The sequence below is a fragment of the Paraburkholderia sacchari genome (assembly GCF_000785435.2).
Classification (GTDB): Bacteria; Pseudomonadota; Gammaproteobacteria; order Burkholderiales; family Burkholderiaceae; genus Paraburkholderia; species Paraburkholderia sacchari.
In genome coordinates this window covers 171502-227668 of record NZ_JTDB02000005.1, presented here as the reverse complement: position 1 = coordinate 227668, position 56167 = coordinate 171502, and the positions used below count along the sequence as shown (strand labels likewise).

52 protein-coding genes and 6 pseudogenes (2 of these 58 running past the window's edge) are annotated in these 56167 nt (G+C 63.8%); 26 read left to right on the top strand and 32 right to left on the bottom strand.

What is annotated here, in order from left to right:
- Positions 1-189, top strand: partial view of an SMP-30/gluconolactonase/LRE family protein gene (locus tag NH14_RS19485; protein ID WP_035524579.1) — the 3' portion only. It extends 1746 nt beyond the left edge of the window; 189 of the gene's 1935 nt are visible here — the last part of the coding sequence; its start codon lies off the left edge, out of view; its stop codon occupies positions 187-189.
- Positions 190-292: 103 nt separating this feature from the next.
- Positions 293-934, top strand: coding sequence for a DsbA family oxidoreductase (locus tag NH14_RS19480; protein WP_035524575.1), 642 nt, complete (start codon positions 293-295; stop codon positions 932-934).
- A gap of 166 nt (positions 935-1100) precedes the next feature.
- On the opposite strand, the gene NH14_RS19475 is transcribed toward NH14_RS19480, so the two are convergent.
- Positions 1101-1541, bottom strand: coding sequence for a hypothetical protein (locus NH14_RS19475; protein WP_052147923.1), 441 nt, complete (start codon positions 1539-1541; stop codon positions 1101-1103).
- A gap of 346 nt (positions 1542-1887) precedes the next feature.
- Between NH14_RS19475 and dbpA the strand changes: the two genes are divergently transcribed.
- On the top strand, positions 1888-3285 hold the full coding sequence (dbpA, locus tag NH14_RS19470; RefSeq protein WP_035524572.1) for an ATP-dependent RNA helicase DbpA: 1398 nt from the start codon (positions 1888-1890) through the stop codon (positions 3283-3285).
- 64 nt (positions 3286-3349) lie between these two features.
- On the opposite strand, the gene NH14_RS19465 is transcribed toward dbpA, so the two are convergent.
- Entirely contained in the window at positions 3350-3553 is a 204-nt protein-coding gene (locus NH14_RS19465) for a nuclear transport factor 2 family protein (protein WP_162531583.1), read from the bottom strand.
- On the opposite strand from NH14_RS19465, the pseudogene NH14_RS19460 reads away from it, so the two are divergent.
- The 5 genes and pseudogenes from NH14_RS19460 to NH14_RS19440 form a co-directional block, all read left to right on the top strand.
- A pseudogene (locus NH14_RS19460) lies at positions 3504-3650 on the top strand (SDR family NAD(P)-dependent oxidoreductase); the annotation flags it as partial. The gene NH14_RS19465 and the pseudogene NH14_RS19460 overlap by 50 nt on opposite strands.
- 13 nt (positions 3651-3663) lie before the next feature.
- A pseudogene (locus tag NH14_RS19455) lies at positions 3664-4130 on the top strand (GntR family transcriptional regulator); the annotation flags it as partial.
- A 395-nt stretch (positions 4131-4525) separates the two neighbouring features.
- Positions 4526-6607, top strand: coding sequence for an alpha/beta hydrolase family protein (locus NH14_RS19450; RefSeq protein ID WP_152617104.1), 2082 nt, complete (start codon positions 4526-4528; stop codon positions 6605-6607).
- 323 nt (positions 6608-6930) lie between these two features.
- Positions 6931-7488 (top strand): annotated as a pseudogene (locus tag NH14_RS19445) (DbpA RNA binding domain-containing protein); the annotation flags it as partial.
- A gap of 2 nt (positions 7489-7490) precedes the next feature.
- Positions 7491-8840: a type II toxin-antitoxin system HipA family toxin gene (locus tag NH14_RS19440; protein ID WP_035524564.1), complete on the top strand. Its 1350-nt coding sequence runs from the start codon at positions 7491-7493 to the stop codon at positions 8838-8840.
- Between the two features lie 124 nt (positions 8841-8964).
- On the opposite strand, the gene NH14_RS19435 is transcribed toward NH14_RS19440, so the two are convergent.
- Both NH14_RS19435 and speB read right to left on the bottom strand, forming a co-directional pair.
- Complete coding sequence (locus NH14_RS19435; protein ID WP_035524562.1) at positions 8965-10488, bottom strand: purine-cytosine permease family protein; 1524 nt, start codon at positions 10486-10488, stop codon at positions 8965-8967.
- Positions 10489-10550: 62 nt separating this feature from the next.
- Positions 10551-11504 carry an agmatinase gene (gene speB / locus NH14_RS19430; protein ID WP_035524559.1) on the bottom strand — a complete coding sequence of 318 codons (954 nt, stop codon included), beginning with the start codon at positions 11502-11504 and terminating at the stop codon, positions 10551-10553.
- A 150-nt stretch (positions 11505-11654) separates the two neighbouring features.
- Here speB and NH14_RS19425 point away from each other — a divergent pair, with 150 nt between their 5' ends.
- The 3 genes from NH14_RS19425 to NH14_RS33575 all read left to right on the top strand — a co-directional run bounded on the left by NH14_RS19425 (position 11655) and on the right by NH14_RS33575 (position 14723).
- Positions 11655-12572, top strand: coding sequence for a LysR family transcriptional regulator (locus tag NH14_RS19425; RefSeq protein ID WP_035524557.1), 918 nt, complete (start codon positions 11655-11657; stop codon positions 12570-12572).
- Positions 12573-13041: 469 nt separating this feature from the next.
- Positions 13042-14358: a porin gene (locus NH14_RS19420; RefSeq protein WP_237179696.1), complete on the top strand. Its 1317-nt coding sequence runs from the start codon at positions 13042-13044 to the stop codon at positions 14356-14358.
- Entirely contained in the window at positions 14286-14723 is a 438-nt protein-coding gene (locus NH14_RS33575) for a hypothetical protein (RefSeq protein ID WP_035524553.1), read from the top strand. Before NH14_RS19420 ends, NH14_RS33575 begins: the two co-directional genes overlap by 73 nt.
- A gap of 121 nt (positions 14724-14844) precedes the next feature.
- Here the strand turns inward: NH14_RS33575 and NH14_RS19415 are convergent, their stop codons facing one another.
- On the bottom strand, positions 14845-15171 hold the full coding sequence (locus tag NH14_RS19415; RefSeq protein ID WP_152617103.1) for a hypothetical protein: 327 nt from the start codon (positions 15169-15171) through the stop codon (positions 14845-14847).
- Between the two features lie 69 nt (positions 15172-15240).
- Here NH14_RS19415 and NH14_RS33890 point away from each other — a divergent pair.
- A pseudogene (locus NH14_RS33890) lies at positions 15241-15817 on the top strand (CBS domain-containing protein); the annotation flags it as partial.
- Positions 15818-15849: 32 nt separating this feature from the next.
- Positions 15850-16011: a hypothetical protein gene (locus tag NH14_RS19405; RefSeq protein WP_161790832.1), complete on the top strand. Its 162-nt coding sequence runs from the start codon at positions 15850-15852 to the stop codon at positions 16009-16011.
- Positions 16012-16045: 34 nt separating this feature from the next.
- Here NH14_RS19405 and NH14_RS19400 read toward each other — a convergent pair whose 3' ends face one another.
- From NH14_RS19400 to NH14_RS19390, 3 genes are all read right to left on the bottom strand, one after another.
- Complete coding sequence (locus NH14_RS19400; protein WP_035524544.1) at positions 16046-16297, bottom strand: hypothetical protein; 252 nt, start codon at positions 16295-16297, stop codon at positions 16046-16048.
- A 138-nt stretch (positions 16298-16435) separates the two neighbouring features.
- Positions 16436-17647 (bottom strand): M20 aminoacylase family protein, encoded by a 1212-nt coding sequence (locus NH14_RS19395; protein ID WP_035524542.1) that lies wholly within the window; start codon positions 17645-17647, stop codon positions 16436-16438.
- A 40-nt stretch (positions 17648-17687) separates the two neighbouring features.
- Positions 17688-18986: an MFS transporter gene (locus NH14_RS19390; protein WP_035524539.1), complete on the bottom strand. Its 1299-nt coding sequence runs from the start codon at positions 18984-18986 to the stop codon at positions 17688-17690.
- Positions 18987-19228: 242 nt separating this feature from the next.
- Between NH14_RS19390 and NH14_RS19385 the strand changes: the two genes are divergently transcribed.
- The 4 genes from NH14_RS19385 (at position 19229) to arsB (ending at position 22242) form a co-directional block, all read left to right on the top strand.
- Positions 19229-20227, top strand: a complete 999-nt coding sequence (locus tag NH14_RS19385) for a LysR family transcriptional regulator (RefSeq protein WP_052147919.1) — start codon at positions 19229-19231, stop codon at positions 20225-20227.
- Between the two features lie 91 nt (positions 20228-20318).
- Positions 20319-20663 carry an ArsR/SmtB family transcription factor gene (locus NH14_RS19380; protein ID WP_035524537.1) on the top strand — a complete coding sequence of 115 codons (345 nt, stop codon included), beginning with the start codon at positions 20319-20321 and terminating at the stop codon, positions 20661-20663.
- The gene (locus NH14_RS19375; protein ID WP_035524535.1) at positions 20660-21154 is read left to right on the top strand and encodes an arsenate reductase ArsC; all 495 of its coding nucleotides are present in this window, start codon (positions 20660-20662) and stop codon (positions 21152-21154) included. Before NH14_RS19380 ends, NH14_RS19375 begins: the two co-directional genes overlap by 4 nt.
- A gap of 17 nt (positions 21155-21171) precedes the next feature.
- Positions 21172-22242: an ACR3 family arsenite efflux transporter gene (gene arsB, locus NH14_RS19370; RefSeq protein WP_035524532.1), complete on the top strand. Its 1071-nt coding sequence runs from the start codon at positions 21172-21174 to the stop codon at positions 22240-22242.
- 68 nt (positions 22243-22310) lie between these two features.
- Here arsB and NH14_RS19365 read toward each other — a convergent pair whose 3' ends face one another.
- The 4 genes from NH14_RS19365 to NH14_RS19350 are packed head-to-tail and all read right to left on the bottom strand — an operon-like array spanning position 22311 to position 24949.
- Positions 22311-23687 carry a sensor histidine kinase gene (locus NH14_RS19365; RefSeq protein WP_084225266.1) on the bottom strand — a complete coding sequence of 459 codons (1377 nt, stop codon included), beginning with the start codon at positions 23685-23687 and terminating at the stop codon, positions 22311-22313.
- Complete coding sequence (locus NH14_RS19360; protein WP_035524530.1) at positions 23684-24424, bottom strand: response regulator; 741 nt, start codon at positions 24422-24424, stop codon at positions 23684-23686. Before NH14_RS19360 ends, NH14_RS19365 begins: the two co-directional genes overlap by 4 nt.
- Before the next feature lie 7 nt (positions 24425-24431).
- On the bottom strand, positions 24432-24581 hold the full coding sequence (locus NH14_RS19355) for a hypothetical protein (RefSeq protein ID WP_167556487.1): 150 nt from the start codon (positions 24579-24581) through the stop codon (positions 24432-24434).
- Positions 24578-24949 carry a GFA family protein gene (locus tag NH14_RS19350; RefSeq protein ID WP_035524528.1) on the bottom strand — a complete coding sequence of 124 codons (372 nt, stop codon included), beginning with the start codon at positions 24947-24949 and terminating at the stop codon, positions 24578-24580. The genes NH14_RS19355 and NH14_RS19350 overlap by 4 nt, the downstream gene beginning before the upstream one ends.
- 162 nt (positions 24950-25111) lie before the next feature.
- On the opposite strand from NH14_RS19350, the gene NH14_RS19345 reads away from it, so the two are divergent.
- The 4 genes and pseudogenes from NH14_RS19345 (at position 25112) to NH14_RS19330 (ending at position 29078) form a co-directional block, all read left to right on the top strand.
- Entirely contained in the window at positions 25112-25846 is a 735-nt protein-coding gene (locus NH14_RS19345; RefSeq protein ID WP_035524526.1) for a metallophosphoesterase family protein, read from the top strand.
- Between the two features lie 170 nt (positions 25847-26016).
- Positions 26017-26235, top strand: a pseudogene (locus tag NH14_RS33885) (toxin-antitoxin system HicB family antitoxin); the annotation flags it as partial.
- Between the two features lie 373 nt (positions 26236-26608).
- Complete coding sequence (locus tag NH14_RS19335) at positions 26609-27853, top strand: MFS transporter (protein WP_035524523.1); 1245 nt, start codon at positions 26609-26611, stop codon at positions 27851-27853.
- 442 nt (positions 27854-28295) lie between these two features.
- Complete coding sequence (locus NH14_RS19330) at positions 28296-29078, top strand: hypothetical protein (RefSeq protein WP_152617102.1); 783 nt, start codon at positions 28296-28298, stop codon at positions 29076-29078.
- 136 nt (positions 29079-29214) lie between these two features.
- On the opposite strand, the gene NH14_RS19325 is transcribed toward NH14_RS19330, so the two are convergent.
- From NH14_RS19325 to NH14_RS19285, 9 genes are all read right to left on the bottom strand, one after another.
- Positions 29215-30249, bottom strand: coding sequence for an Ldh family oxidoreductase (locus NH14_RS19325; protein WP_035524516.1), 1035 nt, complete (start codon positions 30247-30249; stop codon positions 29215-29217).
- Complete coding sequence (locus NH14_RS19320; RefSeq protein WP_035524513.1) at positions 30242-31834, bottom strand: aldehyde dehydrogenase (NADP(+)); 1593 nt, start codon at positions 31832-31834, stop codon at positions 30242-30244. Before NH14_RS19320 ends, NH14_RS19325 begins: the two co-directional genes overlap by 8 nt.
- Before the next feature lie 83 nt (positions 31835-31917).
- Positions 31918-32838: a dihydrodipicolinate synthase family protein gene (locus NH14_RS19315; protein ID WP_035524511.1), complete on the bottom strand. Its 921-nt coding sequence runs from the start codon at positions 32836-32838 to the stop codon at positions 31918-31920.
- A 193-nt stretch (positions 32839-33031) separates the two neighbouring features.
- Complete coding sequence (locus NH14_RS19310; protein ID WP_035524506.1) at positions 33032-33817, bottom strand: AraC family transcriptional regulator; 786 nt, start codon at positions 33815-33817, stop codon at positions 33032-33034.
- Between the two features lie 86 nt (positions 33818-33903).
- Positions 33904-35181 carry an FAD-dependent oxidoreductase gene (locus tag NH14_RS19305; RefSeq protein WP_035524503.1) on the bottom strand — a complete coding sequence of 426 codons (1278 nt, stop codon included), beginning with the start codon at positions 35179-35181 and terminating at the stop codon, positions 33904-33906.
- Complete coding sequence (locus NH14_RS19300) at positions 35178-35465, bottom strand: 2Fe-2S iron-sulfur cluster-binding protein (RefSeq protein ID WP_035524500.1); 288 nt, start codon at positions 35463-35465, stop codon at positions 35178-35180. The genes NH14_RS19305 and NH14_RS19300 overlap by 4 nt, the downstream gene beginning before the upstream one ends.
- Complete coding sequence (locus NH14_RS19295; protein WP_052147951.1) at positions 35458-36636, bottom strand: NAD(P)/FAD-dependent oxidoreductase; 1179 nt, start codon at positions 36634-36636, stop codon at positions 35458-35460. Before NH14_RS19295 ends, NH14_RS19300 begins: the two co-directional genes overlap by 8 nt.
- An 8-nt stretch (positions 36637-36644) precedes the next feature.
- On the bottom strand, positions 36645-37595 hold the full coding sequence (locus NH14_RS19290; RefSeq protein ID WP_035524498.1) for a 4-hydroxyproline epimerase: 951 nt from the start codon (positions 37593-37595) through the stop codon (positions 36645-36647).
- Positions 37596-37752: 157 nt separating this feature from the next.
- Complete coding sequence (locus NH14_RS19285; protein WP_035524496.1) at positions 37753-38700, bottom strand: DMT family transporter; 948 nt, start codon at positions 38698-38700, stop codon at positions 37753-37755.
- A 255-nt stretch (positions 38701-38955) separates the two neighbouring features.
- Between NH14_RS19285 and NH14_RS19280 the strand changes: the two genes are divergently transcribed.
- The gene (locus NH14_RS19280) at positions 38956-39483 is read left to right on the top strand and encodes a hypothetical protein (RefSeq protein WP_035524493.1); all 528 of its coding nucleotides are present in this window, start codon (positions 38956-38958) and stop codon (positions 39481-39483) included.
- Between the two features lie 20 nt (positions 39484-39503).
- On the opposite strand, the gene NH14_RS19275 is transcribed toward NH14_RS19280, so the two are convergent.
- Positions 39504-41759, bottom strand: a complete 2256-nt coding sequence (locus tag NH14_RS19275; RefSeq protein ID WP_237179695.1) for a TonB-dependent siderophore receptor — start codon at positions 41757-41759, stop codon at positions 39504-39506.
- Between the two features lie 283 nt (positions 41760-42042).
- Between NH14_RS19275 and NH14_RS19270 the strand changes: the two genes are divergently transcribed.
- A complete protein-coding gene (locus NH14_RS19270; protein WP_035524490.1) occupies positions 42043-42588 on the top strand; it encodes a hypothetical protein in 546 nt (181 codons plus the stop codon).
- A 128-nt stretch (positions 42589-42716) separates the two neighbouring features.
- On the top strand, positions 42717-43622 hold the full coding sequence (locus tag NH14_RS19265; RefSeq protein WP_035524488.1) for a LysR family transcriptional regulator: 906 nt from the start codon (positions 42717-42719) through the stop codon (positions 43620-43622).
- 32 nt (positions 43623-43654) lie between these two features.
- Here NH14_RS19265 and NH14_RS19260 read toward each other — a convergent pair whose 3' ends face one another.
- The 5 genes from NH14_RS19260 to NH14_RS19240 all read right to left on the bottom strand — a co-directional run bounded on the left by NH14_RS19260 (position 43655) and on the right by NH14_RS19240 (position 49671).
- A complete protein-coding gene (locus NH14_RS19260; RefSeq protein ID WP_035524487.1) occupies positions 43655-44626 on the bottom strand; it encodes a quinone oxidoreductase family protein in 972 nt (323 codons plus the stop codon).
- A 57-nt stretch (positions 44627-44683) separates the two neighbouring features.
- Positions 44684-45997, bottom strand: coding sequence for an MFS transporter (locus NH14_RS19255; protein WP_052147918.1), 1314 nt, complete (start codon positions 45995-45997; stop codon positions 44684-44686).
- Positions 45998-46035: 38 nt separating this feature from the next.
- Positions 46036-47244, bottom strand: coding sequence for a CaiB/BaiF CoA transferase family protein (locus NH14_RS19250; protein ID WP_035524485.1), 1209 nt, complete (start codon positions 47242-47244; stop codon positions 46036-46038).
- A gap of 68 nt (positions 47245-47312) precedes the next feature.
- Positions 47313-48494, bottom strand: coding sequence for an acetyl-CoA C-acyltransferase (locus NH14_RS19245; protein WP_035524483.1), 1182 nt, complete (start codon positions 48492-48494; stop codon positions 47313-47315).
- 265 nt (positions 48495-48759) lie between these two features.
- Complete coding sequence (locus NH14_RS19240) at positions 48760-49671, bottom strand: LysR family transcriptional regulator (RefSeq protein ID WP_035524997.1); 912 nt, start codon at positions 49669-49671, stop codon at positions 48760-48762.
- 197 nt (positions 49672-49868) lie between these two features.
- On the opposite strand from NH14_RS19240, the gene NH14_RS19235 reads away from it, so the two are divergent.
- Together NH14_RS19235 and NH14_RS19230 are read left to right on the top strand one after the other, a co-directional pair.
- A complete protein-coding gene (locus NH14_RS19235; RefSeq protein WP_035524479.1) occupies positions 49869-50711 on the top strand; it encodes a TauD/TfdA dioxygenase family protein in 843 nt (280 codons plus the stop codon).
- A 39-nt stretch (positions 50712-50750) separates the two neighbouring features.
- Positions 50751-51791 (top strand): AraC family transcriptional regulator, encoded by a 1041-nt coding sequence (locus tag NH14_RS19230; RefSeq protein WP_052147917.1) that lies wholly within the window; start codon positions 50751-50753, stop codon positions 51789-51791.
- Between the two features lie 37 nt (positions 51792-51828).
- Here NH14_RS19230 and NH14_RS19225 read toward each other — a convergent pair whose 3' ends face one another.
- The 5 genes and pseudogenes from NH14_RS19225 to NH14_RS19200 all read right to left on the bottom strand — a co-directional run.
- A complete protein-coding gene (locus NH14_RS19225) occupies positions 51829-52887 on the bottom strand; it encodes a beta-keto acid cleavage family enzyme (RefSeq protein WP_035524477.1) in 1059 nt (352 codons plus the stop codon).
- Between the two features lie 523 nt (positions 52888-53410).
- Positions 53411-54679 (bottom strand): MFS transporter, encoded by a 1269-nt coding sequence (locus NH14_RS19215; RefSeq protein WP_035524475.1) that lies wholly within the window; start codon positions 54677-54679, stop codon positions 53411-53413.
- A pseudogene (locus tag NH14_RS19210) lies at positions 54666-54782 on the bottom strand (chromate resistance protein ChrB domain-containing protein); the annotation flags it as partial. The gene NH14_RS19215 and the pseudogene NH14_RS19210, both read right to left, overlap by 14 nt.
- Positions 54783-54920: 138 nt before the next feature.
- Positions 54921-56099, bottom strand: a complete 1179-nt coding sequence (locus NH14_RS19205; protein WP_035524472.1) for a chromate transporter — start codon at positions 56097-56099, stop codon at positions 54921-54923.
- A protein-coding gene (locus tag NH14_RS19200) for a chromate resistance protein ChrB domain-containing protein (RefSeq protein ID WP_035524469.1) crosses the window boundary here: on the bottom strand, positions 56096-56167 show its final stretch. Its footprint extends 906 nt past the window's final position; only the last 72 of its 978 coding nucleotides appear in the window; its start codon lies beyond the right edge, outside the window; the stop codon is at positions 56096-56098. The genes NH14_RS19205 and NH14_RS19200 overlap by 4 nt, the downstream gene beginning before the upstream one ends.

Sequence of the window (56167 nt, the reverse complement as noted above, 5' to 3'; positions counted from 1 at the left end):
GTGTTCGATCTCACGACGGGCCAGCAGGTCACCACGCTGATCAATGCGAATCCAGGCGCCATGGATGGGGGCAACGACGTGGATTCGATGTATGGCGTGCGCGCATATTTGACTTCGACTGGCCAATACGTAATTACGAAGGACAATTACAACGGCAGCAGTGTCGTGGTGCATCGCTGGACGCCTTGAAACGCTTGGCGGCCATACGCGCGCGAGCGGCGCGGCTTGCCTCATGGTCCGCGTGGACGTGCGAGAATCCTGCGCATACGTCCTCCACTCCACCGGAAACGCCATGAAACAAGCGCTGCAAATCGATTTTGTCTCCGATATCGCCTGCCCCTGGTGCGCGATCGGCCTTTCCTCGCTGCTCCAGGCGCTGAAAAATCTGGGCGACGCCGTCGACGCCACGCTCGCCATCCATCCGTTCGAGCTGAATCCGGACATGGGGCCGGACGGCGAAACCATCGTCGATTATCTCGGCAAGAAATACGGCCGCACGCCGGAGCAGATCGCGCAAACGCAGGAAGCGATTCGCGAGCGCGGCGCGAGCGTGGGCTTCACGTTCGGGCCGCGCACGCGCATCTTCAACACCTTCGACGCGCATCGCCTGCTGCATTGGGCCAGCCTCAAGGGCAAGCAGTTGCCGCTCAAGCTCGCGCTGCTGCGTGCCTATCACGGCGAAGGCAAGGACACGAGCGACCACGACATGCTGGTTCAAGCCGCGCAATCGGTGGGACTGGATGCCGAAGAGTCGCGCACCGTGCTACAAAGCGGCGCCTATGCCGACGAAGTGCGCGCGGAAGAACAACACGCGCAGGCCATGGGCATTCAGTCGGTGCCGGCCATCATCCTCAACCAGAAGTATCTGGTGAGCGGCGGGCAACCCGTCGAGACATTCGAGAATGCCATCAAGCAAGTTCTAGCCGAGGGCTGAAGCCCCCTCGCCGCGCGGGCCGCGCGGAGGTCTTGCGCCTGCATCGCGCGGGGCTCATCAACGACGAGATGCTGCATACGATCGAGCGCGACCTCGATCTCGAAGAGGTAGGCGCGCAGCATTCGCGCGGGTGATCGACGCGGCGCCGGGCATCCGGTGTATGCGCTCAATCAGGCCTGCGTGCGGCGGGAATGCCGAGCTTGTTGCGCTTCTGATTGACAGCCCTTGTCGAGCGGCCAGTGAGCCGCGCCAATTCGGCATCGTCCAATACGCCGAGCAAGGCGAGATGCTCTGGTAGCCATGGGAAATGCGCGGGCATAGCAGAAGGAATGCCCAATTCCTGCCGCTTCTTTTGCACGGTCGAAAATGATATGCCGCCGATTCGCTCCGCCACCTGCGCGTCGGACACGGTCCCGAGCAGAGCAATCTCTTTCGCGGTCCACGTGCGAGTCAATTTTCGCTTGTGATGGTCGATGCTACCCGAGGGATCGTGCGGTTTGTCTGCGCTGGGCACGGTGCGTGCCGCGCACGGGGCATCAGTTTCGTAGTCGGTGCCCGATGAGGCGTGGTCGACCTGCGCGACGGGGAGTTTGAAGCGGTTCATCATTGCGACAATCCTGGGTTGGGATGCCAATGGCGCCTGGCATCATTGCGTTGTTTAAGCTCGTCTGGGCGCAGATAGTGGGGAGTTGTCCGGCGAATATCTTCTACAAGCTATGTTTAGCTCGCAACAAGAAAATTCCTAAATCCGGCGGGCGCCCTGATTCGCCGCGCATAAAGCCGCCAAAAGAATCCATCCCTTTGACCTTCCGCAAACGAAACGCGCTCCCGCGCGCATCGGCTAAAATTGCGCTACGCGCGATGCCGCCATCGCAGCCCGATCCATCCCCGCCGCGCCGCGCCCTCCGGGCGAACGCCGCGCCGCATCTGCCCCTCCGGGGGCGAGACCACGAATGACGAACACACCCACCGCCACGCCCTTCAGCGCGCTTGCGCTCGCGCCCGCCGCGCTCGAAAACCTCACGCGGCTCGGCTACGTCGAGATGACGCCCATTCAGGCCGCCAGCCTGCCAATCGCGCTCGCGGGCCACGACCTCATCGCCCAGGCCAAGACGGGCAGCGGCAAGACTGCCGCCTTCTCGCTCGCGCTGCTCGCGAAGCTCGATGCGCGCCGGCTCGACGTGCAGGCGATGATCCTCTGCCCCACCCGCGAGCTGGCCGATCAGGTCGCGCAGGAAATCCGCCGCCTCGCGCGCGCCGAAGAAAACATCAAGGTGCTCACGCTGTGCGGCGGCACGCCCATGAAGCCGCAGACGGCGAGCCTCGAACACGGCGCGCACATCATCGTCGGCACGCCGGGACGCATCATGGATCACCTCGAGCGCGGCATCCTCTCGCTCGACGCGCTCAACACGCTCGTGCTCGACGAAGCGGACCGCATGCTCGACATGGGTTTCTTCGACGATATCGCCAAGGTCGCGCGGCAATGCCCCAAGGAGCGCCAGACGCTGCTGTTCTCGGCCACCTACCCCGAGGGCATTGCGAAGCTGAGCCAGCAATTCCTTCGCAATCCCAAGGAAGTGAAGCTCGAAGAGCATCACGACAATAGCAAGATCCGCCAGCGCTTTTATGAAGTCGCCGACGACGAACGCCTGCACGCAGTGGGCATGCTGCTGAACCACTACCGGCCCGTGAGCACGATTGCGTTCTGCAACACCAAGCAGCAATGCCGCGATCTGCTCGACGTGCTGCGCGCGCAGGGTTTTCATGCGCTCGCGCTGCACGGTGAGCTCGATCAGCGCGAGCGCGACCAGGTGCTGATCCAGTTCGCGAACCGCAGTTGCTCCGTGCTCGTAGCGACCGACGTGGCCGCGCGCGGTCTGGACATTTCGCAACTCGAAGCCGTGATCAATGTCGATGTCACGCCCGACCCCGAGGTCTACGTGCACCGCATCGGCCGCACCGGACGCGCGGATCAGGACGGCTGGGCGCTGAGCCTTGCGAGCATGAACGAGATGGGCCGCGTGGGCGGCATCGAACAGGCGCTCAAGCGCGAAGTCGAATGGCAGCCGCTCGCGTCGCTTACGCCCGCCAGCGACGCGCCCTTGCTGCCGCCGATGGAAACCGTGCAGATTCTCGGCGGGCGTAAGGAGAAGATTCGTCCCGGCGACGTGCTGGGTGCGCTCACCGGCGAAGCGGGCTTTAGCGGCGCGCAGATCGGCAAGATCAACGTCACGGATTTTTCGACCTATGTGGCCGTGGAGCGCAGCATCGCGCGCAAGGCGGTGAGCAAGCTCAACGCCGGGAAGGTTAAGGGGAAGAAGGTGCGTGCGCGATTGATGGAGGAATAAGCGGGACGAATAAGCGGGAGAAGTCGGCGCGCCGCACGGAATCAGCGACACGCTCAGAGCGAACTCAAGCCCCGTTCGCCCGGTGACAATCGTCCGCGCCCCAGTAGGCGCGCACGCTCACGATCTTGCCTTGCGTATCGAACTCCATCACATCGGTCGCGTCGATATGCGCCGGGCCAGCCGGGCCCGCGATCAGCCGAAGACTTTCAAGTTGTCTACTGATCCGCCCCGGTCCGTTCTGGGAAAAACCGCTGGAATTGGTGAACATTCTGGACGTGGGCCTGCGCTCGGCCTACGTCGCAAGCTGGCACGCGGCACGCATGATGGCGGCGCAGCGCAACGGTCTGATCGCGTTCACCTCGTCGTAAATCCAGCCTCGTGCTCGTGGGTGCAATACTCGCGCGCAAGCGTCTGCATGACACAATGGTCGATCATCTGCGCGAGTTCATCGTCGAAGGGCAACTCGCGCCCGGCGTGACGCTGAATAAACGTACGCTCTGCGAGGTAGTGGGCATTTCGCGCACGCCGCTACGCCAAGCGCTCAAGGTGCTTGCCGCTGAAAGCCTCATCGAGATCTCGCCGAACCGGGGCGCAACCACAGAGCAATTGAGCGAAGCCGAGATACACGACATATTCGAACTCGCGAGCAGGCTCGAAGCGTTCGCGAGTTCGCATGCGAACGCATCAGCGAAACGGAGCTTGCGCAAGTCAAGACGCTGCATGCCGCCATGTAGCGGAGCCGTGCGCAGAACGACCTGTCCGGCTATTACGCGCGCAATCACGCAGTTCACGACCTCATCAATATCGCGGCGCGCAACGCGGCGCTGCGCCAGACCCACGCAAGTCAACACATAGTCAGATTTTTTCGCGCATTCGCACGACCGCATTGAATTCGCGTATCCGGGCGCTCCAACTGCTCCTTCGATGCCCACGCAATAGCGTGAACAGGCTAACCGACTTTGCCGCCTCCAAACTCTTAACAATAACAACACGCAATCCTCAATAAATAACGGTTTCTTGTCCTCACTCATTGACCTGATTTCCGCGCGTCTCCTAGACTCCGGTGCGAGCAAATTCGGCAGAACAATTCTTGCAACCGCAATCGTTCTCAAATATTTAGTTCTCGCGAATACTTTACTAAGGTATTTATATGCGATCCCGTTATTTATCGATAATCATGGCATGCGCACTCAGCGCTACGCTAATCCTGAATGGATGTGGAGGCAGCAGCGGTCCGTCGGTGCAGGGCAATGCGACCCCCGTACCAGGCACCGACGTCAATCCCGCACCCGACACTGGAGGAACCTCAACGACCACCAACACGCCGCCAGATGCCAACGATACGCCCACAAACGGCGGCAATACGCCCGCACCGGTGCGCCGCTTCGTTGGCGTCGCACCCGCCACGACCGACAGTCCCAAATATGCCATTTCCCCTGCTATTCAGTATCAACTCGGCGCAGTGGTGACCAGTCCGATCGACCAGGTCCAAAAATTCGACAGCAATGGCAACCCGGTCCTGGACAAGAACGGGCAACCGGTCTTCGTCAAACTCGGTGTCAACGTGATTCCCGTGCAGGGCTGGCTGCGCTATCCAGTAGCGGCCGCCTCGGCGAATGCGCAAAGCACCCGCTATCCGATCGTGGTGTTCCTGCATGGCCAGCACCGGGCCGACGAGCCGAGCTATCAGGGCTACGATTATCTCGCCACGGATCTGGCCCGGCAGGGCTATGTCGTTCTCTCGATCGACGCCAACTGGATTAACGGCATCGGCAGCGGCGACCCGTCGAGTGAGTCGCGCGCGCAGTTGATCCTCGGCACCCTCGACCGGATGCGCCAAATTGATGCGAACGGTGGTCCTGGCGTGCTGAGCGCATTGCGCGGCAAGCTCGACTTCGACCGCATCGGCATCATGGGCCATTCGCGCGGCGGCCAGGGCGTGTCTTATACCATCAAGTACAACTTGACCCGCAAGGGCGTGAGCGAACAGGCGTTCGTGCGCGCAATCGCGCGTAACCCGGAAAATTTCGCAAACTTCCCGGACCTCGTCGCGGCGGTGGGAGACGGCAAGGCTGCAAATCGCGCGGCGCTTGACGCCGCCATGACCAAGTACAACATCTTCTATGCCGCGGGCGGCGAGTCCACTCCACCGTACAACATTCGCGCCGGAATCATGCTCGCGCCCACCGACTTCAATTTGAACGTTGGCGTTAGCAATGTCCCGCTGGCCACCGTGGTTTCCGCATGCGACGGCGATGTCGCAAGCATGGACGGCGCTCACGCGTTCGACATCAACCGCTTTGGAACCCAATACGATAGCGCACCGCGCTACCAGGTTGTGGTGCAAGGAGCGAACCACAACTACTTCAACACCACGTGGGTACTCGATGACGTGGAGTCCATGAAGAGCGATCTGAACCCGAACTACGCTAAGTACTGCTCGTTCCGTTCTGGCGGCCCGCGCCTTTCGGCCAGCGATCAGCGCCGCAGCGGCGTGTTCCTGATCAATTCGTTCATGCGCTACTTTGTCGGCAGCGAAACGCAGTTTGCGGATTACTGGAACGGCATCAATCAGCTTCCCCCGGAAGCCTGCCCGGCCGGCTCCACGACCTGCGACGAACGGGCGTTGCTGACGATACAAAAGGATAGTTCGCAATCCCGACTTATTCAACGCTTCATGGATTCGGGATCGCTCGCGAGCAATGCGTTGGGTGGAGGCCTCGTGCTGGCCGGCTTCGACCAGATATCCGCCTGCTCGATCCCGTACGCTCCCACGCCCTGGTATACGCCGGCCTGCAACCCTGCATCGCCCAAGGAATTCACTATCCAGGACCATCTCACTTCGAACTCATATTTCGGAGGTGGCGGTTACGTCTCCATTGCGGATGCGGTTCGCCTGACGTGGTCGAGCTCGAATGCGAAAATCAGCACCGATCTGCGCGGCATGTCCGCGACGGCCTACGACTCGCTGACATTCCGGGTTGCAATCGTTCGCCCGATGGGGCAAGAAGTCGTCGTTACGATGACCGACTCCAAGGGCCAGTCGGCTAGCGTTAACGCGAGCGATTTTAGCGATGCGCTGTACCTCGCACCGAAGCCCAAGGGTGCCGGGCGCCCACTGGACGACGATCCGGAAGACGCCCAGTTCGCGAGCACGGGTGCGCCTACCCAATTGCTCAACATGGTGTCGATACCACTGGCCGCATTTACTGGAGTGGACAAAACGAGTCTCGCCAAGGTTGAATTCGCGCTTCCCAAGGCTTCGGGCATGATCGCATTCACGGACCTCGAGTTCCAGAACTTCGGCCGCGGGACACGATGAACTCGCTCATAGCGGATCAAATCCGCGCGCTCAGCTAAAGTCAATCTCCAGCGTCGGGTGCCTCCACCCGGCGCGCAATGCGGAGATGACCGGCACAATCCCCACGCAGGCAACTACGCTGAGTGGGGATTTTTTCGTGCGACGAAATGCGACGAAATGCGATGAAATGACTGGAAAATAATATCGCGGCATGGATGCGTATTGTTTGCCATCCTGAACAGATCCAGGCGTGCGCAATTCACGCACCGGGCTCCTGCCTTGGGTATCTGGCGTCGAAGCGAGCGACTGACCATGGATGAAGGACACGAGCACGGGAAATCCACAACGTCACGCCCGACCCCGAGGTCTACGTGCACCGCATCGGCCGCACTGGAAGCGCGGATCAGGACGGCTGGGCGCTGAGCCTCGCGAGCATGAACTAGATGGGCCGCGTGGGCGGCATCGAACAGGCGCTCAAGCGCGAAGTCGAATGGCAGCCGCTCGCGTCGCTTACGCCCGCCAGCGACGCGCCCTTGCTGCCGCCGATGGAAACCGTGCAGATTCTCGGCGGGCGCAAGGAGAAGATCCGTCCCGGCGACGTGCTGGGCGCGCTCACCGGCGAAGCGGGCTTCAGCGGCGCGCAGATCGGCAAGATCAACGTTACGGATTTTTCGACCTACGTGGCCGTGGAGCGCAGCATCGCGCGCAAGGCGGTGAGCAAGCTCACGCAGGCGGATGTAGCACAGCGCGTCGGCTTGGGTCAGAACCGCATATCGCACCTCGAAAGGAACCCGGATGAGCTCAGCTTCAAGCAGTTGCTCAGCTGGTGTTCGGCCATCGGGCTTGAGTTGCGCCTCGGGGAACGGGACGCGGACGAGTCGAAAAATGTCTTGGAGTGGTGAGCATGGGCCGCCGCTCGCACAGCCAAACCCTTTCCCTTTGGGCCAACGGCGTTTTCGTCGGGCGCTGGACCATCAATGCCAATGGGGAATCCGAGCTGCAGTACGACACGGCTTGGCGCGCATCAGCGCGTGGGCGCCCAATATCCCTGTCGCTGCCATTCAACCTCCACAACGAGCCGCTGAAGGGAGACCGTGTTTCCTACTACTTCGATGGTCTGCTGCCGGATAGCGAGACTATTCGAAAGCGGGTAGCGGCGCGGTTCAAGACGGGTTCCATCGAAGCATTCGACCTCCTGGCCGCCATTGGTCGCGACTGCGTAGGGGCCTTACAGCTTTTGCCGGACGAGGCTGTACCGGAAAGGACGGACAAGGTCGAGGATATCGTCGTTGACGAAGAGGCGATCGAGAAGCACCTGCTCGAAGTCGTCAGTCCGGACCGTTTCCCGGCGGCAAGGGACCCCGATGACGACTTCCGCATCTCGCTGGCCGGCGCGCAAGAGAAGGACGCCTTTCTGTGGTGGGACGGGCAATGGATGAAGCCGCGCGGCACGGCGCCTACGACGCACATCTTCAAGCTGCCTATCGGCATGGTGGGCGGGCGCAAGGCCGACTTCACCACCTCGGTCGACAACGAATGGCTGTGCCTGCGGCTGCTCAAGGAGTACGGGCTGCCCACGGCAGAGGCGCGCATTGAGACGTTTGGCTCACAACGGGTGCTCGTCGTCGAGCGTTTCGACCGGGTCCTCTCGCGCAGTGGAAACCAGCTGTTTCGACTCATCCAGGAATACTTCTGCCAGGCAACCGGCACATCACCCCTGGTCAAGTACGAGAATGAGGGTGGCCCGGGCCTCCAGAAGATGTTCACGCTTTTGCAGCAATCGCAGCAGGCGGCAGAGGACATGCGCACGCTCATGGCTTCGCAAATCATTTTCTGGATGATGCGGGCACCGGACGGTCATGCCAAGAACTTCAGTATCCAGTTGCTTGCCGGTGACGCAGGACGCTTCAAGCTGACCCCGATCTATGACGTGATGTCCGCCTACCCGATCATCGGCGAGGGGCCGAGTCAGTGGGCAGACCAGGAAATCAAACTGGCGATGGCCTTGCTCGAAAAGAATAAGCACTACCAGGTTCATAAAATCGAGCGGCGGCATTTCAACACCACGGCCAGGAAGGTCGGCTATGGCGACAATGCGGAGCCCCTCCTGCAGGAGATTATCGCCCGCACCCCCGAGGTCGTAGAGAAAGTCCGCGCCGAACTGCCCGCAGGGTTCTCCGAGCGGGTGGCGGAAAAGGTATTGGGTGGCGTACTGGCGGCGGCGCGCGTGCTGGAGAGCATGCCCGCAAGCTAGAACAAATCAGACCGCAGCGCGGCATCGCAGCCGCCATCGGCGAACCTGCGCCGGATTGCGGTTGTTGGGGGCCAACTCGATACGCGCCCATCGCCGTGTTTCCGTGAAGGCCAGCTTTGAACGATCAATGCTCCGCCGACTGACGCGCCATCGCCAGGATGTCACGCTCGCCGATCGTGCGGATGACCTTTTCCTCGGCCGCGAGATCGAGCGAACGGCTGAGCACGTAATACGTTGCCCCCGCAACGATAAGACCGACGAGCCAGGCCAGATCGATGCCGCTCATCTGATGCGCGAAGTAGCCCACGAAGATCTCCTTGCCCGACTCGTTGTCGACGATGGAGAAGAACGGGATCATCGCCGCGAAGCCCACCAGGTACGCTGCAATCCCGCGCGCCTGCCACGCGCCGTAAATGCCGTTCGGCGTGAAGAAGTGCGTGATCGCGTAGCGGCCCTTGCGCACGAAGAAATAGTCGACCAGATTCACGGCGGTCCAGGGCACGAGGAAATACAGCATCAGCACGAGGAACGTGTTGAGCAGCGCCACGCCATTGCCCGGGATCGAGAGCGTGCACACGAGCACGATCGCGCTGATCGCGAGCACCGCGCCAACGCGCGCGCGGCGCGTCGGCTGGATCTTGCGGAACGAGTCCACGCCGGTCAGGAGCGTCAGCATCGCGCTATAGGTGTTAAGCGCGATGATGGGCAGGAAGCCCGCCACCGACACCACCACGAGAATCGCGCCGCAGCCCGGGAACAGCTTCGCGCCCACCTGGTTGAGCGCGACGAGCGCATCCGTGGCCTGCAGTTGCTGGGCAAGCCAAGCGCCAAGACCAATCATCCACGCGCCCGAGAGCGACGCGCCCAGAAAAATCGCCGAGATCAGCTTCGCACGGCTCGTGTGCTTCGGCAGATAGCGCGAGTAATCGGACACATAAGGCGCATACGAGATGTTGTAGCTCGCGCCAATGGCGAACTGGGTGATGAACGCCACCCAGTTGAAGCCAGCATGCGCGCCGGCGGCGCTCACCGCGCTTGCTGCGCTAGCCGCGCCTGCGCCGCCCTTGCCCACGCCGAACAGCAGCGCAAGCGTGACGAGCGCATAGAGCGGCAGCGTCGCGATCAGCGCCCACTTGAACGCCTTGTGCATGACGTCGTGCCCAAAGACCGCGAGCAGCCCGCCCGCAACCGCCGCAACGACCGCCACCAGCGCCGGGCTCAACCCGAACACTTCTTTCAGCCCGCTCATGATCAGCGAGACATTGACCACGTTAAAGCCCACGAACACGAAAAGCGTCGCGAGCAGCGCGAGCGCCACGCCGCGATAGCCGAACTGCGCGCGCGACTGGATCATCTGCGGCAGGCCCATTTCCGGCCCCTGCGAGCCGTGAAACGCCATGAAGATGGTGCCGAACATGATGCCGAGCGCGCCGCCAAGCGTGGTCCAACCCGCCGACAGCCCCATGCTCGGGCCCACGAAACCGATCGAGATCGTGAAGAAGTGAAAGTTGCCAAGGAACCAGAACGGCCCCTGGCTACTGAGTTTCGCGTGACGTTCGCTTTCGGGAATGTAATCGATCGAATGGCTTTCGATTTCGATGCCATCGGCCCCTGCCGCCGCAATGCCGGCGTGCTCGTGTGGTGTCATACAACAAGTCTCCTGATGATTCTGCTCTTCTGCTGCTTCGCTGCTTCGCCCCTGGCGCCCGCTCACGCGCGGCGCTTCACGCCCGGCAGCACGCAAAGCATTTCGAACGCGAGGTTCGCACCCAGCAGCGCCGTGGTGCCGAACGGGTCGTACGGCGGCGCGACTTCCACGAGGTCAGCGCCCACGATGTCGATGCCCCAGGTGCCGCGAATGATTTCGAGCGCTTGCGGAACGGTCAGGCCCGCGATTTCGGGCGTGCCGGTGCCGGGCGCATAGGCCGGGTCGATGCCGTCGATATCGAAGCTCAGGTACACCGGGCCACCCTGCACGCGCGCGCGCACTTCTTCCATCAGCGGTTCGAGCGACTGGTTCCAGCACTCCTCGGCCTGCACGACGCGGAAGCCCTGCTGACGGCACCAGTCGAAGTCCTCGGCCTCGTAGCCCGTGCCGCGCAGACCGATCTGAACGACCCGGTTGCAATCGAGCAGCCCTTCTTCGACGGCGCGGCGAAACGGCGTGCCGTGGGCGATCTTCTCGCCGAACATCGTGTCGTTCACGTCGGCGTGCGCATCGACGTGAATCAGACCCACGGGGCCATGCTTGCGATGGATCGCGCGCAGGATCGGCAGCGTGATGGTGTGGTCGCCGCCGAGCGTGACCGGCCGGCAATCGTGTTCGAGAATCGCGTCGTACGCGTGTTCGATACGCGTGATCGAATCGGCGAGGTTATAGGGATTGATTGCCACGTCGCCGATGTCGGCCACTTGCAGCGAGTCGAACGGCGCCGCGCGCGTCGCCATGTTGTAGGGGCGCAGCAGCACCGATTCGGTGCGGACCTGGCGCGGGCCGAAGCGCGCGCCCGTGCGGTTCGAGGTGCCCAGATCGAACGGCACGCCCACGAAGCAGGCGTCGAGACTCTTGGCGTTCTCGACCTGGGGCAGGCGCATCATCGTCGCGATACCGCCGCAGCGCGGCATGACGTTGCCCCCGAGGGGTTGGAAATATTGTTCAGACATATCTGCGCTCCACGTTCTCATTGGCTCTTCCGTATCATGCGAATCGGCTACAGGCGCAGTTTCAAGCATCCGTCAAGCAAAGATAAATAACGATTCCACACTGTTCACATTGATAAACTGCTATGTATCGATGAAACCCTCGGAGACGCCATGCTCGGCAACCTGACCGACCTCGACCTGCGCCTGCTGCGCGTTTTTGTGGCCGTGGTGGAGGCCGGCGGCGTGAGCGTCGCGCAAACGACGCTCAACGTGAGCCAGCCCACCATCAGCGCGCAGCTCTCGACGCTCGAGACGCGCCTCGGCTACCGGCTGTGTGAGCGCGGCCGCAGTGGCTTCCGGCTGACCGAAAAGGGCGAGCGCATGTACGAGCTGGCCATCACACTGCTCGCCGCCGCCGAGGAATTCGCGCTCAAGGCGCGGCACCTCGACCGCAAGCTGGTCGGCACGCTGGCGATCGGCCTGATCGGCCACGCGCCGATTGGCGAGAACGCGCGCATCAGCGAGGCCATCGCCTCGTTCAAGCAGCGCGACGAAGCGGTCCGCTTTTCGATCTCCGTGAAATCGCCAGGCGAGCTTGAAGAGCAATTGCTCAATGGCGACATTCAGGTCGCCGTGGGCTATTTCTGGCATCGCGTGCCCACGCTCGAATACACGCCGCTCTTTATCGAGCGGCAGATCGCCTATTGCGGGCGCGGTCATCCGCTATTCGAACGCGCAGGCAAGCTCTCCCCGGCCGAAGCCGCCCATCACGAATGGGTCTGGCGCACTTACCCGACGCCGGAGGCGCAGCATTCGACGAGCGCGAGCAAGGTCACCGCGCAGGCCGACAACATGGAAGCCGTGTCGCTGCTGATTCTCTCGGGTCACCATCTGGGCTACCTGCCGCAGCAATTCGCTGCCCCGCTCGTGCGCAGCGGGCGGCTCGCGGCGCTCAATCCCGCGAAGCTCGCCTACGAGGTGACGTTTCATATGGTCACCCAGAAGCGCAGCAGTCACGATCCCATCGTGCAAGCCTTCCTCGAAGATTTGAGGAACGCGCACCCGCGCGAGCCGATCGTCGAATCGTGAATTCGCGGAAACGCAGCAACGGCTGAATGTTGCAAAAATTCGTCGCGCTGTGAATTGTGCTGGTACGCCCTGTTGCGTGATAACGCTTATGCGTAACCGTGCCGTAATGTTATCGAATCAGTCTCAGCCACGCGCTCGATTGCGCAGCGGGTACGCTTGAAAAGGCCCGCAGCAAGTCCTGCAAAGCGCGCCGGCGAACGTTGCAGTTGCACGCAAACATCTCCGTACAAGATTTGTCAGCTAATCGAATATCGATGAAATACGCGCCGCGTTCAATAGAAAGCCTCCGCCGAAAACGTGATCGTTACTATAAAAAAGATTTAATTTCCCTCCGTCTCCCTCGTCCGTAGAGTCGCCTCTCGGTAATCGTCAGTAACTCGCGGTAATACAGATGGACGCCGGCCCACCGGCGCGCTTCTCGTCACATTCATTCGCAGTACAAATAAATAGCAGACTCGGAGACAACCGCATGAAACCGTTCAATCGCCTACTTGTAGGTGAGGGCCTTCTTTTGCTTGCCGGTTTGACGATCGATGGCGGCAGCGCCAGCGCCCAGGCACTGCCCGACTCGCAGGCGCAGGAAATTCAGACGCTTCGCCAGGAGGTCGCTGCCTTGAGCAAGCGCCTCGACCAGTTGACCGCAAATCAGCCCAAACCCGGCGCGCAGAATCTCAAGACCTCCTCGGCTCAAAGCGTCAGCGCCTCGCAGATGCCCGCATCGGCCGGCGTTGTTTATGCGCAGGCACCCGGCGCAACGTCGGGGGCGCCCGCCGACTCGGGCGGGTCGAGCTGGAGCAACGGCATGCCTGAGGGCGTCAAGAAAGTCCTGGCCGCGCTCGGCAACATGGAGTTCTACGGCGACTTGAATCTCTCCGTCGACTACGCGACCAAAGGTCTGCAAAGCTCCTACCTGCGCCCCGATGGAACCCGCGTCTATCCGCTCGGAAACATGAGTTGGCAACCCGATATTTCGTCGAATCTTTCGTACCTCGGCGTGCGCGGCAAGCACACCTTCGGCTCGCCCCAGTTCGCCTTCGTCTACCAGTTGGAAACGCAGATCGATGTGTCCGCAACTGCCGGCACGGCGAACTCGAATTCCGCTCAGGATTCGACGGTCAAGGGCGCGCTCACGTCGAGAAACAGCTTCGTCGGGTTGACCGGGCAGTCCTGGGGCGCGTTGAAGATCGGCAAGACCGATGCTCCCTACAAGACTTCAACGCAGCGCATGAACCCGTTCTCCGGCACGCCCGGCGATTATGCGAGCATCATGGGCAATACGGGCGGCGACAATCGCGTGGAATTCGGCACGCGTCTAGATCATGCGATCTGGTATGAATCGCCGAATTTCCATGGCTTCACGTTCAATGCGCTCGTTTCGCCGGGCCAGAATCGCGGCTATGAAAACTCAACCCAAGCCGCCGGCGAATCCGATTGCACGGGCGGCAACATCCCCGGCAGCGGCGGCGGCCCGGTGGCCTGTAACGACGGCAGCTACGGCACGGCGTACAGCGCGAACCTCGCTTACACACAGGGCCCGCTTTATTTGACGGCAGCGTATGAACTGCACCGCAACGTGAACCGCTCGGGCGATGTCACCAACACGCCGGCGGCGGCGGCCTCCGCGGACGGCACCGATCCCAACGACGTCGGCAACGAATGGGCGCTCAATACACGTTCTCGACCGGCACCACGGTCAGCGGCATCTACGAATGGATGCGGCGCCAGATTCCCAATTATCTCGAGTCGCAGAACGAACGTAGCCGCAACGGCTACTGGCTCTCGCTGACCCAGGTGATCACGCCGGCGGACATTGCGAGCATTGGCTGGGCGCACGCAGGCGGCACGCCGGGCGACCCTGGCCAGCACAACACGGCGCCGGCCGATCCGAACGCCATCGGCATTTCCAATCCGCCGAATGCCGCGAACATGTTCGCGTTTCTCTACCGGCACGTGTTCGACAAGAACCTCTCGGTCTACTTTAACTACGCGTACATGATCAATCAGGCGAACGCGCACTATGCGCTCGGCGCAGGCGGCCGCAGCGTCACCTACGATTGCCACGACGGCAGTTCCATCTCGCAAGGCGCGCCGTATTGCTATGCGGGCGGACACCCGATGGCGGTCTCCGTGGGCGTGAACTACAAGTTCTAACCTCACATGCGGCAAGCGCCGGCCCATTGCGCCGGCGCTTGCCGTTTTCCACACGCTGCAGTCGACGTGCGAGAGCGGCCCACGCCCAGGCTATGGCGGGTACAAACGCAAGATGGGCGTGTTACCTGAGCCAACGCGCCGCCAGGGGATCATCAAGCATGAGTTGCAACTTCTTCGGCGCGCCACACATATTAAGCAACGCTTCGATCTGCTCTAAAGCGGACAGAAAATTGCCTTGCTTGGCAAGCGAACGGGCCATCACTGTATGAGCCCATAAGTACGGTTGTCTTGGGATGATCTCCTCAAGGAGATCGATAAATAGCAAGATATCGGCGTGCAGGGGCTCTCGCCCATCCGGAAGAACATGTAGGTGAAGAACTCTGCTGCGAAGGGTCGCAACTAGTACGAGACAATCGCCGTTCTCCATTGGTCCGCGAAAGCCGTTCATTGCAAGATTTCCAGGAATCCGACCGTACTGTTATTCAAAAACGCCCCATAACAATAGTACAGTTCCCGCTGGGACAAGGCTGTCCGGAAGGTTCCGGTTCCGGACAAGGACAGTCGCCAGGAAGTATCAAGACGGCCGATGCTGCGATCCCGGCGACGTCGTGGGCGTTTGGCTCGAACACGGCAGCAGCGCGTGGGCGTGATTCGCGCGCTGGCCACCGACCCGCCCGTGCTGCTCATGGACGAGCCGTTTGGCGCGGTCGATCCGATCAACCGCGAAACCAGCTCGTGCAATACGATCACTCCGACACGCTGCTCGCACGCCCGCGCGACGAATTCGTCGCGCAGTTCGTGGGCCAGGACAGCACGCTCAAGCGCCTGTTGCTCGTGAAGGCCGGCGATGCCGCCACGCACCCCGAAACGGCCCGCATGGACACGCCGCTCGCGCACGCCTTCGCGGTCATGGACGAAACCGATTGCCGCTACCTGACCGTGCTCGACAATGCGGGCCATGCGCTCGGCTACGTAACGCGGCGCGCGGCGGCGACGGCGCATGCGGCGAGCGCGTGACGCCGTTCCCGGCCAGCGTCTCGGTGGACGACAACCTGCGCATCGTGCTCTCGAAGGCACTGCCGCACTCGACCACGTCGCCTTGCTGCTGATTTCCTCAGATGAAACCATGCCATTCGCTTCGCTGCGCATCGACCGTGTGGCGGGGCGTTCATTCGCATCGGAAGCGGAAGCGTTGATGGGGGGCTACGGCGTGGGCTGCAGCATCGTCGACAAACTCGTCGACGACGCCGAGTGGACGATGGTGAACATCGCCAACGGCGCACTTTAATTTGGATACCTGAAATACTACCGCGCCATGGCGTTCACCGCGGCGAATGCGTTTTGATCGTGTCGAGCGTTGCACGCCGTTCGATCCAGCGCACCGCGAACACCGTTGCAACCGTGATCCCGACCACGCCCAGGCGAAACTCCGGCGTCGCAAACGACATCTCCGGCACGCGCAGCACCACGATCGCAACGAACACGGCAGCTTGAATAAACATCGTCACCAGTGCGATGACAAACAAATCTGCACGCAATTGCGCAAAAAACGTTGCAGACGTCGGCGGCTTCATGGCAAGACTCACTCCAGAGCGCAGGGGCTTTACGATGTTAGCGACGCCTGGCTGAAGAGAAGCTTAAGCGCATGACGGACTCACAATGTACGAGCGACCTTCATGCCGCAATGAAAGCCGCTTGTCAGCGCAACGTTCTCAACCTGCAAGAAACCGCTGTGCGAGCCGGACCCATGCCGCCGCGCCAAGCGGCAACACCTGGTCGTTGAAGTCGTAGCCGGGGTTGTGCACCATGCAGCCGCCGAATTCGCCCTCGCCGTTGCCGAGCAGCACGTAGCAGCCCGGCACCGCGTTGAGCATCCACGCAAAATCCTCGCTGCCGTTCAGGCCCTTGGGCGCCTGCACGACGACATTGTCTTCACCCACCAGTTCCGTGCAAACCTGTTGCGCAAGCAACGTTTCATCGGGCGTATTGACCATTGGCGGCGTGAGTTGCCGGTAGTCGATCTGCGCGTGCACGCCGTGCGCCTGCGCCGTGGCCGCCACGATCTCGCGCACGCGCTGCTCCACCAGTTCGCGCGTTTCGGGACGCGCTGCGCGCACGTTAATGCCCAGCGTCACGGTTTCCGGTATCACGTTGTGAGTCGCGCCGCCCTTGATGAAGCCCACCGAGACCACAGCAGTGTCGTCGGGCGCGACGTTGCGCGCAACAATCGTTTGCAGCGCCGTGATCAGCGCAGCAGCCGCCACGACTGGATCTTTCACTCGGTGCGGCATCGCCCCATGACCGCCCACGCCTTTGAGCGTGACGTCGGCCACATCGGACGAAAGGCTCACCGGACCCGGGAGCACGCGGAACGTACCGGCCGGCACGCCCGGCATGTTGTGCAGCGCGTAAACCGCATCGCACGGAAAGCGCTCGAACAATCCGTCGTCGATCATCGCCTTCGCGCCGCACAGGTTTTCTTCATCGGGCTGGAAGATGAGATTGAGCGTGCCGTTGAAGTCGCGCCGCTGCGCAAGCGTTTTGGCCGCCGCGAGCAGGATGGCCGTGTGCCCGTCGTGGCCGCATGCATGCATCTTGCCCACGTTCTGGCTCGCATAGGGCAGCCCTGTATTCTCGACGATGGGCAGCGCATCCATGTCGGCGCGAATGCCCAGGCGCCGCTTGCCGTCGCCCACTTTTAATTGCCCCACCACCCCGCTGCGTCCGATGCCCGTGTGGACCTCGTAGCCCCACTTTTCGAGCAGCATCGCCACAAGCTTCGCCGTCGCGCCCACCTCGAAACCAAGTTCGGGCTGCGAATGAATCTGCCGGCGAATATCAACGAACGTTTCCGCATCGATTTCGATCTCGGGCAGCAGCGTCGGCAACAATTGAAACGGCGTGAGCGTGGGTTCGCGCTTCATGAGAATGGGGTCCTTGTGGTGTTCCAGTGGTTCCAGCAAATCAATCGACGCGGCGCTCGCGAATGCTCCAGACCGCGAGCAGCGTGACGAGCCCGCAGGCAACCATGTAGAGCGCCGGCGCAAGCGGGTTGCCGGTCTTCGCGATGAGCCAGGTGACGACGAACTGCGAACTGCCGCCGAACACCGTCACGCCCACGCTGTAGATCACCGAGAGCCCGCTCGCGCGCACTCCGGCCGGCAGCATTTCCATGAGCACGAGCAGCATGGGCGTCGAGCCGAGATTCGCGGCCGCCGTCAGCAGCACCGAAAGCGCCAGCACGAGCGGCACGCTGGGAAAGCGCGTCATAAGCCAGAACGCGGGCACCACCGCGATCAGGTTGAAGGCGATCGCGCCCATAACGAGCGGCTTGCGGCGCGCGAGACGGTCGGCGAGCCGTCCCGAGACGAGCGAGGCGACGAGCATCGTGATGCCCGTAGCGCAGCCCGAGAGCAGCGAAAGCGATGGCGGCATTTTCAACACGCGAATCATGTAGGTGGGCATGAAGAACACCACGAGATACATGCCGACCGTGCCCGCCGTGACCGAGAGAATGCCCTGAAGCACCTTGCCGCCGTGCTCGCGCATGAGTGTGCCGAGCGGGCTGGGGGCATCGGGCGCGGCCTCGTGCGTCTCGTCGAGCTTCGCGCGGATATAGAGGCCCACCGGCGCGATCGCGAGGCCGATGAGAAACGGCACGCGCCAGCCCCAGCTTTCGAGCGCATGGCGTGTAAGCGTTGCGTAAAGCACGGCGCCCGTGAATGCGCCAAGCAGTGCCGAGATACCCTGGCTGCCCAACTGCCAACTCACGCGAAAACCGCGCTGCCCCACCGAGCCAGATTCCATCAGCATCGACGTGGCCGCGCCAACCTCGCCGCCAAGCGAAAAGCCTTGCAACAACCGTCCCGCGAGCAACACGAGCGAACCGTACACACCCGCTTGTGCGTAAGTGGGTGCCAACGCGATGCACAAGGTGCCCGCCACCATAAGCGCGATGGTGAGCGTCATGGCCGCCTTGCGTCCGCGCCGGTCGGCATAGCTGCCGATCACGAGGCCGCCGAGCGGACGCATCACGAAGCCAATGCCGAAGGTGGCCACCGCGAGCAGCAGCGAGCCAAACGGACTCTCCGACGGGAAGAAGAGCCGGCCAATCAGGAGCGCGAAGAAGCTGTAGACCGTGAAGTCGTAAATTTCGAGCGCATTGCCGATCGAGCATGCGGCAATGAGGCGGAACTGGCTCTGGCGCACTGGCGCGTGAGCGGGAGCGGCGGCACTCGCGATAGCGAGCGTGGCGTCATTCATGGCGGATCTCCGCAGGCGGGGTTGAACGTCGCGTTCGTGGCATTCGTCGTGCGCCGCGAGCGGAAGCCGGCAAGCGCGCATCGATATTCAGGCAAGGTTCACTTTTGAAAAAAGTGAGAAATTTTCATCGTGATAACCAGATAGAATCACCGTCATAACTATCGGTCAGCGGACATCGGGACAAATACCGACGCTCGCGTGCATCCCGCCCCCGGGTGCGAAGCGCTGGAGACAATCATCGGATGAAACTGCACCAATTGCGCGTGCTGCTCGCGCTCGCGCAGCACGGCAGCATGCACGAGGCATCGCGCAGCCTGCACGTCTCGCAACCCGCGCTTTCCAAGGCGATTGCCGAACTGGAACGCGAATTGGGCGTAACGCTCATTTCGCGCTCGGTGCGCGGGGTGAGCCTGACGAATTACGGGCGCGCGCTGGTCAAGCGCGCGAGCGTGGTCGAGCATGAATTGCGTCACGCGCTCGAAGACATCGAATCGATGCGAGGCCATGCCGAGGCGCAACTCAATATCGGTTTCTCGGCGGTCGCTTCGAGCGGGCCTTTGCCGGAGGCCATCGCCGCTTTTCGCGCGCGTTTTCCCGCAGTGGCTATTCGCGCCTACGAGATGCGCCCACAGCAGATTCTCGAAGGCTTGCGCGAAGGTCATCTCGATCTGGCGCTCATCTCCACGAACAGCGGCCCCGGCACCAGCGCGTTTCAATGGGAGCCGCTTTTTTCGGTCGGTATGCTGGTGGCTGCGCGGCCCGGGCATCCGCTCGCGCGCGCGACGCGCATCCGTTCGCTAGTCGATGCGCAGTGGCTCACGCTCGACCCGCTCGACGACCCGGGCAGCCCGCTCGCGAGCCTGATGCGCCTGCACCGGCTGGAGATGCCCCGCAATGTCGTGCAGAGCAGCTCGAACCTGCTCGGTCTGCAACTGGCCACATGCACGGACCTCATCAGCGTATGGTCCGACTTCGTGTTTTACGGCCGTTCGGGCCCGCTCGTGCTGAACCCCGATGCGCTCAAGCCCCTGCCGATTCGCGACGAACTGCCCGACTATCACGTGTTCATGGTGTACCGCTCGCCCGATCTGATGACGCAGACCTGCCTGGAATTCAGCAAGGAAGTGCGCCATCGCGGGCGCAAGATGGTGTCGCCGCGGGTGGCGGCACAAGCGGCACAGGCGGCGAATGCAAGGCAAACGGCAGCGCGAACGCGCAAAGGCGCAGACACGGCGAAGTGAACCACGTGCTCGACTCATCGTGTTTCGTTTCGCGGCCGCCTCATTTCCACAACTCTTGAAATATAGAAATATAGCGTGTACGCTCACGACCATGGATTCCAACCTTGCCGTACGCGCCCTCGGCGCGCTTGCTCATGATTCGCGTCTTGCGATCTTCCGCGCGCTCGTGGTTGCCGGAGAAAATGGCATGGCGGCTGGCGAAATCGCACAACAACTGGGTCTCGCACCTTCGAGCCTCTCGTTCCATCTCAAGGATCTGTCCCATGCGAATCTCGTGAAGTCGCGCCAGGAAGGACGCTTTGTCATCTACACAGCGAACTTCGATGCAATGACCGATCTGCTGGGCTTTCTCACGGAGAACTGCTGCGCCGGCGCGGCGTGCGCTGTGAATGCGCTTCCGCAAGCCTGCGGCAGCAATTTCAAATCCTCGCGATGACCACCAACGTACTCATTCTGTGCACCCACAACTCCGCGCGCAGCGTGCTTGCCGAAGGCATGCTGAACCACTGGGCGCCCAAGCTCGGCAAGGACGTGCGGGCCCATAGCGCAGGCAGCGCCCCGAGCGGACGCATCAACCGGTTCGCGCTGGAGGCGCTTGCGAACGCGGGAATTGACACGCAGGGCTATCGCAGCAAAAGCTGGGACGAATTCGCAGCAAGCGGTGCCCAGCCAATGCGCGTGGTCATAACCGTGTGCGACAGCGCAGCGGCGGAGCCATGCCCGTACTGGCCAGGCAGTCCGGTCAAGGTGCATTGGGGATACCCCGACCCATCGCATGCCGCAGGCGGCGACGAAGGCAAGCGGCAGGCGTTCGAACTCACGCGCCAGGCCATTGGCTATCGCATGCTTCAGCTGCTCGCCATTCCTCTGGATGACTTATCAAACGCCGATCTCCAGCACGCGCTGAATGGCATCCTGCACAGCTAACACGCTCCACAATCCCAATGAATACGCCCAATGCGGCCGCCGCTGCGAATGCCGCGCTCAAGCCCGCCATCAGCTTCTTCGAGCGCTACCTGACCATCTGGGTCGCGCTGTGCATTATTGCGGGCATCGCGCTGGGTCAGGTTTTTCCGGGCGCTTTCCAATCCATCGGCCGCATGGAATACGCACAGGTCAACCTGCCGGTCGGCCTGCTCATCTGGGTAATGATCGTTCCGATGCTCGTCAAGGTCGACTTCCGCTCGCTCCATGAAGTCCGCCAGCACATCAAGGGCATCGGTGTCACGCTCGTGGTGAACTGGCTCGTCAAGCCGTTTTCCATGGCGTTGCTGGGCTGGTTGTTTATCAAGCACGTGTTCGCGCCGCTGCTGCCTGCCGCGCAACTCGACAGTTACGTAGCCGGCTTGATCCTGCTGGCCGCCGCGCCATGCACGGCCATGGTGTTCGTCTGGAGCCGGCTGACCGGCGGCGATCCGCTTTTCACGCTGTCCCAGGTCGCCTTGAATGACAGCATCATGGTGGTCGCGTTTGCGCCGCTGGTCGGCCTGCTGCTCGGCATTTCCGCCATTACGGTGCCGTGGGCGACACTGCTCACTTCGGTCGTGCTCTATATCGTCATTCCGGTAATGCTCGCGCAGCTCCTGCGAAAGCTGCTGCTCGCCAACGGACAAACGGCATTCGACGCAATCATGGCGAAGATCGGCCCCTGGTCAATCACCGCGCTGCTGGCAACGCTTATCCTGCTGTTCGCCTTTCAGGGGCGGGCGATTATCGAGCAACCGCTCGTGATATTTTTATTGGCAGTCCCTATTCTTATTCAGGTCTTTTTCAACGCGGCGCTGGCCTATGGGCTCAATCGCGCTGTCGGCGAAAAGCACAATATTGCCTGCCCGTCCGCGTTGATTGGCGCGTCCAACTTCTTCGAGCTGGCCGTGGCCACCGCGATCGGCCTGTTCGGCTTTCACTCGGGCGCAGCCCTCGCAACCGTAGTTGGCGTGCTGATCGAGGTGCCGGTCATGCTGCTCGTCGTGCGCATCGTCAATCGCTCTAAAGACTGGTACGAATGCGCGTGACCGACATGCCCGACATCGGGCCTTATCTGGTGGGCCGGTATAGCGAACGCCATCCCACGAACCTTGGCTCAGGACGCGCGCTCGTCATTCAATACGAGCCGCGCTTCCAGCCCGCCTCCCGGACGGTTGTGCAACGAAAGCCGCGCCCCCATTGCACTAGCCAGTTGACGCGCAATCGCGAGACCCAGCCCGGTGCCGCCCGTCCCGCGATTGCGCGAGGTTTCGAGCCGGTGGAACGGTTCGAACACCGCTTCCAGCGCATTCTCTGGAATGCCCGGCCCCCGGTCTAGCACCGCGATCGTGACCTGCGCCTCACCCGGCCCCTCGATCAAGGCGATCTCCGCCGCGCCCGCGAATTTCAGCGCATTGTCGACGAAATTGCCAACAATGCGCTTGAGCGCCTGCGCGCGCGTCACCACCGCGAGCGGCACGCGCGTTTCGTAGCGCACATCGCGGCCGGCATCGGTGTAATCGCACACGAGACTGTCGAGCAGCGCGTCAAGATCCACGCGCACCGGCGTCTCGGCGGTGCCATGCAGCGTGCGCGCGTAGGCCACGCCCTCTTTCACGAGTTGCTCCATCTCCTGGAGATCCTGCCTGAGCTTCGCGCCCTGTACGTCGTCGTCCATGGTGTCCACGCGCAGGCGCATGCGCGTGATCGGCGTTTGCAGGTCGTGCGAAATGGACGCCAGAATCTGCATGCGTTCGGTCATATAGCCCGCGATGCGCGTCTGCATCGCGTTGAATGCGCGCGCGGCGCGCGCGACTTCGGAGGGGCCGCCCTCGTCCAGATGCTCCGCCCTGAGGTCGGGGCCTAGCGCGTCGGCGGCGCGCGCGAGCGCATCGAGCGGACGCGTCGCGATGCGCACCGCGAGCCAGCAGCACACGGCGAGCACGACGAGTTGCAGAATCAGCACGAGCGGCAGCCAGCGCGAAAGCGGCAGCGCCGTTTGCGGGCGCACGTCGACGGTGAGCGGCGAGCCGTCGGTCAGCCGCAAATGCACTTGCAGATGCTCGCGTTCGCCGGGAATCGCATTGGCCGTGAGCGCATAGTGCTTGCCGATGCCCTTCGCGATAGCCGACTCGTAGCGCCGCGAAAGCTGCGCGTCGGGCGCGACGCCGGGCATGCCCGGGTCAAGCATGAAGGTATAGCTGCGCCGCGCAAGCTTCGGCAGCCAGGCGGCGCGCTGCGCGGGCGGCAGATTGTCGAGCAAGGCCACCGAACTGGCCACTTCGCGCTCGACATAATCCATCATCATATTGGCCGTAGTTTCGTCGCGCTCGGTGAGCGTGAGCCAGACCGAGAGCGTCTGCGCCAGCGCGAGACCGACGCACAGTATCAACGCGAGCCGTGCAAACAGCGTGCGCGGCCAGTGCAACAGCGGGCGGCGCGGAGCCTCAGCAGCGGACGCATCGCGCTGCGCGTCGTGACTCGCGCTGCTCATTGCGGCCCTTCGATCACGTTCACGGCGGACGAGAACACGTAGCCCTCGTTGCGCAGCGTCTTGATGTAGCGAGGCTCGCGCGCGCCGTCGCGCAGGCGCTGTCGCAAGCGGCTCACGAGCAGATCGATCGAGCGGTCGAACGCGTCCGCCTGGCGACCTTGCGTGAGGTTCAGCAGCTGATCGCGCGTCAGCACGCGCTGCGGGTTGTCGAGAAACACGCGCAGCAGCCGGTATTCCGCACCGGACAGCGCGACGAGCGTGCCTTCCTCGTCGAGCAGATGGCGCGCCGTGGTGTCGAGCCGCCATTCGCCGAAGCCGAGCATCGACGCCGTTTCGCTCACCTGCATGCCGGGCGGCAGCATGCGCGTGCGGCGCAACACCGAGCGGATGCGCGCGAGCAGCTCGCGCACGGCAAACGGCTTCGCGAGGTAATCGTCGGCGCCCATTTCAAGGCCGACGATGCGGTCCGTTTCCTCGCCGCGCGCCGTGAGCATGAGCACCGGCACCGCGCGAAAGCGGCTCGCGCGCAAGTCGCGGCACAGCACGAGACCGTCTTCGCCGGGCATCATGAGATCGAGCACGATGAGGTCGGGCGCGCCGTTCTCGAGCACCGCGCGCATCTCGCGCCCGTTCGCGGCAAGCGACACGCGCATGCCGTTCTTTTCCAGGTACCCGGCAATCAGCTCGCGAATACCGCGATCGTCATCGACGATCAGAATGTGGTCGGCTTTTTCCATGTGCCGATCATACTCTGCGCGGGGCCGCCTTGCGCCGGCCATTGGGCACGATGTTCTCGCGGGGCGTGGACGTCGCGAGCGAGCACGTAAGCGGACGCACGGCCTCGTTCGCCAGCCCGCCCGCCAGCAGCGCGAGCACCGCAACGAGCCGTTTCATGCGTCCTCCACCACCGAAAGACTGGCGCCGTCGTTCAGGCCGGCTTCCAGCGCGTAGGGGTCCACGCCGTCGAGACAACCGAGATTCACGCGCCATAGAGCGGAGTCCTTGCGTGTCTGATGAAACGGGTAAATGCCGCAGTGCTTGCAAAAGTAGTGCTTCGCCACGCGCGTATTGAATTGATAGAGCGTGAGCGCGTCTGTGCCGCTCACGAGGGTCAACTCGCTCGCGGCGAACAATGGCGACATCAGCGCGCCCTTGCGGCGGCACAGGCTGCAATTGCAGCGCGAAGCGGGCGTGAGCGCGGTGCGGACCTCGAAGCGCACGGCCCCGCAATGACACGATCCGTGCAGCGTTTCCTCATTCATGGAGCATTCTCCTCGTTGCGTCGATAGCGATGGATGCTTTATAGCGCAGCGCGCACTTCGGCATGTATCCCAATGTATCCGCGCGAGTGGCCGATACAAAACATTGCACATGCACGCCGGCATCGTCGAGAATGAACACGTGCTCCTACCCATTGCCATGCCATGAAAATCGCTGCAATCTCGGACATTCACGGCAATCTCGCCGCGCTGGACGCCGTCCTGCACCACATCCGCTCGCAGGGCGCGGACCTGATCGTCAATCTCGGCGACATCGTGTCGGGATCGCTCTTGCCGGCCGAGACGGCCGGCCGGCTGATGGCGCTCGATCTGCCCACCATTCGCGGCAACCACGAACGCCAACTGCTGGCCAGCGACGTCGAGCACATGAGACAGTCCGACCGCTTCGCGCGTGCTGCGCTGCGCGCAGATCAACTCGACTGGATCGCGCGGCTGCCCGCAACGCTGCGCCTCGCTGACGACGTGCTCATGGTCCACGCCACGCCCGAAAACGATCTCGACTATTTTCTCGAGACCGTGACTGAAGCGGGATGCCGCGCCGCCACCCAGCAGGAAGTCGAGCGCCGCGCGGGCCACGGCGCCGAGCGCCTGATTCTGTGCGGACATACGCATATGCCGCGCAGCATGAGGCTCGGCGATGGGCGGCTTGTGGTGAATCCTGGCAGCGTGGGGCTTCAAGCTTATGACGATGACCTGCCGTGGCCGCATCACATCGAAACGGGGTCGCCGCACGCGCGCTATGCGACGGTCACGCGCACAAAGTCAGGCTGGGAGGTCGAGTTTCACGCGGTGGAGTACGACTGGGATGCGGCCGCGGATCTGGCCCGCGCCAATGGGCGGCCCGAGTGGGAACGGGCGTTGCGTGAAGGGCGGTGTTGAGGGGGAAGTGCGGGTCAGCACGTCAATGAACGGAACGTTCTTTTCCCCAAGCCGCATTTGCTCGCCACCAAGATGCTCAATTTTCCCCGCTCTCTCGCCATTGAAAAGGCATTGAATGTGTCTGCGAGACGCATTTCGGGCAATCGCGTCAATCCGGTTCCCGTCACGCGATCTTCAAAACACCGTGGCAAGGCGCCCCTCGAGTAAGCAGGCTCGTTTCCGACGTCGTGCGCGACATGGCAACAAACGGTGAGAAGATCCCCGAGCCTATCGCAGATCGTGCATATAGGGGGGAGTTCAAGGTTCGGATTCCTCCGCAGGCCCATCGTGCTCTCGTGATTCAAGCCGCCGAACAAGGTGTCAGCCTGAATTGCCTCGCAAGCGCAAAGCCAGCACGGCTGGCAGGAACCTTGAAGCATACCGTTGAATTCGAAAAGCGCCATGAATCGGCTCCGTTGCAGTTGAGTTCGCTGAGCGTGTGGCCAGTCGGAATGGGAGCAGCCAAGCCGCGCCATTCTCTCTCACGTTCACATCGAAATGGCAACCTTCGTACGCTCGCACAAGAATACTTCCGGCATGACCTCCGTGGCGGCCCCTGCTTGCGGCCCGAAATTGAACCACAAGAACCGGATATCCCTCGCCCACCTCCCGTCGCTAGACTCGATCCCATAGCCTGCGAGCCGCGCCAACCAATCAGCATTCTTCGAAGATTCAATTTAAAAGCACTACCAGGTAAATCAACCTGCCATCGGAAACCACACCATGAGCAATCCTCACGCGCAATCGGTGGTCAACCGTCTCGCTCACGCGAGCCTCGCCGCGCAATTCAGCGAACAGATATCCATCGCCGTGATTCCGATAGCCGCTGTCGTGGCGTTCAATGCCACGGCACAGCAAACCGCCGCGTTGCAAGCGGTCAACACGCTGCCGTTCCTGCTGCTCTCGCTTCCCGCCGGCCTCGCTGCCGACCGCGTGCGCCGCAAAAATCTCATGGTGGCGACGGAGCTCATGCGCGCCGCCGCCCTCTTCGTGCTGTTAGCGCTGTTCTGGCTCCACGCGCTCACGCTCGTCACACTGGCCGCGCTCGGGTTCGCCATCGCCACCGGCACCGTGGTGTTCAGCGTGGCCGCGCCCTCGCTCGTTGCCGCGCTGGTCGATGCCGGCAGCCTGCTGGCCGCCAACCGTCGGCTCGAAATCGCTCGCAGCATCGCCTATACGGCTGGGCCTTCGGTGGGCGGCATTCTTGCCGGCTGGGGTAACGGCGTACTCGCTTTTCTCGTCGCATTCGCACTCTCGATCGCGAGCGCGTGCTTTATGGGGCGTCTGCCCCATGAGGCGCGCCGTGCGCCCTCGGGCCGGCATGTCGCGCAGGAACTCATGGATGGCCTGCGTTTCATCGGCGGCAACCCTTGGCTGCGCCCCATCGTCGCGACCGCTTTTGTGTTCAATACGTCGTGGTTTCTTCTGCTCTCCGTGTTCGCGTGGTATGCGATTCATCGGCTTGCGTTCGGTGCGTCGGAGGTGGGCTTCGCTCTGGGTGTCTATGGGCTCGGCATGATCGCTGGGGCGTTTCTCTACAACGGTCTCGCGCGCCGGCTCGCATTCGGCCAGCAGATTCTGCTCGGTCCTTCGTGTGCCGCCGTGGCCGCGGTGCTCATGGCGAGCAGCAGCGTGGTGCACGCAAAGGCACCGGTATTCGCTGCGTTTTTTCTGTTCGGCTTCGGGCCTATCGTGTGGACCATCTCCACCACCTCGCTACGCCAGCTCGTGACGCCCGGCCCGCTCGTTGCGCGCGTATCTTCGGTGATCATGATGGCGACAGCGGGCGCCCGGCCACTGGGGGCTATGCTGGGCGCGTGGCTGGCCATGCGATTTGGGACGGGCAGTTGTCTCGTGGGGGTACTGATTGGATTCGGTGCGCAGTTGGTGATCATCGCGTTTTCGCAGCCGGTGCGCTTGCGGTCAATCGCGGCGCTGAGTGACGCGCCGGAGGCTGTCGCGAGTTGAACGATCACTGGGCAACTAGTTTGGCATTCTAATTAATTTGCGTGGTTTCGCGCTTTTTGGTCGCCTTTCCGTCGCGTTTCCTTGTGTTCTAAAACTCCAAATTTGCGAAAAATCTCCACGTGGAGATTTTTATAGGGCTGGATCGGCAGCCAACGAGACAGCACGCCGACAAGTTCAACCGAGGTTAGAGTCGCGGGTCTCAGCAACCTCAAAAATAAAAGTTCAATCGACGTCGAAAAATCATGATCTGCGTTCAGCACTTTCATCTTCAGTGGAAAATTTCATTTACTCGTACCCTATAACCACCTTTCCGGAATAAATAATCGGCACACTGAAATCGTCACTTGCAATGCAAGCTGACACATCGTCGGACTCGAATCGCATCAGAGTCATTGAGGATGTGCATTTCATCTAAATTTCCAGCATCTTTAAAGGATTAGTTATGCCGAGCAATATTTCTCCGGCTGGCAACAATTACGTGGAACCAACCATTCGTGAGATTCCCGGATCTGATGGGTGGTATAAGGAAGTCACCCAACCGCTGGATAACAATAACACTGGGCAATTTTTTATAAACCCCTCAAATCATATTCTTTGGAGCCACGTATTTTCCAAAAACGGGGGAACAGCCGGCGGTTCCGAATTCGATCCGAATACGGGCAAGCTTACAAGCCTTATGACGAACAAACCGGACGGCACTACGGTAGCAAATACCTATGACAAGGAGGGCAACCTCTCCAAGTCGGTGACTACAACTCCGTCTGCCGACGGTCTCGGTGTGGCGGAAGAAGACGTATACCAGCCTCACGGCGATTCCACCTACACAAGCTATCACGGCAGTTTACCCAGCCAGACAGTTACGATCGGCGCGAATGGGAGATTAAAAGAGACTCAGGATTTCGACGCAAGAACAGGTTTGCCAACCAAAACCATGATCGACGGCGAAAACGGCAACTACACCGTCAACACGTTCGATGCTGAGGGCAAGCAGGTGTCGTCACAGAGCTACGACTATTACGATCAGCCCATCAAGGATGGGCAAGCTGGCGCCGGCACGCCGGCGGGTGGTGGGACAGGCCAGTCCGACGGTGCAGGTCAGTCAGGCGACGCGGGCGGCGCAGGCACGTCTCCTGCCAACGTCGAAGAGGCCGGCGGCTCCAACCCCGGTGAAAAGACGGAGCAAATCGAAGAACCCAGCTCGGCGCCCTCCGGCGATGAGGGCTGATAAAAACGCGGCCAGGCGTTGACCTGCACGCAACCCAGACGATAGCCAACGGCCGGCCGCCCACGAGCCAATGCTCAGGCGGCAGGCCGTGTTGCGCACCAACCGGCGCGCAGCTACCGCATCACGCGTGCTCGATTCACTCGAACAATTTCATCACATCGTCGTAAAGCGCCTGCGGAATGCGCACGCCATCGCGTTCGCTGCGCTCGCGCGCCTCGAAGCGCCGCTGCGAGGGCAAGCGCGCGCCCTGCCCCACCACGGCGGCAAAAAGCCGTTCGGCTCTTTCCTGTCCGGCAGCGTAATCGGCACCGAGGAACCGGCGCGGATCAATCGCGATCACCAGTTCACCATGGCAAGGGCTTGCGCCCGCGCCGTCGTCGAAGGCTTGCGATTCCATGCTTGTAAGATCGCCGATCAGCGCGCCCGCGAGCAGTTCCACCATGGCCGCCAGCGCCGATCCCTTGTGGCCGCCAAACGTCTGCATCGCGCCTTCCAGCGCGGCGCGCGCGTCGGTGGTCGGTTTGCCTTCGCTGTCGATCGCCCAATGGTCGGGAATGGGTTTGCCCTCGCGCGCGTGCAGTTCGATATCGCCGCGCGCAATCGCGCTGGTCGCGAAGTCGAACACGAACGGATGCCCGTGCTCGCGCGGCCACGCAAACGCAATCGGATTGGTGCCGAACACGCCACGCGTGCCGCCGGCCGGAGCGACCCAGCTATGGCTCGGGTTCATCGCGAGGCCGACCAGGCCCTGCGCCGCTATCGCCTCAACCTCGGGCCATAGCGCCGAAAAATGGAAGCAGCGATTGATCGCCATTGCCGCGATGCCTTGCGTACGGGCCTTTTCCGCGAGCACCGGCAAGCCTCGCTCGAAGGCGAGCAGCGAAAAACCGTAATGCGCATCCACGGCGAGCACGCCCGGCGATACATCGCGCAAGGTGGGCTCCGCACCCGGATCGACCTTGCCGCTGCGCACGGAACGCACGCAGCCGAGCAAGCGGTAAATGCCGTGCGAATGGCATTCGTCGCGCTGGCCCTGGGTGATGACATGCGCGATCGCCTCCGCGTGCGCGATCGACAGGCCATGGTGCACAAGCGCCTTGCGCGCCAAAGCAAAAAGTTCGTCGAGCGAAAGCACGACGCCGGACTGTTGGCGTTGCGATTGATTAGTCATCCTCACGCACCTCGCGATCGATCACGCCGTCCACGCGACGCGTAAGTCCGAGCGGATTGGCCGCGCGCAGCGCTGCAGGCAGCAACTCGTCGGGCAGGTCCTGATACGAAACGGGGCGCTGGAAGCGCTCGATGGCGCGGCTGCCCACCGAGGTCGTGCGCGCGTCGCTGGTCGCCGGAAATGGACCGCCGTGCACCATCGCATGGCCGACTTCCACGCCCGTGCCAAAGCCGTTCGCGAGGATTCGCCCCGCCTTGCGCTCGAGCGTCGGCAAAAGCGCGCGGCAAGCCTCACGGTCGCTGGCGTCCAGATGCACGGCTACCGTCAACTGGCCTTCCAGCGCCTTGAGCACGTCATGCAGTTCGTTCAGATCCTTGCAGCGCACGATTAGCGAAGCCGGTCCGAACACTTCGTCGCGCAGTTCGGGTTGGGAAAGAAATGCATCGGCAGTGGTCGCGAAGAGCGCCGCCTGGGCGTCGAAGCGTCCGCCTGCCGCGCCGCTTGCGAGCCGCTCCACACTCGGGTTAGCCGCGAGACGCTCGACGCCCATGCAGTAGTTCGCGTGAATGCCGGGCGTAAGCATCGTCGCTGCGCTCGTATTCGCAACCGCCGCGCTCGCGGCCTGCTCGAATGCGTGCAGGGGTTCGCCTCGCACGGCGAGCACGAGGCCAGGATTGGTGCAGAACTGCCCCGCGCCCTGCATGAGCGAAACCGTGAACGGCTGCGCAATCGCCGCGCCGCGCGCTGCCAGCGCGCCCGGCAGCAACACGACCGGATTGATCGCGCTCATTTCCGCATAGACGGGAATCGGCTCGGGGCGCGCGTTCGCAATCTTCAAGAGCGCCACGCCCGCTGCGCGCGAGCCCGTGAAGCCTACCGCCTTGATACGGTGATCGGCCACCAGCGCCTGGCCGATGGCGAGCCCGCTGTCGAACAGCATCGAGAACACGCCTTCGGGCAGACCACAGATTTGCACGGCGCGCTGGATCGCGCGCCCGACGAGTTCGGACGTGCCCGGATGTGCGCCGTGCGCCTTCACAATCACGGGGCAGCCAGCCGCCAGCGCCGAGGCCGTATCGCCGCCCGCCACCGAAAACGCCAGCGGGAAATTGGACGCACCGAACACCGCCACGGGCCCCAGCGCGATATTGCGCAGCCGCAGATCCACGCGCGGCAGCGGCTTGCGCTCGGGCTGCGCCGGGTCGATGCGCGCGTCGACGCAATCGCCATTGCGCAGCACCGCTGCAAAGAGCCGGAGCTGCGTGATCGTGCGCCCACGCTCGCCCTCGATGCGCGCGCGCGGCAAGCCGGTCTCGGCCATGCAGCGTTCGATCAGCGCATCGCCGATGGCATTGATCTGCTCTCCTATCGTTTCGAGGAAGACCGCGCGCGCTTCCAGTTCCGTCTCGCGATAAATGTCGAAAGCGGCTTCCGCAAGCGCGCATGCGCGCTCCAGGTCCTGCTGGGTCGCGCCGCCGAATGCGGGTTCGAGCGCCTCGCCCGTGCGGGCGTCGATGCCGTGAAATGCGCCGTTCGTGCCTGGCACGCTTGCCGCGCCGATCAGCGACTGGCCGGTGATAGTCATAATGCCCCTGCAAAAATGCAAACCGGGCCAGTAAGGCCCGATTTCAAAACGAATGGAAAGATCGCGTTCAACAACGCCAGGTTTTAGAGGCCCACGTCGGGCAGTTTCGGACGCGTTGCAAGCGCCTTCTCCATCACGGCCTTAACGTGCGCGAGCGCTTCGCCTTCCAGCGCGAGGCGCGGCGCGCGCGTGAGCGCGCTGCCGCGGCCCACGAGTTCTTCGCACAGCTTGATGCACTGCACGAGGTCGGGGCGCGCATCGAGGTGCAGCAGCGGCATGAACCAGCGGTAGAGCGCGAGCGCTTCGTCGAAGCGCTTTTGCTTCGCGAGCCGGAACAGCGTCTCGCCTTCCTTCGGGAACACGTTCGACATGCCCGAGACCCAGCCCTCGGCGCCCACGGCAATGCTCTCGACCACCACGTCGTCGAGGCCCGCGAACAGCACGAAGCGGTCGCCCACGGCATTGCGCAGATCGATGAAGCGGCTCGTGTCGCCCGACGAATCCTTGAAGCAGACGATGTTCTCGCAATCCTGAATGGCGATCAGCACATCGGGCGTGACATCGTTCTTGTAGATCGGCGGGTTGTTGTAGACCATCACCGGCAGGTCGGTGCTCGACGCCACTGCGCGGAAGTGCGCAGCCGTCTCGTGCGGCTTGGCCGAGTACACGAGCGCCGGCATCACCATCACGCCGTCCACGCCCACGCGCTGCGCTTCGCGCACGGTCTGGCGTGCGAACTCGGTGGTGAACTCGGCCACGCCCGCGATCACCGGCACCTTGCCGCCCGCGGCGTCGCGCGCCGCTTCGATCACGGCCAGCTTCTCGCTGGTGTTCAGCGAAGTGTTCTCGCCCACGGTGCCGCACACCACGAGGCCCGACACGCCGTCCTTGACGAGGTTGCTCACCACCCGGTGGGTTGCCTCGATGTCGACCGAGAAGTCCGGCTTGAACTGGGTGCTGACGGCGGGAAACACCCCGCTCCATTGGATAGCGTTACGGCTCACGGTGACAATCTCCTTCGGTGAATGGGTCCGCCAACATGTGGTGTGGCGATGGGAGAAGTATCGCTATCCGGCGTGTTTAAATCTTGAGAGCTTTCGCGACTCAAAAAGACGAAATCGGCACAGTCGGAGACTCGGGCGCTTGCCGGTGCCGTTTTATCCGGGACAACCCCAGGAGAGCCGCGAGCCCGCGCGCCTACGCGCCGGCGGCATCGGCGTCGCCGGGTTGCGAATGCAGCAGCGCGCGGTACTGGCTCGGCGTGAGCCCCACCGTGGCCTTGAATTGCCGCGTGAACGCGCTGTGATCGTTATAGCCGCAGCGCGTGGCCACGTCGGTGATGCTGAGGTCGCCGGCGAGCAGTTCCGAGGCCGCGTCCAGCCGCGTCTTCAGCAGCATCTGGCGCGGCGTGAGGTGGAAGATCTTGTGGAAATAGCGCTCGATCTGCGCGACCGACATGTCGATGAGCGTGGACAGGTGCGAGAGCTTGAGCGGCTGTGCATAGTTGTCCTGGATGTACTTCGCGGCGACGGCAAGGCGCTGATACGCGGGATGCGTGCCTTCCGCGGCCTGCAGGTCGCGCGAGATGCCGGCCACGCCCAGCACGCGCCCTTGCGCGTCCTGCAGCGGCACCTTCGAGGTCAGGCACCAGCCCGGCTGGCGCCCCGGATACAGATGCAATTCGAGCTGGTCGATGAGCCGGCTGTTCAGGCGCACGACGGCCTGGTCCTGTTCGGTGTAGATGCGGCCGAAGCGCCTCGGAAAGACCTCCTCCGCGGTCTTGCCGAGCAGCGCGCGCTTGTCCTTGAAACCACAGCGCGCCGCGAGCGTGAGGTTGGCGATCACATAGCGCGCCTCGTGGTCCTTCACGAAGAAGACCACATCGGGCATGGCGTCGAAGAGCGGTTCGAGCAGGGAGAAGTGCGCCACCATCTGCGGGAGCGTCGTGTTTTCCAGGGCGGCGGGCAGAACCAGTGCGGACATTGCGCGGCGTATCGAGTCGGGATCCGCTCGATTATGCCCTTGCCTTGCGGGCTTGGGCATCCGCGACAAAAATCGGGCGGCCGGAGTTATGCCTCGCTGCTCGCTTCGAGCAAGGTGCCGATGCGCGCCGGCGAAAACGGCGGTCGCTGGCCGTTCTGTCCAGTGCGCGGCCAGCCGAAGCAAAAGGCCGCCGCTTCGCCGCAGATCTTGCCCTGGCAAGGGCCCATGCCGCAGCGCGTCTGCAGCTTGGCGTCGCGCCAGGAGCGATGCTGCGCGGCGTCGCCGAAGCGCACGTCTTCGCAACGGCACAGCACCGTGTCGGGATCGGCGAGCGTGCGCAGTTGCGGATCGAGCGCGAACGCTGCATGCATGCGCGCGGCAAAGCGCCGATAGCGTGCGCGTTGCGCGAATAGCGCCCGTGCCTGATCGGCTTCGCCAAGCGCCGCGTGCGCCGCGATGCGGCCTTCCACAGCCGCCAGTTCCATGCCGCCCACGCCCGTGCATTCGCCGGCCGCAAAGACATCGGGCAGCGACGTGGCCTGCAGGTCATCCACGGCAATCGCGGCCATGCCCTGCGTTTCCTCGACCCTGCACCCGAGCGCCGCGCCCACGAGCGTATTCGGCACGAGTCCATAAGCGCAGGCAAGGCGATCGCAATCGATGCTCAAGTCCCCAACGCTCCTGCGAATGCGCACGTGCGTGAGCTGCGCCTCGCCGCCCGCGGCCACCACATGCGCGCCGCACAGGTACGGCGTGGCGCGCAGATCGAAGCGCATGCGCGCCGCCTGCACGAGCTTCGCGGGCGTCGCCACGAGCCCGGCTGCGAATTGGCGCACGGCATCGGGCTGCGCCTGCTCGACGATGGCCGCCACCTGCGCGCCATGTTCGCGCGCCGTGACGGCGGCGGCCCACAACAGCGGTCCGGTCCCCGCGATCACGATGCGTTCGCCGCGCACCGGCATGCCGCCCTTCACGAGCGCCTGGAGGCCGCCCGCGCCCGTGACGCCAGGCAGCGTCCAGCCCGGATACGGCAAGAAACGTTCGCGCGCGCCCGTCGCCACGATGAGCTTGCCGTAGTCGACCGTGAAGCCGCGCGTGGCGTCTTCAAGCAGCAGTTTCCGCGTGCCGGTGGCCTGCACGACGCGTGTGCCGCTCATGCGCCGGACGTTGGGAAGCTTTTCGAGCGCCTCGATGGCCTCTCTCGCGCGGCCCGCCGGCGGATGCTCGGGACCCTGACGCCAGATCTGGCCGCCGGGCAAAGCGTTGTCGTCGACAATGCCGATCTGCGCGCCCGCATGCGCCGCCACGCGGGCCGCGTTCAGACCCGCCGGGCCCGCGCCAATAATCAGGATGTCGAACTTCATGCGGCGGCTCTCCCCGTAACCACTTCCATGCCGTCCGCGCAGAGCGTCTGGCAAGCGAGCCGATGCCGCACCCCGTCGATCGTCACGCGGCACTCCTGGCATACGCCCATGCCGCACAGCGGCCCGCGCAGCGCACCACTCACGGAACGGCGCGTAATCACCGCCGAAGCATCCGTTCGCCCCTTAAGCATTCCCGCCGCAAGCGCCACGGCCGCCACGACCGAACTGCCTCGCGCCACGCTGACACGCTGGCCATCCACGTTGAGCGTGATCGTCTCAGCCATGCGCGGCTCCTGTCGTTGCAGCTTGTGCCGTTGCCGTCGCCCCGAAGCGTGCGGGCAAATACGGCGTGGCATCGATTTTCGACACCTCCGGCATGCCAAGCATCTGCGCGGCGATCAGCTTCGCGGTAGCCAGCGCCGTGGTCACGCCCAGGCCTTCGTGCCCGGTGGCGAGCCATGTCGAAGGATGGCGCGAGTCGTCAGAAAACTGCGCTGCCGGGCCGATGAGCGGCAGGCCGTCGGTGGTCGCGGGCCGGAAGCCGGTCCACGCGCGAATCGCGTTGAGCGACGGCAGCCCCGGCAGATACTCGGCGGCGCGGCGCAGCATGCGTGCGAGGATTGCGGCTTCTACGGCAGCGTCGAGGCTGTCGAACTGGCGCGACGAGCCGATCAGCAATTGCCCCGTGGGGCGCGGCTGCACGTTGAACGCCACCGAGGTGCCGGTGGCGTTATGCGCGCTTTTGATGTAGCCGAGTTCGAGAATCTGGTGGCGCACCGTGCCCGGGTAACGGTCCGTGATGAGCAGATGCCCCTTCTTTGCCTGCATTGGCAGGCCAGGCAGCAGTTCGACGGCTTGCAGCCCATTGGCGATCAGTACCGCGCCGGCCGCCAGCGTCTCGCCATCGGCCAGTGCCACGCCCGCGCGGTCCACGCGCGCGACGCTCGCGCCCAGCCGGCACGTAACACGCCCCTTCACCGGCTGCGCGAGCAGCCACGCAGAAACAGCGGGCGCGTAGACCACAGCGTCGTCGGGAATCACCATGCCGCCTTGCAAATCCTTGCGCAATGCGGGCTCCGCTTCGCGCACCTGCTGCGCGTCGAGCATCGAGCACGCCACGCCCTGGCTCGCGAGCGCCTGCTGACGCGATTGCGCGAGTGCGTATTCTTCGTCGTCGGCGGCGACCCACAGCGTGCCGCAGCGCACGAACGCCTCGCGCGCGGTCAGGCGCGGCGCGAGATCGAGCCACAGTTCGCGCGACCATGCGGAAAGCGCGAACTCCGCAGGCGAATCGTCCATCACCACGAGGTGCCCCATGCCCGCAGCCGTCACGCCGCCGCCCACGCCCGCGCGATCGAGCACGAGCACATCGGCGCCCTGCTGCGCAAGCTCGTGCGCGCACGCCGCGCCCACGATGCCCGCGCCCACCACGATCACATCGGGACAGGAACCCATCGGCTTGGTCACGCGCGAATGCCCCACGCGAAGGGATCGTCGTCGCTGAAGATCAGCTTCGCTTCCGCGCTGATGTGCGCGGTGCCGCGAATGCTCGGGCGCACGTAGCCGGGTGCGAGATCCGCGGCGTTTTCATACTGCGCCTCGAACACGCTGCCCACGATGCTCTCCTGGCGCCAGCGCGCGCCCGGCGCGAGCACGCCGTCGGCGGCGAGGCACGCAATTTTCGCGCTCGTGCCGGTGCCGCACGGCGAGCGGTCGTAGGCCTTGCCGGGGCACAGCACGAAATTGCGGCTGTCGATGCCGGCCTGGTCGGAGTGCGCGAACAGCTCGATATGGTCGATCTGCGCCCCACCCTCGCCCGTGATGCCGTTGGCTTCGAGCGCCTGGCGGATGGCCCACGAGACTTCCGTGAGCGATTCGACATTGGCGAATTCAAGTTGCTGGCCGTGATCCGAGACGAGGAAGAACCAGTTGCCGCCCCAGGCGATATCGCCATGGATGCGGCCGAGGCCCGGCACGTCGAGCGGCACGCCCTGGCGGTAGCGGTAGGCAGGCACATTGCGCACCGTCACGCTGCGGTCCGCGTGCAATTCGGCCTCGACCACGCCCACCGGCGTTTCGATGCGGTGCACGCCCGGCGCGATGCGCCCCAGATGAGCGAGCGAAACGATCAGGCCGATCGTGCCGTGGCCGCACATGCCGAGAAAACCCACGTTGTTGAAGAAGATCACGCCGGCCGAGCAAGTGGGGTCGTGCGGTTCGCACAGCAGCGCACCGACCATCACGTCCGAGCCGCGCGGCTCGTTGACGATGCCGGCGCGCACGCGGTCGAAGTCGCGGCGGAAAATTTCGAGCCGCTCCTTGAGCGGTCCGCGGCCCAGCTCGGGGCCGCCTTCGGTCACGAGCCGCGTGGGCTCGCCGCCGGTATGGGAGTCGATTACGGTGAGGGTTTTCATGGCGACAATCGTAGGTGTCGCCCGCGCGGCCGTCTTGCTCGAACGGCGCAATGGCAATGACGATTTCGGCATAGCGAGCCCGGCGTCATGCCAGCTACAGCGGGCGCCCGATGAGTCAGGACCGATGAGTCAGGAACTATGAGTCAGGCCACGCCCTTCAAAAACCTGCGCCGCCCTCCACGCGGGCGCCGCGCACGAATAGCTGGCGCAGCCACGCCTCGCCGTTCACGATCAAAAGGCCCGTGAGCACGAGCGCCGAGCCCACGAGAAACGCCACATCGACATGCTCGCCCAGCAGCACCACGCCCATCGCCACGCCGAACAGCGGCGTCATGAACGAGAGCACGCCAAGACGCGCCGCAAAATAGCGGCGCAGCAGCCAGAACCAGGTCAGATAGCTCACGAAGGCCACCGCGACGGACTGGAACACAAGGCTCGCGAGCGCGAGCGGCGCGCTGCGAAACGTGGTCTGGCCGATGGCGAAAGCGAACGGCAACAGCAGGAAGAAGGCGCACGCGAGCTGGTAGAAGAGCGTCTGCGTGGGGGGCGCCTCGCTCAGGCGCGTGGTGCGCACGACGACCGTGGACATGCCCCACGCCACGCCGCCGCACAGCGCCATGAAGTCGCCGAGCAGCCAGTTGGGGCCCGCCACGTGGCCCTCGCCCAGCAGCGTTGGCCCGAGAAACGCCACGGCGATGCCCGCGAACGCGAGGCCGATACCGCCCCATTGAAGTCCGGCGAGGCGTTCATCGGGCAGCTTCAGATGCAGGCCGATGGCTGCGAACATGGGCGCGGTGTAGAGCAGCACGGCCACGTGCGAGGCGTGGGTCCAGCGCAGCGCCTCGGCAACGAACAGGAATTCGAGCGCGAACAGCACACCCACCGCGAGCCCCGAGCGCAGCGCGACGCCGGGCACCCAGCGCTCGCGCGTCACGAAGCGGTTGAACAGCCAGACGAGCACGGCCGCGACGCCGGAGCGCACGCCCACCTGCATCATGGGCGCGATGTCGCCGGCCACCGCCTTGATGGCCACCTGCTGGAAGCCCCAGATCAGGCACAGCGTCACCATGATGGCCATTGCCGCGCCATCCACATGCTTTCTCATTACCGCCCCGCCGAGTTTCGTTCTTGATTGGCGTAGTATTCCCGCGTCGGGATCAAGTCATATAGCGCAAAAACGACAACCGATAGCGGCAGACCGCCAGTGCCGCGACTGTGCGTTGCCGCATACATTCGAACAGCACTCCGCGTCAGGCTGACTAGAATGTCTGAATGCAAGCCAGGCGTTAAAGGCAGTCAGTTCGGACCCAACGTTTCGGTTGGCGTGTGACGTTTCCATTCTTTCAAAGGAGGCATGTCCATGACGTGCCTGAACGAAAGGATTGCCGGCGCGGTATGCCTCCTGCTGAGCGGGTACGCGTTCGCGGACGGCACATTCGCGAGTCCGCCCGAGGAAATGACGGTCGCCAGCATCGCGCCGTTGCCCATAGAAGTCATGTCGTCCATTCCGGGGCCGCAGACCTGGCTGCATCGCTTTGAGTTCCAGTATCAGGCAGCGCAACGCGCGCCCTTCGACGCGCAACTGCCCGACTTCTACAGCGTGAAGATCGACCATGATTTCCGGCTCGGCGGCGAGAGCGCCAGCCCGGAGACTGGGGTGGCGCAGCCCCAGCAGCAGCGGCCAACCGCGTATCTTCAGATGGGGCGTTCGACGGCGCCCGCCCTCACGCTCACCGAAATCCCCAACGCCACGCTGTCGATCGGCGCGCAACCGCAGCGGCGGCTGTCGCTGACCGTCAACGACTGGGTGTTCTCCGGCACGGCGCGCGTCGCGATCCTGCATTCGCGCAGCACCGGCGCAACGCTGACGGTACGGCACGGTTTTTGAGCCCTTTTGAGCGTGGTCGCTCAAAAATCGATCTTCGCGTTCAGGCTCACCGTGCGCGGGTCGCCCGGCGCGATGTAATTGTCGTACTGGAACATCCAGTAACGCCGGTTCGTGAGATTGTCGATGGCCGCGCGCAGCGTCACGTCGTGGCCGCCGATGCGCGTCATATAGTTGGCCCCAACGTTTACGATCATGTAACCGCCCGTCTCCAGGTTGCCGGCCGGACGCACTTCGGTGTTGCCCGTGTACTTGGCGTCGGCGCCCAGGCGCAGGCCCGGCACGAACGGCACGTCGTAAGTCACGCGCGCCGCCGCGACGAACTGCGGTGCGCCGGCCACGCGATTGCCGTTGTACTGCTGCCCCTTCGCGTACCACGTATCGAGCAGCATGAGATCGCCCGCCACCTCCCAGCTACGCCCGAGACGCACACTGCCGCCCGCCTCGATGCCCTCGTAGATCGAATTGCCGTCCTGCGTGAGCACGTTCTGGGCGTTCGCGTAACTCGCGCCGCGCTCGATGCGGAACAGCGCCGCATTCGCGCTCCAGCGCGCATGCTCGCTCTTGATGCCCACCTCGTACTGGCGCGAGCGCAGCGGGTTCAGCACCGATCCGCCATTTGCATAGATATCCGAAACGACTTGACCGGGCTCCAGCGATTCCACATAGCTCGCGTAGAGGGTGGTTTGCGGTTCGAGCTTGTACATGAGCGCGAAGGTCGGCGTAATCACGCCGTTCTGCCCATACGACGCAGTCGTCGCGCCCGATTCGGCGAAGGACTCCTGATCGTAATTCGTGTAGCGCACGCCCGCGAGCAGCGACCAGCGGCTCGTCAGATCGACGGTGTCGCTCACGAACAGCGACTTCTGGTTGATCTCGCTGGCGCGGTATTTTTGCAGGCCGCTACCCGAGTAATGGCGGAATGGATTGGGCTCGTAGAGATTGCCCTCGCCGAGCGTCTGGATGACAGTGCCCGCCGCCGTGCCATAGTCGTTGGTCTGATGCTGGACCGCTGCGCCCAGCACCAGATGATGCGTGAGCGGCCCGGTCTTCACCTTGCCTTCGAACGCGCCCTGCCAGTAGATGTCCTGGTGGCCTTCGTCGCCGTTCCAGCGGCTGTCGGTGTAATTGCCCGCCTGGTCGAGCAGCGTGAGCGTGCTTTCGTTGCGGTCGCGCGCGGACTTGCTATAGCTCGCCGAAGTATTGAAGGTCCAGTCCGGCGCGATCTGATATTTGACACCGGCCGTGTAGAGCTGCAGGTTGGTGTTCAGGTGCTGGTCGGTGCCCGCGAGCCAGTTGGTGCCGCCGCTGATCGTCGCGGGCAGGCTCGAAGCGGTGTAGCTGCCCGTGTAGATGGCCGGCGTCTGGCCGCTCGAACGGCTTTGCTGATAGATCGCGTTGAAATAGACCTGCAGGTCGCGCGTGAGCTGCCCATCGAGCGCGAGCGCCAGCGCGTTGCGGTTGATGTCGCCCGCGTTGTAGGTCTTGCCGGCCTCGTGCGAGTAGTTGATGCGCGCGCCGAACATGCCATCGGGGCCGAAGCGGCGGCTCAAATCGACGTGCTGGGTAAGCACGCCGTCCATGCGATAGCCGAGGTCGAGGCTCGTGACCGGGTCCTGGCCCGGCTTCTTCGTGACGTAGTTGACGACGCCGCCAGGCTGCGCGAAGCCGTACATGAAACCGCCGAGCCCCTTGAGCAACTCCACGCGCTCGAGATTCTCGTAGGGCATGGTGATGCCGTACGAAATGAACGGATTGCCGTCGATGCGAAAACCGTTCTGCCAGTCGATGGGCAGGCCGCGAATCGTAATGTAGGTCGCCCACGCGCTATAGGCGTTGCTGTTGTCGGTGACCGATGCGTCGCCGGCGAACACATCGCCGAGCTTGTAGACCTGGCGGTCGGCGAGATCTTCGCCCGTGACCACCGTGGTGGAGAACGGAGTATCGAGCTGCGAGCGCGTGCCGAGCGCGCCATTCGACACCGGCGTGTCCAGATGCAGCGGCGAGTCGGTCACGGCGGCGGCGCTCACCTTCACGGCGGGCAGCGACTGCTCGGCGGCGGGCGGGGCGGTGCCGGGCGTCGCTACGCCTGGGGCGGCCCCATCAGGCGCCGCGGCGTTCGCGCCGCTTGCGGCATGTGCCGGCCCGGCAGCACCCCCGGCCGCTGCGGATTGTGCGAAAGCGGACTGTGCCGCGGCGGCGAACGTCAGCCAGGCGGCAATCCGCACTGGGCGAGGGAGCCCGCTGCCCGTACGGCGTGTGATTCGTTGATTGTTCATATCGGCCATAGTTGCGGAGCCTTCTGCGCCGGACGATTTCCGAAACACAAATACGACTCATTCTCATTACATATCGGCCGGGATAGTAGCAAAGCCTTATGCGTTTTGAAAGCCTCTGGTGAAAATTCGTCAGTTTGCGCGGCGCAGTCCGGGTGCGCGCTCGCGGGTCCGGCGTTTAATCCCCGTTTAAGGTTGCGTCCGCATAGTTTTCGCCGACTCCCTCAGGGAGTTGCATGAGTCTTTCGTGTTGATTCGAGCACTATCGATCGAAGGAGGTACGGAAATGCGATTACGTTCGTATTTGGCGTTGGGAGCGCTGACGCTCGCTCCGATGCTTGCTCTGGCTGGTGAGGCGAGCGCCCCAATGGATGCGCAGCGCGCCGCGCAGCCGATGTTCGTCAACGTCAACGGCCAGGCGGTGCCGGTGAAGGCCGAAACCCACGTCGTCCAAACGGCGATGGGGCCGATGAAGGTCAGTACGTGGAGTTGGCACAGCCCGGGCGGCAGCGCCAGCTATGAAATACAGACGAGCGCGGGCGGCGCGCCGTCCGCCGCAGCGCTGCGGCAGATGCAGGCCGCCCAGGCGCAAATGGTGGCAATGCAGCAGCAAATGATGGCCATGCAACAGCAGATGCTGGCGTTCCAGCATGCCGCATTCGGTGGATTCGCGGTGCCGGCGCCACGGAACGTGGTTTTCGCGGTGCCGCTGTGGGCCATGCCAGACCCTGTGGTGATCGTGGAGCCGGCGCAGCGCGCACCTGCGCCCGCTGTGGCGCCGCAGAATCCGCTGCCGGGCGCGCCTGCGCGGGCGCCGGGGATCAGGGCGTAGGGACGTTTCCGGCCACTTGTCGGCGCGCTGCCGGGTGCGCGAAGCGCCGGAGTGGCATCTCGCTACGGCTCTGGCTTTGATAACATCGGGAGAGTGGTCACAAACCTTTAAACACCTCTCCCGATTAAATGATCGACGCTCGCCAACTCAGATACTTCACCGCCGTGGTCGAGGAATTGCATTTCGCGCGCGCAGCGGATCGCCTCGATATCGCGCAATCGGCGCTGAGCGCCCAGATTCAGCGTCTCGAACAAGACCTCGGCGTGCGTCTGCTGAACCGCAACAAGCGCCAGCCCGTCACGCTCACCGATGCCGGGCGGCTCTTTCATGCCGAAGCCGTGGCGGCATTACGGCACATCGAGCGCGCGGATCAAATCGGCCGTCTGGCGGCCCGAGGTCTGGCGGGCATCGTGCGGATCGGCTACGTGGCGTCGGGCGTGTCCAGCGGCGCGCTCTCCGCGATGCTGCGCGACTTCCGTCTCTCGCATCCGAACGTGCGCATCGACGTCGTGCCCATGGAAACGCCGCGCCAGTTCGAAGCGCTGGACGGCGGCGAAATCGATATCGGTATCGCGCGGCCGAGGCGCCAATATCCGCCCGGCATCGTGGCCACGATCGTCCATACCGAGCGCCTCATGGTGGCGATGGCCGACACGCATCCGCTCGCGACGCGCCGCAAGCTGATGGCGCGCGACCTGAAGGACCAGAGCTTCATTTCGCCTCAATTCGACGAGGACGAAGGATTTGGCGAGGTGCTGTCCGCACTGGGCGCAGCGGGCGGTTTCTCGGCTTTCCTAGACTATCGCGTGCGCGACTTCATCTCCGGGCTCAGCCTCGCATCGGCCGGCTATGGCGTCGCCGTGGTGCCCGAATCGATGTCCCATTTCACGCAGCCCGGCCTTTGCTACAAGCCGATTGCGGATTTCGAGTATCCGGTTCACCTCGCGCTGGCAAGCCGGCGTCGGGAACTCTCCCCCGCCGTGCGCGCGTTCGTCGGCGCATCGCTCGCGCGCTCAGGCGGGACTCCTGCCTGAGCGCGCGCCGCGTTAGTTGAGCGCGTGCCGCTTCAGGGCACCAGCACCGTCGAACCGATAGTCTTGCGCGATTCAAGCGCGCGATGCGCGTCGGCGGCCTCCTCCAGCGCAAAGGTCTGGCCGGGCTCGCTCTTGATCTTGCCCGCCAGCACGAGATCGAACAGTTCGCGGGCCATCTCCAGCATGTGGGCGCGCGGCGTTGCGTAGTGCACCATCGCGGGTCGCGTCACCCAGATCGATCCCTTGCGCGCCAGCACGCGCGTATCGATTTGCACGGGGCCCGAGCTCGTGCCGTTGCTTACCAGCGCGCCGCGGACCTGCAGGCTGTCCAGCGACGCCTCCAGCGTGTCCTTGCCCACCGAGTCGAACACCACCGGCACGCCCTTGCCATCGGTGAGCTCGCGCACGCGCTCGGCAATGTTCTCGCGCGAAGTCACGATGGTGTGCGTGCAGCCATTCGCCTTCGCGACTTCGGCCTTCTCGTCGGTGCTGACCGTGCCGATCATCGTGACGCCGAGCGCGCGCGCCCACTGGCAGGCGATCAGCCCCACGCCGCCCGCGGCCGCGTGGTACAGGATGGTCTCGCCGCCATTGAGCGGATAGACCTGGCGAAACAGGTACTGCGCGGTCATGCCCTTCATGATCAGCGTGGATGCGGTCTTGTCGCTCACGCCGTCGGGCAGCGGGATCAGCACGTCGGCCGGCATCACGCGCACGTCCGAATAGGCGCCCTGCGGCCCCAGCAGGTAACCGACACGGTCGCCGGCCTTGATGTCGGTTACGCCCTCGCCAACGGCTTCGACCACGCCCACCGCATCCGAGCCGAGACCATTGGGCAATGCGAGCGGGTATTGGCCCGTGCGAAAGTAGATGTCGATGAAGTTCACGGCCACATAGGTGTGCCGCACGCGCGCCTGGCCGGGGCCGGGCTCGCCGACATCGACCGTTTCCAGCCGCAGCACTTCCGGCCCGCCCACTTCATGAAAACGAATAGCCTTTGCCATATTGAGGATTCCTCGATGAAAGTTCGAATGCACTGCGCAGACTTCAATGCGCAAGTTTCACTGCGCATCGACACGCGCGAGATCGCGCGCGTAACTGCGTTTGCCGATGAAGAACGCCGTGGCCGAAATCACGCTGACGAACGGCATGTACTGCAAGGCGCCCTGCAGGCCGATGCGGTCCGCGAGGAAGCCGGTGAAGTACGGCCCTGGCGCGGTGCCGAGCAGGTTATAAGTGATCGCCAGCAGCGCGAACGCCGATGCGTGGATGGCGCGCGGCGTGAGATTCGCCACCATGGCGCCGCCCGGGCCATTGGTGCCCGACGTGATGAACATCGCCACGCCGATCAGCACGAGTTGCAGTGCGCCCGGCGCGAGACGGAACGCAATCGCGAGCAACGCAAACACCGTCAGGCAATAGAGAAACGCCGCATCCCACTTTCGCGCCGGCCGCGTTTTGCTGATCCGGTCGGCGATCAGGCCGCATGTGATCATGCCGACGCCGGAGAGCATCACGAACCCGGCTGCCGTGAGCGCGGCGCGGCCCGTTGCCATGCCGTAGTAACGGTTCAGATAGCTCGGCATCCACGCCCATAGCGACGCCGTGCAGAACAACTGCAAGCCGCTGCCGAGATACGCGCAACCGAGCGAGGGTGACGAAGCAATGCCGCCAATCAGGCTGCGCAACGTCGCCCGCGCGCCCAATGCGGCCGGTGCGCCACCCGCGCGCCCCCCGTTCCCCGACTGGTAGCGCGACACCCGCGCTTCGGTCACGACGACGCGAAACACGATCACCAGCACCATGCCGAAGATCCCCATCGACGCGAACGACCAGGGCCATCCCAAATGGGCCGCGATAGCGCCGCCGAACGCCAGGCCGAGCACCGAGCCGAACGAGGCGCCCGCTGTGAAGGCCGCGAAAAGCACGGCGCGCATGGAAATGGGAAAGACGCTCAAGAGGAGCGCGGGCGCCACCGCGCCGTAAGCCGCCTCGCCAATGCCGACCAACGCTCGCGCGGCGAGCATTTCGCCATAGTTCGTGGAGACGGCGCAGCCCAGCGTGGCGAGGCTCCACAATGCCGCCATGATGAAGATGCTCTTGACATGCCCCCAGCGCGCGGCCAGCAGCGAAAGCGGCAGCGTGAGCGTGCCCACCAGCAGCGCCACCACGCTGTTGAGCGAACCGAGCTGCGTGTCCGACAAATGCCACGCCGCCTTGATCAGCGGGAACACGGCCGTGAGCACCTGCCTCGACATGTAGTCGGACATCACGAGGCCCAGGGTCAGCGCAAATACGACCCACGGATACAGTGGCAGCTTTTCTCGCCCGGCAGCGGCGATCTTCGGCCCGGCCTCCATGTCGTGCATCCTCATTCGTGTCTCCTTTCTTGTTTCGTCTTTGGGCCGCTTCGTCAAACGACGCCAGCGGCCTGCAGTTGCGCGATCCGCTCATCGGAGAGCCCGAGCAGCCCATGCAGCACGTCCGCCGTGCCTTCGCCGAGCTGCGGCGGCGCGCGCCGCACGGGAGGGCGCACGCCGTCGAGGCGGTACGGTGGCGCCAGCACGCTCGCGCGGCCGCCCTCCGGGTGTTCGTGCGTCGCCACGAGCCCGGCGTCGGTCGCCCGCTTCGAGGTGAGCGCCTCATGCACGCCCAGCACTTCGCCGCATGGAATGCCGGCGCCTCTCAGGCGCTCCAGCAAATCCTGACGCTTGCGCCGGCCCAGTTCGCGATCGATTTCCGGCAGCAGCGCCGCGCGGTGTTCGGCGCGGCCGAGATTGGTCCTGAAGCGCTCGTCGTCGGCGAGATCGGGGCGTTCGATCACCTCGCGGCAGAAGCGCTCGTACTGCCCGTTGTTGCCGACCGTGATGACGAGCGGCCCGTCTTGCGCATCGAACACGCCATACGGCACGATCGACGGATGGGCGTTGCCGACGCGCAGCGGGTCTTCTCCCTTCATCAGCGCTTCGAGACCGTAGTACGACGTGATCATCAGGCCGCAATCGAACAGCGCCATCTCGATGTGGCGCCCCTTGCCGGTGAGCTGGCGCTCGAACAGCGCCGCGAGGATGGCCTGGGCCGAGTACATGCCGGTAAACAGATCGACGGCGGCCACGCCGAACTTCAGTGGCGGCTGGCTGGCTTCGCCGTTCAGCGCCATCAGCCCGGCCTCGCCCTGCACCACGAGGTCGTAGCCGGGCCGCGTTGCTTCCGGGCCGGTGCGGTCGTAGCCGGAGATCGAGCAGTAGATCAGGTCCTCGCGCACCTGTTTCAGCTGCTCATAGCCGAGCCCCATCTTTTCCACGCCGCCGTACTTGAAGTTCTGGATCACGACGTCGCTTTGGCGCGCGAGATCGCGCACGATCTGCTGGCCTTCGGCCGTCTGCAAATCGACCGTCACCGAGCGCTTGTTGCGGTTCGCGCTGTTGAAATAAGACGTCTGGGTCGAACCGACGCGCAGCCCCCAGTCGCGCGTGTCGTCGCCGCGCCGTGGATGTTCGATCTTGATGACTTCCGCACCGAGATCGCCCAGCACCGTCGCGCACCAGGGGCCCGCCAGCACGCGGGAAAGATCGAGAACGCGCACGCCCGCGAGCGGCAGCGAGGAATTCAGATTCGACATGACAAGTCCGGAGAAGCAGGGAGAATCAGGGTTAAGCGCAGCAGTGGCGCGCGCCGTGCGAGCGTCTTTCAGTAGATTTCGAAAAGGGCGGCGGCGCCCATGCCGCCCGAGATGCACATCGTGACGACCGCGTACTTCACGCCCCGGCGACGGCCTTCGAGCAGCACGTGCCCCGCGAGACGCGCGCCGGTCATGCCGAACGGATGACCGACGGCAATCGCGCCGCCGTTCACATTCAAGCGTTCGTCCGGAATGCCCAGGCGCTGCTGGCAGTAGATCGCTTGCGAGGCGAACGCCTCGTTGAGTTCCCAGAGGCCGATGTCGTCCATCGTGAGGCCGTGGCGCGCGAGCAGCCTGGGCACCGCGAACACGGGGCCGATGCCCATCTCATCGGGCTCGCAGCCGGCCATCGCGAGGCCGCGGAACGCGCCGAGCGGCGCGAGGTTGCGGCGCCCCGCTTCATTCGCTTCCATCATTACGCACGCCGAAGCACCGTCCGAAAGCTGCGATGCGTTGCCCGCCGTGACGAACTTCTCCGGCCCCTTGACGGGCGCCAGCTTCGCGAGCGCATCGTAGGTCGTGCCACGGCGATTGCAGGTGTCGACATCGATCGTGACCTCGCGCTGGCTCACCTCGCCGGTTTGCTTGTCGGTGACGGCCATCGTCGTGGTGACCGGGACGATCTCGTCGGCAAAGCGGCCCGCGCTTTGTGCGGCTTCTGTCTTGAGCTGACTGGCCACCGCAAAGCGGTCCTGCGCTTCCCGGCTGATCCCGTAGCGCTGCGCGACGATATCGGCGGTGTCGATCATTTCCATGTAAAGCGCCGGCTTATGCTCGACGAGCCACGGGTCCAGGTCGCTCGCGCGATGCAGGTCGCGGCGGATGCCCGAGATGCTTTCGACGCCGCCAGCAATCATGGCCGGCGCACCATCGACGACGATGCGGCCTGCGGCAATCGCAATCGCCTGCAAACCCGAAGCGCAAAAGCGGTTGACGGTCGTTCCGGCAATCGACAGCGGCAAGCCGGCCCGGATCACGGCCTGGCGCGCGACGTTGCGGCCGGTGATGCCCTCGGGATAGCCGCATCCGAGAATCGCGTCTTCGATCGATTCGGGATCGATGCCCGAGCGCTCCACGGCGGCGCGCACCGCGAACGACGCGAGCGCCGGGCCGGGCGTGACGTTGAATTCGCCGCGGTGCGCCTTGGTCAGCGGTGTGCGTGCAGTGGAGACAATGACGGCTTCGCGCATGAGCAGGAATCCTGAATGAAAATAGGAATGGGGAATCAGGCGGAGCGAGCCAAGCCCACGCTCGACGGCGTCGGCCGCCGCGACTGCGGAGCGGCGTTTCTGAATACGCGGTCCATCGTCTCGTCTCCATGTACTGATCGATCTTTCAGCACATTGTCGAGCGATAGTTATTGCTTGACAATCACAGTACCGATTGACGGACTGTTAACAGGGAATTGACAGCGGTGCGATATGAAAGGCAATGACACGATGCTGGCCGCACCGGTCATGTCCAGCTTCGGGCAAGCTCGAGAATCTGGCCGTGCAGAAAGTCGATCAGCGCTTGCGTGGCCGGCGACGGATAGCGGTTGGGCAACGTGACGATATACAGCGTGCTTTGCCGGCCCACGACGCGCCAGGGCTGCAGAACCGGCAGCAAATCCCGGTTCGCCTGCAGGTGGATTACATAGTCCGGCAGCACGCCAATCCCCATGCCCTCGCGCACCGCTTCCGCAAGGAACGGATAATCCGACGACTCCAACGCGGGCGGGACCGTGATTGTATGGGTGTCCGCGGCATCCTCGCGGTGCAGGAGTTCGATCGGCACGCGCCGGCCGCCATAAGGCGCGCAGATGAGCGCGTGCTGTTCGAGGTCCGCCGGGCGCTCGATCGGACCATGTTCGCGCAGATACTCGGCCGACGCGCACAGGCCCCATTCGAACGAGCAGATCTTGCGCGCGACGCAATCGAGCGGCGGCGTCGAGGTAATCCTGAGCGCGACATCCACTTCGGCCGCAATCAGGTCCTCGATCCAGTTGTTGAACGTGACCGTAAGCGCAATGCCCGGGTTCGCACGCGCGAATTCGAGCAGCTTCGCGCCGGCGAACAGCCGGCCGAAACCGGTCGGCACGCTGATGCGCACCCGGCCGCGCAGCGTGTTGCCGAGGCTGTCGATCGACGCGCGAGCCGTGCCCAGTTCTTCCACGATGCGCCTGCCGCAGTCGTACAACGTGCTGCCCGCCTGCGTCAGTTCAAAGCTGCGCGTCGACCGGCGCAGCAGTTGCGCCCCGGTTTCGCGTTCCAGCAATTTCAGCCGCTGGCTCACGTTCGCACGCGTCATGCCGAGCTTTCGCGCCGCTGCGCTGAGACTGCGCGCTTCCACGATTTCGACGAACAGGCCGATCAGGTTCAGGTCCATGGCTAGATTTCGGGCTTTCTCATTCGTATTCCAGCGCGACATCTTACGCGCCTGGCCCGCCAGCATGACCGTGGCTTGCGCCGTGTGCGCGTTTGTCAAATTGTGACGCGTTCGGTCAAGCGCGCCGTTGGCATCGCGCCCACAATCGCAAGCAGATACGAGCCCACAACAATATCCATGTCTACGGAGACGTCACCATGAAGATCAAACCCCTCACCTGTTCGATTGGCGCCGAACTCAGGGATGTGAGTATCGCCGACGTGGCGAAAGACGATGCCCTGTTTGCCGAAATCAAGACGTTGCTGTTGAAGCATCGGGTGCTGTTTTTCCGCGACCAGGACATTACGCGCGCCGACCATGTCGCGTTCGCGAGCCGCTTCGGCGATCTGGAAGATCACCCCGTTGCGAACACGGTGCCGGGCTACCCCGGCCTGATCGAGATCTACAAGAGCGAGAAGCGGGACCACTTCGAGAACACCTACCACAGCGATGCGTCGTGGCGGGCCAATCCGCCCAAGGGCGCGGTGCTGCGCTGCATTTCGTGCCCGGAAGTGGGCGGCGACACCATCTGGGTGAACATGGTGGAGGCGTACAAGAATCTGCCCGACGACATCAAGGCCAAGATCGAAGGCTTGCGCGCCAAGCATGGGATCGAGCATTCGTTCGGCGCTGTCATGACCAACGAAGAGCGTGAAGAGCTGGTGCGCAAATACCCGCTGGTCGATCATCCGGTGGTGCGCACGCACCCGGAAACCGGTGAGAAGATCCTTTACGTGGGCCCGTTCTCGACGCACTTCATCAACTACCATACGCCCGAGAACGTACGCTTCGGACAGGACAAGACGCCGGGCGCGAGCCTGCTGCTGAACTACCTGATCAGCCAGGCGGCCATTCCCGAGTACCAGGTGCGCTTCAAATGGGAACCGGGCAGCGTCGCGATCTGGGACAACATCGCCACGCAGCACTACGCGGTGAGCGACTACTGGCCCGCGCCGCGCCGGATGGAACGCGCGACCATCATGGGCGACCGGCCGTTCTGATAGCCTTTCGCGTGGCACCACGCCACGCGGATCCCCTTCATGCAACACGTCGACAAGCTGATACGCAGCGCCAGCCTGAACGGCTACATCGAACTGGTGGAGTCGCTCGGGCGCGATCCCTATGCGTTCCTGCGCGCGGCGGGCATCTCGGCGCGCGTGCTCGACAACCCCGAGGCGCTGATTCCCAGCCACGCCGTGCGCGAACTGCTGGAAGTCGCCGCACGCGAGACCGGCGTGGAGGATTTCGCGCTGCGGCTCGCGGCGCGGCGCACGCTCTCCAACCTCGGGCCGATCTGGCTGGTGCTCAAGGACGAGCCCACCCCGCGGCAGGCGCTCGATACCTTGTGCCGCTACGAAAAGCTGCTGAGCGCCGCGCTGGTCACGCGCATCGAAGATGCCGGCCAGTCCGTGGTGATCCGGGAAGCGCTGCTGCCGAAACCCGGGCTCTCCACGCGCCAGGCGATGGAACTCGCGGTGGCAATAAAACTGCGCATTCTGCGCGAACTGATCGGCCCGCAGTGGCGTCCGCAGCAAGTTTGCTTCACGCATCGCCCGCCGGTCGACATGACGCCCTACCGGGTCTTCTTCGGCCGCAATCCTCAGTTCAATCAGCCGTTCAACGGTCTCGTCTGCGCGGCGGCCGACCTGTCGATGCCGCGCACGCGCGAAGACCCGGGGGCCGCGTATTTCGCGCGGGACTATCTGGAAACGGCGCTGCGCCGCCACGGCGAAGGTATGCGCGAAGCCTGCCGGGAAATGATCCTGGCGCTGCTCCCTGGAGGGCGATGCACGGCGCAACTGGTGGCGCGGCATCTGCATGTGGACCGGCGCACGCTGCACCGCCACCTCAGCGACGAAGGGCTGACGTTTTCGGCGATGCTCAATCAGATGCGCGAGGAACTGGCGGTGCGCCACTTGCTGGAAAGCGACCTGCCGGTTGGCGAGGTCGCGGTGCTGCTGGGCTTTTCCGCGCACAGCGGTTTCAGCCACTGGTTCCGGAGCGCCTTCGGTTGCAGCGTCTCGCAGTGGCGCAAGCAAGCGGATGAACAATCGGCCAGTCAGAATGCACCGGCCGATTGACTCACTCCAACGCTTCAACGCTTCAACGCTTCGGCAATCAGGCGGTCTTGCGCAGGAAGCCCTGATTGCCGCCGTTGCGGTTAGGCGCAAAGCCATTCGCATGCAGCGATTCCTCCACCGTGTCGTAGAACACGCCGATCTTGCTGATCTCGCGCGCCTCTTTCGCGGTGGCGATCGGCCGACCGAACTCGCGCGAGATGCGCACGAGCTGCTCGATCTGCTTCACGGTGCTCTGCTTTTCGGTGCGCGACTGGTTCCACAGGCAGTCTTCCGTGCCGCAGCGCACGTGCAGGCCCATCGCAATGCCCATCATGTTGACCGGCAGCACGTTGCGCACGTTGCTCTCCACCGTCACCACCGCGCCATCGGGCACCGCGCGGATGAAGTTGGCGAGGCTGTACACGTTTGGCGTATCCATGCCACCCGCGATCGCCACCCAGTTCATCACCAGCGGGCCCTTGTAGAAGCCGCGGCGCATCAGGCGCTCCACCGACTCGAAGCTGTTGAGGTTGTAGCACTGGAACGCGCTCTGGATGCCCTTGGCCGTCAGGCGGCGCACATGCTCCTCCACCCAGCCCGGCTGCGCGGGCACCGTCATCTCCTTGTAGGCATTGAAGAGCGTCGGGTTTTCGCGCGAAGTGCCCCGGAAGTCGTCGTCCTCGGCCTGGTCGGTGACGTTCATCTGCGAGGTGTTGACCGTGACCGTGACCTGGTCCGGCGTAGGCTCGAGCTCGGCCAGCATGTGGCGGGTGTCGTCGGAGAGCCACTTGGCCGCTTGCCCTTCGTTTTCGGGGGCGAACGAGATCGAGCCGCCCACCTGGATGATCATCTCCGGCACCGCTTTGCGCACCCCGGCGATCAGCTCGTTGAACTTCGACAGACGCTTGCTGCCCTTGCCGTCGAGTTCGCGCACGTGCAGGTGCAGCACCGTCGCGCCCGCGTTGTAGCAGTCCACCGCCTTCTGGATCTGTTCCTCCATCGTGACCGGAATGTCCTCCGGAAAGTCGCTGGGCAACCAGCCCGGCGCATAAGGCGCGGCCGTGATGATCAGGGGCTGCTGATTCTCAGGAAACAGATGGCCGTCGAGAAAATTCATGATGCGTCTCCAGGGGAAATGGCTGCTGCTGGCTTGAGCAGGAGCGGTCGTCGACGAGGCCGGAGCGCGGTATTTAGCGGCGCGTCCGGCTTCGATCCATGATGACGAGTATCCGGCGCGGCCATTTTTTCCGCTTGCTTATCGGGGACAATCGTTTGCTTTGTTGGGACGGGAACGCTGGCAATCCGCGCGGTCACGCGTGACGCTCGCGTATCGAACACGATGACTTCGCTGTCGCCAAGGTGAGCACAAGGTGAGCACAAGGTGAGCAATAAATAGCAGGTTACGGCGCGTATCCAGGCTCGCATAGTCGAGCCGTGTCGTGCGCCCGGGGAGCGGAATATCCGCGACGTGCTTCAATGGCAGACTGCCGAGGGAGAGATCGTCTGCCGCGGCGCCGGTCATTTGGATAACAGCGCCCGCCACTACCAGCACAGCTGACATTGCAACGACCACGAGAAGGTGGAAACGCCAGTTTCGGATGTGTTTCATAAATTCATCCTGCGACAGGTCGTGGATGCCCCTATGGATTTGGTCCTTCGTCCGGTTTGATGTGGCGAAAAGCGACGAGCAGTGAAAGGTCATATGCGATCTTCAGCGCACCGCATGCGACAAGCGGCGCGCCGAGCCATCCAAGGCTGAACAGGCCGCCAGCCAATGTCGGTGCAATCGCCGCCGCGAGGCTACGTGGCACGGACGTGAAGCTTGCGGCTGTCGGGCGCTCTGCTGGCGTGACGACGGCCATTACGTATGCAGTGCGGGTCGGCACATCCATCTGCGACATCGCGCTGCGCATGAGCAGGAGCGTCAACGTCACCGGCAGCGACGGCGCCAGCGCCGCACCGATCAGGCAGGCGCTCGAGGGAATGTGCGTGAAGACCATGGTGTTGAGCAGGCCGATCTTGCGTGACAGTGGCGCCGCGGCGAGTTGAGAGCCTGCGGCCAGCAGTCCGGTGCAGAAAAAGAACTGGCCAGCCGCGCTGACGGAAAACCCAAAGCGCTGCATCAGCCAGAGCGACAGCAGCGAGTTGACGACGAGGCCACCCGCAAATGCGTCGACGCTGAACAGCAGCGCAAGCCGCATAACGATGTGCCGCGATGGCCCGAGCGGAGGTGCGGCTGCCGTCGCGTGCGACCCTGTACGCGGCGATCTGATGTACAGCACGCACACCGCGAGGCCGGTCGCCGCATAAACGAGAAACATCGCGCGCATCGCCGCCAGCAGCGAAATCCCGGCATGTGAAGCGAGCCAAAGCGGCAGGCCTGCGGCGAGCGATCCCAATGCCGCCGACACGGCGCCGACCAGGCTGTAGCGGGCAAACAGCGCGGTCCGCGCGTTGCCGGTCGCCGCTTCGGCCAGACGCGCCTGCTCGAGCGGCAAGAAGAGACTGACGTCGCCGGAACTCGGGTTGAGCGTGCCGACAAAGGCCACGACTAGCAGCGGCCACATGGTCGATAAGCTGGCGAAACCGATACCAGTGGCGGCCATCAGGATTGCCGCGAGGGTCAGCATGCGACGGTGTGGGAAGCGGCTTGCCACGATGCCGACGGCGATTGTCGCGACAGCCGAACCCATCAACGTCGCGGTGCTGACCAGTCCGACATCAATTTGCGTGAAGCCGAGGGACAGCAAGTATGCGGGGAGCAGCACCGCGATGAAGCCGTCGCAGAACCCGCGCAGACTTCGGCTCACGAGGATAATCCACGCAGCATGCCCGACGCCGTCCGGAAGGAGCCGGCGCGAAAAACGGATCGCGCACGAGACGGCCCCGCGGCCGCTAGGCACGTGCATCGCGCCGACACCACGCGTAGAGCGCGTCGTACATCACCATCCCGTGCCGTAGCTGCTCGTGATCGTCGGCGAAGTTACTGGAAAGGCCGCTCGAGATTGCATTCGGCCGTTCACGCGTAATCCATTTCATGGCGTTTCTCCTGTCCGAACGATCAGTCTTTCGGACAGGCCCGGCAGCTTGCCCGGATCGCAGGACAATGCTTTCATCTGGTACGTCACGATCGTCTCCCGGCAATGTGAATCAATGGTGGAGCAACGGATAGGCCACCAACCCGAAAAGTGCTGCCGCAATGACGATTACTGGCTCCTGCAGCTTCTTGAAGCGCCACAACAGCGCAATCGTCGCGAGGGCGACGAGCGCTGTCGGGAGGTCGACGATCGAGCGCTTCGCAATGACGAGCACCGAGCCCGTGATTGCGCCCACGGCCGCCGCCGTGATGCCGTTGACGAACGCCTTGACGTCGGGCCGGTGGCCGTACTTCTTCACGTAAGGCGCGGGGACGATGGTGAACAGATAGCACGGCAGGAAAGTGCCGAGCGCGGCAACGAGCGCCCCCGGAAAACCCGCCACGAGATAGCCGATGAAGCCGACCGTGATCACGACTGGCCCCGGCGTGATCATCGCGACCGCAACCGCGTCGACGAACTGCTTGTCGTTCAGCCAGTGGTGCTCGGTCACGACGCCGCCGTATAAAAACGGCACGATCGCGAGTCCTGATCCAAACACGAACGCGCCCGCTTTGGCGAAAAACACGCCAATCTGCGCGAGTTGCGGCAGATCGATGCCGCTCAGCAGGCCGCTTGCCGCCGGCAGGTTGGCTCCAGCGAGTGCGTTCAACCCGCTCTTGTGCAGCCATTTGGGTGGCGCTCGCCACAACCAGCCGATCAGACCGGCGACGATGAAGAGCCACGCGATTTCCGATTCAGTGATGAACGTCACCGCCGCGAGCGTCAGAAAGATCGCCCAGAGCAGCTTGTCGTTGCCAACGGTCTTCGTCGTGAGCTTGTACGCACTCATTGCGATGATGCCGACCACTGCGGCGCCGACACCATAGAACACGGCCTGCATCCACGACAGACCACCGAAGTGCGCGTACGCGAAGCCGAGCGCGACGACCATCAGGAACGACGGCAGCACGAAAGCGAATCCGACGAGCGTCGCGCCGAGGATCCGGTAATGGACGAAGCCGAGATAAATCGCGAGCTGGGCCGCCATCGGCCCCGGCGCGAGCTGCGCCAGCGTGAGTCCTTCCTTGTAGTCGGCTTCCGTGATCCAGCCGTGCTTCTCGACCAGATCGCGACGCATATAGCCGGCGAGCGCGACCGGGCCACCGAAGCCGAACGCCCCGAGCCGCAGCATGTATCGGACCAGTTGTCCCAACGAGTAGGTTGGCGCGTTTGTCGCCACCGAAGTAGTCATGACCGTCCCCCCGATTCGCTCTTCCCGTTCGATGCGAAGTGCGCATAGAGAGAGTCAAGCACCGCACC

Bases quoted from the DNA above. Each gene is read 5' to 3' on its own strand.
- NH14_RS19480 (WP_035524575.1), top strand. From the start codon at position 293: ATGAAACAAGCGCTGCAAATCGATTTTGTCTCCGATATCGCCTGCCCC.
- NH14_RS19475 (WP_052147923.1), bottom strand. From the start codon at position 1,541: ATGATGAACCGCTTCAAACTCCCCGTCGCGCAGGTCGACCACGCCTCA.
- dbpA (WP_035524572.1), top strand. From the start codon at position 1,888: ATGACGAACACACCCACCGCCACGCCCTTCAGCGCGCTTGCGCTCGCG.
- NH14_RS19465 (WP_162531583.1), bottom strand. From the start codon at position 3,553: ATGTTCACCAATTCCAGCGGTTTTTCCCAGAACGGACCGGGGCGGATC.
- NH14_RS19440 (WP_035524564.1), top strand. From the start codon at position 7,491: ATGGGCCGCCGCTCGCACAGCCAAACCCTTTCCCTTTGGGCCAACGGC.
- NH14_RS19435 (WP_035524562.1), bottom strand. From the start codon at position 10,488: ATGACACCACACGAGCACGCCGGCATTGCGGCGGCAGGGGCCGATGGC.
- speB (WP_035524559.1), bottom strand. From the start codon at position 11,504: ATGTCTGAACAATATTTCCAACCCCTCGGGGGCAACGTCATGCCGCGC.
- NH14_RS19425 (WP_035524557.1), top strand. From the start codon at position 11,655: ATGCTCGGCAACCTGACCGACCTCGACCTGCGCCTGCTGCGCGTTTTT.
- NH14_RS19420 (WP_237179696.1), top strand. From the start codon at position 13,042: ATGAAACCGTTCAATCGCCTACTTGTAGGTGAGGGCCTTCTTTTGCTT.
- NH14_RS33575 (WP_035524553.1), top strand. From the start codon at position 14,286: ATGCGGCGCCAGATTCCCAATTATCTCGAGTCGCAGAACGAACGTAGC.
- NH14_RS19415 (WP_152617103.1), bottom strand. From the start codon at position 15,171: ATGAACGGCTTTCGCGGACCAATGGAGAACGGCGATTGTCTCGTACTA.
- NH14_RS19405 (WP_161790832.1), top strand. From the start codon at position 15,850: ATGCCATTCGCTTCGCTGCGCATCGACCGTGTGGCGGGGCGTTCATTC.
- NH14_RS19400 (WP_035524544.1), bottom strand. From the start codon at position 16,297: ATGAAGCCGCCGACGTCTGCAACGTTTTTTGCGCAATTGCGTGCAGAT.
- NH14_RS19395 (WP_035524542.1), bottom strand. From the start codon at position 17,647: ATGAAGCGCGAACCCACGCTCACGCCGTTTCAATTGTTGCCGACGCTG.
- NH14_RS19390 (WP_035524539.1), bottom strand. From the start codon at position 18,986: ATGAATGACGCCACGCTCGCTATCGCGAGTGCCGCCGCTCCCGCTCAC.
- NH14_RS19385 (WP_052147919.1), top strand. From the start codon at position 19,229: ATGAAACTGCACCAATTGCGCGTGCTGCTCGCGCTCGCGCAGCACGGC.
- NH14_RS19380 (WP_035524537.1), top strand. From the start codon at position 20,319: ATGGATTCCAACCTTGCCGTACGCGCCCTCGGCGCGCTTGCTCATGAT.
- NH14_RS19375 (WP_035524535.1), top strand. From the start codon at position 20,660: ATGACCACCAACGTACTCATTCTGTGCACCCACAACTCCGCGCGCAGC.
- arsB (WP_035524532.1), top strand. From the start codon at position 21,172: ATGAATACGCCCAATGCGGCCGCCGCTGCGAATGCCGCGCTCAAGCCC.
- NH14_RS19365 (WP_084225266.1), bottom strand. From the start codon at position 23,687: ATGAGCAGCGCGAGTCACGACGCGCAGCGCGATGCGTCCGCTGCTGAG.
- NH14_RS19360 (WP_035524530.1), bottom strand. From the start codon at position 24,424: ATGGAAAAAGCCGACCACATTCTGATCGTCGATGACGATCGCGGTATT.
- NH14_RS19355 (WP_167556487.1), bottom strand. From the start codon at position 24,581: ATGAAACGGCTCGTTGCGGTGCTCGCGCTGCTGGCGGGCGGGCTGGCG.
- NH14_RS19350 (WP_035524528.1), bottom strand. From the start codon at position 24,949: ATGAATGAGGAAACGCTGCACGGATCGTGTCATTGCGGGGCCGTGCGC.
- NH14_RS19345 (WP_035524526.1), top strand. From the start codon at position 25,112: ATGAAAATCGCTGCAATCTCGGACATTCACGGCAATCTCGCCGCGCTG.
- NH14_RS19335 (WP_035524523.1), top strand. From the start codon at position 26,609: ATGAGCAATCCTCACGCGCAATCGGTGGTCAACCGTCTCGCTCACGCG.
- NH14_RS19330 (WP_152617102.1), top strand. From the start codon at position 28,296: ATGCCGAGCAATATTTCTCCGGCTGGCAACAATTACGTGGAACCAACC.
- NH14_RS19325 (WP_035524516.1), bottom strand. From the start codon at position 30,249: ATGACTAATCAATCGCAACGCCAACAGTCCGGCGTCGTGCTTTCGCTC.
- NH14_RS19320 (WP_035524513.1), bottom strand. From the start codon at position 31,834: ATGACTATCACCGGCCAGTCGCTGATCGGCGCGGCAAGCGTGCCAGGC.
- NH14_RS19310 (WP_035524506.1), bottom strand. From the start codon at position 33,817: ATGTCCGCACTGGTTCTGCCCGCCGCCCTGGAAAACACGACGCTCCCG.
- NH14_RS19305 (WP_035524503.1), bottom strand. From the start codon at position 35,181: ATGAAGTTCGACATCCTGATTATTGGCGCGGGCCCGGCGGGTCTGAAC.
- NH14_RS19300 (WP_035524500.1), bottom strand. From the start codon at position 35,465: ATGGCTGAGACGATCACGCTCAACGTGGATGGCCAGCGTGTCAGCGTG.
- NH14_RS19295 (WP_052147951.1), bottom strand. From the start codon at position 36,636: ATGGGTTCCTGTCCCGATGTGATCGTGGTGGGCGCGGGCATCGTGGGC.
- NH14_RS19290 (WP_035524498.1), bottom strand. From the start codon at position 37,595: ATGAAAACCCTCACCGTAATCGACTCCCATACCGGCGGCGAGCCCACG.
- NH14_RS19285 (WP_035524496.1), bottom strand. From the start codon at position 38,700: ATGAGAAAGCATGTGGATGGCGCGGCAATGGCCATCATGGTGACGCTG.
- NH14_RS19280 (WP_035524493.1), top strand. From the start codon at position 38,956: ATGACGTGCCTGAACGAAAGGATTGCCGGCGCGGTATGCCTCCTGCTG.
- NH14_RS19275 (WP_237179695.1), bottom strand. From the start codon at position 41,759: ATGAACAATCAACGAATCACACGCCGTACGGGCAGCGGGCTCCCTCGC.
- NH14_RS19270 (WP_035524490.1), top strand. From the start codon at position 42,043: ATGCGATTACGTTCGTATTTGGCGTTGGGAGCGCTGACGCTCGCTCCG.
- NH14_RS19265 (WP_035524488.1), top strand. From the start codon at position 42,717: ATGATCGACGCTCGCCAACTCAGATACTTCACCGCCGTGGTCGAGGAA.
- NH14_RS19260 (WP_035524487.1), bottom strand. From the start codon at position 44,626: ATGGCAAAGGCTATTCGTTTTCATGAAGTGGGCGGGCCGGAAGTGCTG.
- NH14_RS19255 (WP_052147918.1), bottom strand. From the start codon at position 45,997: ATGAGGATGCACGACATGGAGGCCGGGCCGAAGATCGCCGCTGCCGGG.
- NH14_RS19250 (WP_035524485.1), bottom strand. From the start codon at position 47,244: ATGTCGAATCTGAATTCCTCGCTGCCGCTCGCGGGCGTGCGCGTTCTC.
- NH14_RS19245 (WP_035524483.1), bottom strand. From the start codon at position 48,494: ATGCGCGAAGCCGTCATTGTCTCCACTGCACGCACACCGCTGACCAAG.
- NH14_RS19240 (WP_035524997.1), bottom strand. From the start codon at position 49,671: ATGGACCTGAACCTGATCGGCCTGTTCGTCGAAATCGTGGAAGCGCGC.
- NH14_RS19235 (WP_035524479.1), top strand. From the start codon at position 49,869: ATGAAGATCAAACCCCTCACCTGTTCGATTGGCGCCGAACTCAGGGAT.
- NH14_RS19230 (WP_052147917.1), top strand. From the start codon at position 50,751: ATGCAACACGTCGACAAGCTGATACGCAGCGCCAGCCTGAACGGCTAC.
- NH14_RS19225 (WP_035524477.1), bottom strand. From the start codon at position 52,887: ATGAATTTTCTCGACGGCCATCTGTTTCCTGAGAATCAGCAGCCCCTG.
- NH14_RS19215 (WP_035524475.1), bottom strand. From the start codon at position 54,679: ATGCACGTGCCTAGCGGCCGCGGGGCCGTCTCGTGCGCGATCCGTTTT.
- NH14_RS19205 (WP_035524472.1), bottom strand. From the start codon at position 56,099: ATGACTACTTCGGTGGCGACAAACGCGCCAACCTACTCGTTGGGACAA.